Source organism: Pseudoponticoccus marisrubri, from assembly GCF_001482405.1.
GTDB classification, from domain to species: domain Bacteria; phylum Pseudomonadota; class Alphaproteobacteria; order Rhodobacterales; family Rhodobacteraceae; genus Pseudoponticoccus; species Pseudoponticoccus marisrubri.
Window position 1 is genome coordinate 112,243 of sequence record NZ_LPXO01000003.1, and the last position, 54,668, is coordinate 166,910.

At 66.6% G+C, this 54,668-nt stretch carries 57 protein-coding genes and 1 tRNA gene (1 of these 58 running past the window's edge); 35 read left to right on the forward strand and 23 right to left on the reverse strand.

Annotated features, from left to right (window positions below; translation table 11 throughout):
• The first annotated feature begins 181 nt into the window (after positions 1-181).
• Positions 182-457 carry a hypothetical protein gene (locus AVJ23_RS06575; RefSeq protein ID WP_058861371.1) on the forward strand — a complete coding sequence of 92 codons (276 nt, stop codon included), beginning with the start codon at positions 182-184 and terminating at the stop codon, positions 455-457.
• Between the two features lie 10 nt (positions 458-467).
• Here AVJ23_RS06575 and AVJ23_RS06580 read toward each other — a convergent pair whose 3' ends face one another.
• From AVJ23_RS06580 to AVJ23_RS06605, 6 genes are all read right to left on the reverse strand, one after another.
• A complete protein-coding gene (locus AVJ23_RS06580) occupies positions 468-1,394 on the reverse strand; it encodes a hypothetical protein (protein WP_058861372.1) in 927 nt (308 codons plus the stop codon).
• A gap of 112 nt (positions 1,395-1,506) precedes the next feature.
• Entirely contained in the window at positions 1,507-2,553 is a 1,047-nt protein-coding gene (locus AVJ23_RS06585) for a glycosyltransferase family 2 protein (RefSeq protein ID WP_058861625.1), read from the reverse strand.
• A gap of 34 nt (positions 2,554-2,587) precedes the next feature.
• Complete coding sequence (locus AVJ23_RS06590; RefSeq protein ID WP_058861373.1) at positions 2,588-3,286, reverse strand: FkbM family methyltransferase; 699 nt, start codon at positions 3,284-3,286, stop codon at positions 2,588-2,590.
• A gap of 144 nt (positions 3,287-3,430) precedes the next feature.
• Complete coding sequence (locus AVJ23_RS06595) at positions 3,431-5,806, reverse strand: glycosyltransferase family 2 protein (RefSeq protein ID WP_058861374.1); 2,376 nt, start codon at positions 5,804-5,806, stop codon at positions 3,431-3,433.
• Positions 5,806-6,444, reverse strand: coding sequence for a hypothetical protein (locus AVJ23_RS06600; protein ID WP_058861375.1), 639 nt, complete (start codon positions 6,442-6,444; stop codon positions 5,806-5,808). Before AVJ23_RS06600 ends, AVJ23_RS06595 begins: the two co-directional genes overlap by 1 nt.
• Entirely contained in the window at positions 6,441-7,472 is a 1,032-nt protein-coding gene (locus tag AVJ23_RS06605) for a glycosyltransferase family 2 protein (RefSeq protein ID WP_058861376.1), read from the reverse strand. The genes AVJ23_RS06600 and AVJ23_RS06605 overlap by 4 nt, the downstream gene beginning before the upstream one ends.
• Before the next feature lie 187 nt (positions 7,473-7,659).
• Here AVJ23_RS06605 and AVJ23_RS06610 point away from each other — a divergent pair, with 187 nt between their 5' ends.
• The gene (locus AVJ23_RS06610) at positions 7,660-8,568 is read left to right on the forward strand and encodes an AAA family ATPase (RefSeq protein WP_058861377.1); all 909 of its coding nucleotides are present in this window, start codon (positions 7,660-7,662) and stop codon (positions 8,566-8,568) included.
• 3 nt (positions 8,569-8,571) lie between these two features.
• Here the strand turns inward: AVJ23_RS06610 and AVJ23_RS06615 are convergent, their stop codons facing one another.
• Together AVJ23_RS06615 and AVJ23_RS06620 are read right to left on the reverse strand one after the other, a co-directional pair.
• Entirely contained in the window at positions 8,572-9,432 is an 861-nt protein-coding gene (locus AVJ23_RS06615) for a hypothetical protein (protein ID WP_058861378.1), read from the reverse strand.
• A 35-nt stretch (positions 9,433-9,467) separates the two neighbouring features.
• The gene (locus AVJ23_RS06620) at positions 9,468-10,064 is read right to left on the reverse strand and encodes a hypothetical protein (RefSeq protein WP_058861379.1); all 597 of its coding nucleotides are present in this window, start codon (positions 10,062-10,064) and stop codon (positions 9,468-9,470) included.
• Between the two features lie 129 nt (positions 10,065-10,193).
• On the opposite strand from AVJ23_RS06620, the gene AVJ23_RS06625 reads away from it, so the two are divergent.
• From AVJ23_RS06625 to AVJ23_RS06650, 6 genes are all read left to right on the forward strand, one after another.
• Complete coding sequence (locus tag AVJ23_RS06625) at positions 10,194-11,447, forward strand: vWA domain-containing protein (RefSeq protein WP_058861380.1); 1,254 nt, start codon at positions 10,194-10,196, stop codon at positions 11,445-11,447.
• A 44-nt stretch (positions 11,448-11,491) separates the two neighbouring features.
• Positions 11,492-12,142, forward strand: a complete 651-nt coding sequence (locus tag AVJ23_RS06630; RefSeq protein WP_058861381.1) for a DNA-3-methyladenine glycosylase family protein — start codon at positions 11,492-11,494, stop codon at positions 12,140-12,142.
• Positions 12,142-12,537 carry a hypothetical protein gene (locus AVJ23_RS06635; protein WP_157772630.1) on the forward strand — a complete coding sequence of 132 codons (396 nt, stop codon included), beginning with the start codon at positions 12,142-12,144 and terminating at the stop codon, positions 12,535-12,537. The genes AVJ23_RS06630 and AVJ23_RS06635 overlap by 1 nt, the downstream gene beginning before the upstream one ends.
• A 52-nt stretch (positions 12,538-12,589) precedes the next feature.
• Entirely contained in the window at positions 12,590-13,255 is a 666-nt protein-coding gene (locus tag AVJ23_RS06640) for an alpha/beta hydrolase (protein WP_058861383.1), read from the forward strand.
• A 192-nt stretch (positions 13,256-13,447) separates the two neighbouring features.
• Positions 13,448-14,194 (forward strand): WD40 repeat domain-containing protein, encoded by a 747-nt coding sequence (locus AVJ23_RS06645; RefSeq protein WP_169795929.1) that lies wholly within the window; start codon positions 13,448-13,450, stop codon positions 14,192-14,194.
• Positions 14,195-14,361: 167 nt separating this feature from the next.
• Positions 14,362-14,946: an HNH endonuclease gene (locus AVJ23_RS06650; protein ID WP_058861385.1), complete on the forward strand. Its 585-nt coding sequence runs from the start codon at positions 14,362-14,364 to the stop codon at positions 14,944-14,946.
• A 166-nt stretch (positions 14,947-15,112) separates the two neighbouring features.
• Here AVJ23_RS06650 and AVJ23_RS06655 read toward each other — a convergent pair whose 3' ends face one another.
• The 4 genes from AVJ23_RS06655 to AVJ23_RS06670 all read right to left on the reverse strand — a co-directional run bounded on the left by AVJ23_RS06655 (position 15,113) and on the right by AVJ23_RS06670 (position 18,473).
• Positions 15,113-15,652, reverse strand: a complete 540-nt coding sequence (locus AVJ23_RS06655) for a bactofilin family protein (protein WP_058861386.1) — start codon at positions 15,650-15,652, stop codon at positions 15,113-15,115.
• Complete coding sequence (locus tag AVJ23_RS06660; RefSeq protein ID WP_058861387.1) at positions 15,642-16,955, reverse strand: M23 family metallopeptidase; 1,314 nt, start codon at positions 16,953-16,955, stop codon at positions 15,642-15,644. The genes AVJ23_RS06655 and AVJ23_RS06660 overlap by 11 nt, the downstream gene beginning before the upstream one ends.
• Positions 16,956-17,113: 158 nt before the next feature.
• Positions 17,114-17,938: a ferritin-like domain-containing protein gene (locus tag AVJ23_RS06665; RefSeq protein WP_058861388.1), complete on the reverse strand. Its 825-nt coding sequence runs from the start codon at positions 17,936-17,938 to the stop codon at positions 17,114-17,116.
• A gap of 85 nt (positions 17,939-18,023) precedes the next feature.
• On the reverse strand, positions 18,024-18,473 hold the full coding sequence (locus AVJ23_RS06670) for a peroxiredoxin (protein ID WP_058861389.1): 450 nt from the start codon (positions 18,471-18,473) through the stop codon (positions 18,024-18,026).
• 91 nt (positions 18,474-18,564) lie between these two features.
• Between AVJ23_RS06670 and AVJ23_RS06675 the strand changes: the two genes are divergently transcribed.
• The 6 genes from AVJ23_RS06675 to AVJ23_RS06700 all read left to right on the forward strand — a co-directional run bounded on the left by AVJ23_RS06675 (position 18,565) and on the right by AVJ23_RS06700 (position 27,079).
• Entirely contained in the window at positions 18,565-21,822 is a 3,258-nt protein-coding gene (locus AVJ23_RS06675) for a YhdP family protein (protein ID WP_240484546.1), read from the forward strand.
• Positions 21,823-21,839: 17 nt separating this feature from the next.
• Complete coding sequence (gene queA / locus AVJ23_RS06680) at positions 21,840-22,898, forward strand: tRNA preQ1(34) S-adenosylmethionine ribosyltransferase-isomerase QueA (protein ID WP_058861390.1); 1,059 nt, start codon at positions 21,840-21,842, stop codon at positions 22,896-22,898.
• A gap of 263 nt (positions 22,899-23,161) precedes the next feature.
• Positions 23,162-24,454 (forward strand): MFS transporter, encoded by a 1,293-nt coding sequence (locus tag AVJ23_RS06685; RefSeq protein WP_058861391.1) that lies wholly within the window; start codon positions 23,162-23,164, stop codon positions 24,452-24,454.
• A gap of 84 nt (positions 24,455-24,538) precedes the next feature.
• Complete coding sequence (locus AVJ23_RS06690; RefSeq protein ID WP_058861392.1) at positions 24,539-25,123, forward strand: DUF924 family protein; 585 nt, start codon at positions 24,539-24,541, stop codon at positions 25,121-25,123.
• Between the two features lie 109 nt (positions 25,124-25,232).
• Positions 25,233-26,606 (forward strand): dihydrolipoyl dehydrogenase, encoded by a 1,374-nt coding sequence (gene lpdA / locus AVJ23_RS06695; protein WP_099045478.1) that lies wholly within the window; start codon positions 25,233-25,235, stop codon positions 26,604-26,606.
• Between the two features lie 44 nt (positions 26,607-26,650).
• On the forward strand, positions 26,651-27,079 hold the full coding sequence (locus tag AVJ23_RS06700; protein WP_058861394.1) for a DUF1801 domain-containing protein: 429 nt from the start codon (positions 26,651-26,653) through the stop codon (positions 27,077-27,079).
• 8 nt (positions 27,080-27,087) lie between these two features.
• On the opposite strand, the gene AVJ23_RS06705 is transcribed toward AVJ23_RS06700, so the two are convergent.
• Together AVJ23_RS06705 and AVJ23_RS06710 are read right to left on the reverse strand one after the other, a co-directional pair.
• The gene (locus tag AVJ23_RS06705; RefSeq protein WP_058861395.1) at positions 27,088-27,369 is read right to left on the reverse strand and encodes a hypothetical protein; all 282 of its coding nucleotides are present in this window, start codon (positions 27,367-27,369) and stop codon (positions 27,088-27,090) included.
• A gap of 12 nt (positions 27,370-27,381) precedes the next feature.
• Positions 27,382-28,035, reverse strand: coding sequence for an alpha/beta hydrolase (locus AVJ23_RS06710; RefSeq protein ID WP_058861396.1), 654 nt, complete (start codon positions 28,033-28,035; stop codon positions 27,382-27,384).
• Between the two features lie 161 nt (positions 28,036-28,196).
• Between AVJ23_RS06710 and AVJ23_RS06715 the strand changes: the two genes are divergently transcribed.
• The 14 genes from AVJ23_RS06715 to AVJ23_RS06775 all read left to right on the forward strand — a co-directional run bounded on the left by AVJ23_RS06715 (position 28,197) and on the right by AVJ23_RS06775 (position 38,209).
• On the forward strand, positions 28,197-28,697 hold the full coding sequence (locus AVJ23_RS06715) for an Rrf2 family transcriptional regulator (protein WP_058861397.1): 501 nt from the start codon (positions 28,197-28,199) through the stop codon (positions 28,695-28,697).
• A gap of 42 nt (positions 28,698-28,739) precedes the next feature.
• Positions 28,740-29,783: a cysteine desulfurase family protein gene (locus tag AVJ23_RS06720; RefSeq protein WP_058861398.1), complete on the forward strand. Its 1,044-nt coding sequence runs from the start codon at positions 28,740-28,742 to the stop codon at positions 29,781-29,783.
• Positions 29,784-29,797: 14 nt separating this feature from the next.
• The gene (gene sufB, locus AVJ23_RS06725) at positions 29,798-31,318 is read left to right on the forward strand and encodes a Fe-S cluster assembly protein SufB (protein WP_058861399.1); all 1,521 of its coding nucleotides are present in this window, start codon (positions 29,798-29,800) and stop codon (positions 31,316-31,318) included.
• Positions 31,319-31,372: 54 nt separating this feature from the next.
• A complete protein-coding gene (locus AVJ23_RS22775; protein WP_157772632.1) occupies positions 31,373-31,549 on the forward strand; it encodes a hypothetical protein in 177 nt (58 codons plus the stop codon).
• Positions 31,546-32,043 (forward strand): cupin domain-containing protein, encoded by a 498-nt coding sequence (locus AVJ23_RS06730; RefSeq protein WP_058861400.1) that lies wholly within the window; start codon positions 31,546-31,548, stop codon positions 32,041-32,043. The genes AVJ23_RS22775 and AVJ23_RS06730 overlap by 4 nt, the downstream gene beginning before the upstream one ends.
• A complete protein-coding gene (locus AVJ23_RS06735) occupies positions 32,043-32,723 on the forward strand; it encodes an FkbM family methyltransferase (RefSeq protein ID WP_058861401.1) in 681 nt (226 codons plus the stop codon). The genes AVJ23_RS06730 and AVJ23_RS06735 overlap by 1 nt, the downstream gene beginning before the upstream one ends.
• On the forward strand, positions 32,720-33,031 hold the full coding sequence (locus tag AVJ23_RS06740; protein ID WP_058861402.1) for a heavy metal-binding domain-containing protein: 312 nt from the start codon (positions 32,720-32,722) through the stop codon (positions 33,029-33,031). Before AVJ23_RS06735 ends, AVJ23_RS06740 begins: the two co-directional genes overlap by 4 nt.
• Before the next feature lie 23 nt (positions 33,032-33,054).
• Complete coding sequence (locus AVJ23_RS06745) at positions 33,055-33,654, forward strand: hypothetical protein (protein WP_058861403.1); 600 nt, start codon at positions 33,055-33,057, stop codon at positions 33,652-33,654.
• A 22-nt stretch (positions 33,655-33,676) separates the two neighbouring features.
• The gene (gene sufC, locus AVJ23_RS06750) at positions 33,677-34,432 is read left to right on the forward strand and encodes a Fe-S cluster assembly ATPase SufC (RefSeq protein ID WP_058861404.1); all 756 of its coding nucleotides are present in this window, start codon (positions 33,677-33,679) and stop codon (positions 34,430-34,432) included.
• On the forward strand, positions 34,433-35,710 hold the full coding sequence (locus tag AVJ23_RS06755; RefSeq protein WP_058861405.1) for a SufB/SufD family protein: 1,278 nt from the start codon (positions 34,433-34,435) through the stop codon (positions 35,708-35,710).
• Between the two features lies 1 nt (position 35,711).
• Entirely contained in the window at positions 35,712-36,200 is a 489-nt protein-coding gene (locus AVJ23_RS06760; protein ID WP_058861406.1) for a YIP1 family protein, read from the forward strand.
• The gene (locus AVJ23_RS06765) at positions 36,197-36,781 is read left to right on the forward strand and encodes a YIP1 family protein (protein WP_157772633.1); all 585 of its coding nucleotides are present in this window, start codon (positions 36,197-36,199) and stop codon (positions 36,779-36,781) included. The genes AVJ23_RS06760 and AVJ23_RS06765 overlap by 4 nt, the downstream gene beginning before the upstream one ends.
• A complete protein-coding gene (locus AVJ23_RS06770; protein WP_058861408.1) occupies positions 36,774-37,994 on the forward strand; it encodes a cysteine desulfurase in 1,221 nt (406 codons plus the stop codon). The genes AVJ23_RS06765 and AVJ23_RS06770 overlap by 8 nt, the downstream gene beginning before the upstream one ends.
• A 130-nt stretch (positions 37,995-38,124) precedes the next feature.
• Positions 38,125-38,209 (forward strand) — tRNA-Leu (locus AVJ23_RS06775).
• Between the two features lie 119 nt (positions 38,210-38,328).
• Here AVJ23_RS06775 and AVJ23_RS06780 read toward each other — a convergent pair.
• From AVJ23_RS06780 to AVJ23_RS06790, 3 genes are all read right to left on the reverse strand, one after another.
• On the reverse strand, positions 38,329-39,690 hold the full coding sequence (locus AVJ23_RS06780) for a hypothetical protein (protein ID WP_058861409.1): 1,362 nt from the start codon (positions 39,688-39,690) through the stop codon (positions 38,329-38,331).
• 103 nt (positions 39,691-39,793) lie between these two features.
• A complete protein-coding gene (locus AVJ23_RS06785) occupies positions 39,794-41,086 on the reverse strand; it encodes a hypothetical protein (protein ID WP_058861410.1) in 1,293 nt (430 codons plus the stop codon).
• Positions 41,087-41,207: 121 nt separating this feature from the next.
• Positions 41,208-42,797 (reverse strand): hypothetical protein, encoded by a 1,590-nt coding sequence (locus tag AVJ23_RS06790; protein ID WP_058861411.1) that lies wholly within the window; start codon positions 42,795-42,797, stop codon positions 41,208-41,210.
• An 859-nt stretch (positions 42,798-43,656) separates the two neighbouring features.
• On the opposite strand from AVJ23_RS06790, the gene AVJ23_RS06795 reads away from it, so the two are divergent.
• From AVJ23_RS06795 to AVJ23_RS06820, 6 genes are all read left to right on the forward strand, one after another.
• A complete protein-coding gene (locus AVJ23_RS06795; protein WP_058861412.1) occupies positions 43,657-44,109 on the forward strand; it encodes a curli assembly protein CsgF in 453 nt (150 codons plus the stop codon).
• A gap of 69 nt (positions 44,110-44,178) precedes the next feature.
• Positions 44,179-45,249 carry a CsgG/HfaB family protein gene (locus tag AVJ23_RS06800; RefSeq protein ID WP_058861413.1) on the forward strand — a complete coding sequence of 357 codons (1,071 nt, stop codon included), beginning with the start codon at positions 44,179-44,181 and terminating at the stop codon, positions 45,247-45,249.
• 175 nt (positions 45,250-45,424) lie between these two features.
• Positions 45,425-45,910, forward strand: coding sequence for a hypothetical protein (locus AVJ23_RS06805; protein WP_058861414.1), 486 nt, complete (start codon positions 45,425-45,427; stop codon positions 45,908-45,910).
• Between the two features lie 20 nt (positions 45,911-45,930).
• Positions 45,931-46,569 carry a hypothetical protein gene (locus AVJ23_RS06810; RefSeq protein WP_058861415.1) on the forward strand — a complete coding sequence of 213 codons (639 nt, stop codon included), beginning with the start codon at positions 45,931-45,933 and terminating at the stop codon, positions 46,567-46,569.
• Positions 46,570-46,670: 101 nt separating this feature from the next.
• Positions 46,671-46,961 (forward strand): curli-like amyloid fiber formation chaperone CsgH, encoded by a 291-nt coding sequence (gene csgH, locus AVJ23_RS06815; RefSeq protein ID WP_157772634.1) that lies wholly within the window; start codon positions 46,671-46,673, stop codon positions 46,959-46,961.
• 16 nt (positions 46,962-46,977) lie between these two features.
• Positions 46,978-47,724 carry an SH3 domain-containing protein gene (locus AVJ23_RS06820; protein ID WP_058861417.1) on the forward strand — a complete coding sequence of 249 codons (747 nt, stop codon included), beginning with the start codon at positions 46,978-46,980 and terminating at the stop codon, positions 47,722-47,724.
• 237 nt (positions 47,725-47,961) lie between these two features.
• Here AVJ23_RS06820 and gatB read toward each other — a convergent pair whose 3' ends face one another.
• A complete protein-coding gene (gatB, locus tag AVJ23_RS06825) occupies positions 47,962-49,476 on the reverse strand; it encodes an Asp-tRNA(Asn)/Glu-tRNA(Gln) amidotransferase subunit GatB (RefSeq protein WP_058861418.1) in 1,515 nt (504 codons plus the stop codon).
• 74 nt (positions 49,477-49,550) lie between these two features.
• Positions 49,551-50,696 (reverse strand): hypothetical protein, encoded by a 1,146-nt coding sequence (locus AVJ23_RS06830; RefSeq protein WP_157772635.1) that lies wholly within the window; start codon positions 50,694-50,696, stop codon positions 49,551-49,553.
• 296 nt (positions 50,697-50,992) lie between these two features.
• On the opposite strand from AVJ23_RS06830, the gene AVJ23_RS06835 reads away from it, so the two are divergent.
• A complete protein-coding gene (locus AVJ23_RS06835; protein WP_084794347.1) occupies positions 50,993-51,787 on the forward strand; it encodes a lytic transglycosylase domain-containing protein in 795 nt (264 codons plus the stop codon).
• Between the two features lie 64 nt (positions 51,788-51,851).
• Here the strand turns inward: AVJ23_RS06835 and AVJ23_RS06840 are convergent, their stop codons facing one another.
• The 4 genes from AVJ23_RS06840 to pepN all read right to left on the reverse strand — a co-directional run.
• Positions 51,852-52,715, reverse strand: a complete 864-nt coding sequence (locus AVJ23_RS06840; protein WP_058861419.1) for a 1-acyl-sn-glycerol-3-phosphate acyltransferase — start codon at positions 52,713-52,715, stop codon at positions 51,852-51,854.
• A gap of 222 nt (positions 52,716-52,937) precedes the next feature.
• Positions 52,938-53,366, reverse strand: a complete 429-nt coding sequence (locus AVJ23_RS06845) for a hypothetical protein (protein WP_058861420.1) — start codon at positions 53,364-53,366, stop codon at positions 52,938-52,940.
• Positions 53,363-54,106 carry an SDR family oxidoreductase gene (locus tag AVJ23_RS06850; RefSeq protein WP_058861421.1) on the reverse strand — a complete coding sequence of 248 codons (744 nt, stop codon included), beginning with the start codon at positions 54,104-54,106 and terminating at the stop codon, positions 53,363-53,365. The genes AVJ23_RS06845 and AVJ23_RS06850 overlap by 4 nt, the downstream gene beginning before the upstream one ends.
• On the reverse strand, positions 54,103-54,668 hold the end of the coding sequence (pepN, locus tag AVJ23_RS06855; RefSeq protein WP_058861422.1) for an aminopeptidase N. The gene runs 1,996 nt beyond the window's last position; 566 of the gene's 2,562 nt are visible here — the last part of the coding sequence; its start codon lies off the right edge, out of view; the stop codon is at positions 54,103-54,105. The genes AVJ23_RS06850 and pepN overlap by 4 nt, the downstream gene beginning before the upstream one ends.

Sequence of the window (54,668 nt, forward strand, 5' to 3'; positions counted from 1 at the left end):
CGGGGCGTTTACCTTGGCTTGTCTCACGGCATCCTTGGGCAGGGCAATCGGTGATCGGGTCGGATACCGGTCCGGGCTTTGCTGTCCCGATGCGAGCAGACCGAGCCCAAGCGCGCCGGTCGTTTCACTCCGGCCGCGGCTGCGCTAAACCGGGGGGAGAGGCGAGGCGGGAGAGGCCAGCATGATCCTGACACTGATCCTCGGCATTGCGGCGGGCGCGGGGGCGCGGCCGGCTGTGCCGCATGTGACCGAGGCGCTGATCCGCTTCATCGGCGTCGAAAACCTGCCCGGTTCCGAGGACCGGCAGGTCGCTTCGCTACTGGCCTGCCTGCTGGCGGGCAGCGTGGTGCTGGCGCTGGTGGGCGAGCCGGGGCGGCTTGTGCTCTTCGTGCTGGGCGCGGGGCTGGGCTATTTCCAGCAGGCGCTGCGCGAGGTCTATCTGAACCGCGGGCGCTGAGTGCGCGGGCCTACTCGGCCTGCGCCTCGAGCTGTTGCAGCCGGCGGCGGAAGCGCGGCGCGTGCATCCGGCCCACCACGTTGCGGCAGAGCAGGCGCGACAGCCCGTCGCGCTCGTCTGCGTCGAGCCGCGAGAGCAGCTTGCGCAGATAGGGCGGGTGGTCGCGGCGGGCCCGCAGCAGCTCGGCAAAGCGCGCGGTGTCCAGTTTGTCCTCGGCCACGGATTCGAGCAGCAGCGGCAGGATGTCGAGCGCGCGCAGCTCGCTCTGCAGCGCGCCGCCCATGAAGGGCGCGCGGAAGCGGCGCACGTTGCGCCGCTCGAACAGGGCCGAATGCATCGCGTCCAGCCGCTCGCGCGGGTCGTAGACGAGGTAGGCCATCTGGGCGGCGTCGATCATGTCGGGCGCAAAGCCGTAGCGCGAGGTGAAATCGTGGCGCCGCATCTCGACGAACCGGTCGTCCCATTCGGTGACGCGCGGATCCAGCGTGGCCTGGGGCTGCAGTAGCAGCACCCGCGCGCCGGGCGCGGCCACGGAATAGGCGGCGGCGGCATAGCCGCAGGGGCCCGCGCCGTAGAAGATCACGCGCTCGAACTCGTCGAAGAACCCGTCATCGAGCAGCTGGTCGAAGAAGCCGTAGACGCGCGGTTCTCGGAACCAGGTGTCGCCATGGCTGAGCACCGACAGCGAGGACCAGCCGTTCTGCGCCACCATGTCGAAGCCCAGCGGCACGTTGCGATCCGACAGCGCCTCGATCCCCGACATGCTCTCGAAGCTGACCAAGAGCGTGTCGCCCTCTTCCACGAAGACCGCCGCGTGGTGCCGGCCGAGCGGTTCCGAGAATCCGCTGGCATCGCCGATGTGGCGCAGCTCGGCCAGCCAGTCGCTGCGCGAAAGCCGGCTGAGATCCGGGGGAAAGCTCTGGTTCTGCCGTGTCATGCCCGCCTGTCCTTTGCGCTCCGCGGGCCGCGCGGGCCCGTGGGTGGTCAGCGAAACAATCCCCCGGGCATGGGGCGGAATTGTGAAGGGTTTGAGGAAAAACCGCGGAGCCTCAGGCGCGCCGCGCGGCGCGGGCCCGCGTGGCATGGGCGGCGAGAAGCTGCGCGGCCTCGCGCGACAAGGGCCGCGAGGGCGGGGTCATAAGCAGCCGCGCAAAGAGCGCGCGGAACGGCTCCTGCGCCATCAGCGCCTCGAACCGGGCCCGGCGCCAGTCGACGGCGGCGCAGTGCAGCCGCGCCAGATCGGGATCGGCGGCAAAGGCGGCGCGCTGCGCGGCCACGCCGTTCAGCGCCAGGAGCGTCGTATCCTCGGCGACGCTCCAGTTCCGCTCCACCCAGTAATCCATGCCAAGCGCGTGGTCGGCATGCACGGCGCGGCCGCGATCGGCCTTGAGCACATAGCTTTCCATGTCGCCCAGGGGGTAGTGGTTCAGCTGCGCAAAGCGGTAATTGGGCCGGCCGTAATCGGAAAAGATCCGGCGTTTGCGGAACTGGGCGGGCAGGGCGCGGCCTGCGCCATCCACCCAGCGCGCGGCCTCGACCCGCTCGGGATCGGGGCTGCGCGGGCGGTGCACGCCCAGCTTCCGGTAGGTGCCATCATTGCGGTAGAGCGTCTTGAACATGGCCGCGCGCCACGGCCAGTACATGATCTCGGGCGCGGCGCGGGTGAAGCGCTGCGGCACGGGACGGTCCTCGAAACGGACCTGCCCGTCATTGCCGAAGAGCCGCCAGGTCAGGGTGATCGCGTCGGCTTCGGGCAGCGCCTCGAGCAGGGCGGTCAGGCTGCGGTCGCCCACATGGACATTGACGAACTCGTCGATATCGAGCGCGATCAGCCAGTCTGCGGCAGCGATCGCCGGGTGCCGGTCTGCCATCTTGAGCCCGGTGAACTGGATGCCGCCCTTGTCATGCGGCCCGTCATTGCGCAGATGCGTGACATGCCCAAGCGCAGCCAGCCGGTCGAGCAGGGCATCGGTGCCGTCCTCGCAGTCATTGGAGAGCGCCACGACATGGGTGATCCCGGCCGCCAGGTGATGGGCCAGCCAGTCGAGCAGGAAGGCGCCCTCGTTGCGCACGCAGAGCACGGCGGTGATGTTCATGCCCATGGGCTCCGGTGGCACGGGGGGCGCAAGCTCACCAGGCGCGCCGGAAGGTGACGACCTTGGCCTCGGAGGCCTTGGGGAAATAGGTCAGCCCGGCGGCATGCATGGCGTCGAAGACGGCGCGCACACCGGCGGCGCCGATCCATTGCGGATGCAGCTCGATGATCGCGGCGCGCAGGCTCGACCAGTCGCCGGCGGGCAGCAGCTCAGCCTCGGCCCCCTCGATGTCGCAGACCAGCACGTCGGGTGCGAGGTCGGCGAGCACCGGGCCGATGGCGTGGCGCATGACGGGCACGGTCTCGGTCACGCTGTCGGGATCGGCCGCGAGATCCATCGAGGAGGCAAGGAAGTTGCGCCGCAGGTGGAAGGGGACGGGCGGGCCGTCCTCGGGCGCCAGAAGCGCGTTGCGCAGATCGACATTGTCTACCCCGTTGGCCCCATGCACCTCGCGGATATAGGGGATCAGGGCGGGGTTGGCCTCGTAGGTGACAACCTGCGCGACCTGCTTCTTGACCGAGAGCAACGTGGACATGTAGCCGATGCCGCCGCCCAGCTCTAGCACCCGGTCACCGGCGGTGACGACCCGCATGACCGCGTCGCATTCCTTGCGCTCGTAGGTGCCCTCGCGCAGGGCGCCGCGCACCCGTCCGGTGGTCAGCTGCGGATGCTTGGGGATCTTCAGGCCGCGCGAGCGGATGAAGGGGCTGCGTTCGGTGGTCGTGCTTTCCATGGCGGGCTCCTCAATCACGGTCGGGCCGGGGGCAAGGCGCTTCGAAGCGCCTTTGTGGAAGGCCCTTGCAAGGGCCTTCTGAACGCGGTTTGCAAACCGCGTCTGCAAGCCGCTTCGAAGCGGCTTCCCGCCCGGATCCCGCCATCAGTTCTCCATGTCCAGGGCCAGCGCATAGGCCACGCGTTCGGTCTCGGTCAGCTCCAGCGCCACGGCCTGGCGGTAGAGCTCCTCGAATTCGGGCATGCCGTGCAGCTCGTCGGCCTTGGCGCGGTGCCAGGCCAGCCCCTTTTCATGCCACGCGGCCAGCACAGGGTCGGCGCGCAGCCGGTCGTATTCCGCACGCACCCGCGGCAGGTTGCGCTTGATGGTGATGTCGCGATGCACTGACCAGTCCATGCGGATCCAGTAGTTCAGCCCGATATTGCGGTCGACATGCAGCGCCCGTCCGCGCTGGCGCTTGATGAGGAAACTCTCGGCCGAGCGCAGCGCGTAATGGTTCAGCTGGATCAGGTCGTAGCCGATGGATTTCTTGGAATTGCGCCAGCCGTTCTTGATCGCCTCGTCGGTCATGTCACGGCCCGAGCCGTTCACCCAGCGCACCCGGTCGGCCTGTCCGTCGGCCAGCTTGTTGGGCCGGTGGCACGAGATCTTGGCATAGGCGCCGATATTGCGGAACATCGTCTTGAAGCCCCAAACCGTGTGCGGTTTGGGGCAGAATTTCGGGGCACAGGTGTCGAACTGCTCGATCACCAGCGCGTCGGACAGCTCGGTCACGCCGTTATGCCCGAAGAGCCGCCAGGTCATCGCCACGTTGGTCGCCTCCGGCACGCGGTCGAAGAAATCCTCCAGCGTGCCATTGCCGCAGCGGATGTTGATGAACTCGTCCACGTCGATATGGGCGATCCAGTCGGCCTTGACGATCACCTCCTCGCGCAGCGCGCTGTCCAGCGCGTGCTGCTGCGGCGAATTGCCGGACCAGTTGTCATTGTTGCGATGCTGGAGCACGCCCAGCTCCTGCAACCGGTCGAGGATCTCTGTCGTGCCATCCTCGCAGCCATTGGTGTAGATCAGGAACGTGTCGAACCCCACGGCGCGGTGATAGGCCACCCATTCCAGGATATAGGGCGCCTCGTTCTTCATGCAGCCGACGATCACGTTGCCGGAGCGGCCCGGCGGCAGCGCGCGTTCGCGCCGCGGGGCATAGGCGGCGGCCAGCTCTTCCTCGTTCACGCGGCCGAGGCGGTTATGCGGCGCGAAGGGCGAGCTCTGCAGCTTGATGAAATTCTCGCGCGCGTCGGGCGGCAGGACGGCGCGAGCGCCCGCCGACAGGACCGGCGCGGCCTCGGGCTCGGGATCCGCGGCCGCCGGCGTCGTGCCGGCCCCGAGCCTTGCGAGATCCGCGGCCTTGTTGGCCAGCTCTTCCTTCGTGGCTTGGTTGATGCGCCAGCGGAAGGCCATCAGGTACTGCGTCGCACGGAAGCCGCGTGTCGGGTCGGCCTCCTCCCACGGTGCCTCTGCCGGGTCCGGCGCCATTGCGTGCGGGTCCAGACCGTCATGCCGGGCGCAGAGCGCGGCGATATCCTCGGCAAAGCGCTGCGACACGGCAGACAGGCTGCCGGGCGCGATCGGTGCGCCGGGCACCTTGATCTCGGTCAGGAACTTGCGCCAGAGCTGACGCGGCAGGATCACCTCGCCTCGTGCCAAGAGCCGCAGCACCACGTCGTTGAAGCGCCGGCAGCGTGATTGCCAGGCGGCCGAGGGGGCGGGGGGCGGCGTCTCGGGCTCGGCCTTGCCGAAATTCACCTTGATGTCGAAGGCCGCGGCCAGCGCGTCGGTGGCGCGCGCTTCGTAGAGCTGCGGCAGGTCGAGGCTGTGCAACTGCACGGCCTCCGCGCCGAAGACCGCCGCCCATTCCCGCTCCAGCCGCGCGTAGTCCAGCCAGAAACAGGCGCCCTGCACCTCGCCGAACTGCCCGGCGGCGGGGTCGGGCACGGGGCGCGTGGCCAGCGCCGCATCCCAGTAGCCGGGCGCGTCGAGGCAGCCCAGCTCCAGCGACAGGTCATGCGCACGCCCCTCGGCCAGCTGCGCGGCATAGCGGCGGACCAGCAGCCGCGCGGGATCGTCCAGATGCGCCACCACGCGAATGTCGTCGGACAGCGGCAGCAGCAGGGCGCGCAGCCGCTCCAGCTCGGCGCGTGAGACCAGCGCGCTGCCCAGCTGGTGGGCCGACAGGATCAGTGTCTCGGGCGCGGCGCGGTCGATCTCGGCGGCCAGCTTCTCACCCACGTCGCGGCGCAGCCGCGCCTGCTTCTCGGGCGCGATGAAGCCGCGGTTGAAGCGCAGAGAGTCCACGTTACCGGGATCCGTCACCGCCATGAACAGCCGCGTGTGGTTGCGCGCGCCGGGCGAGCGGGCATAGAGCGTGCCGGTCCGGGCCAGCTGGTCGCGCTTGGCGTCCAGCACGCGCTGCATCCGGTCGCTTGAGGCGCCATCCGGCCCGATATGCAGGTAGATGCGCATCAGGCGACCCCTCGCGCGCCTGCGCCGTCATTGACGTTCAGCCGGCCCCACCAGGGCAGGTCGATCCCGACGTGCGCCGAGAGCCGCGCCCGCGCATCGGGCGCACCCATGGGCAGTTCCAGATAGCGCGGATCCTCGCCGAAGATGTCACGCAGCATGGCGTAATGCCCCTCGATCCAGCGGATCCGCTCGCCATCGCTCTCGCCGAACCCGTGCGGCAGGCCGGGAATGCTCCCCCCGGGCAGCCGGTCGGTGCCCAGGTTGTTCCAGCGCCGCATGCTGTCGGACACTTCCTCGGGCGGGCGCCAGGTGGCCACGAAGAGCATGTTCGGCCGCGCCAGCCGCATCGCCTTGAGCACGGCATAGTCGCATTGCGGCCAGAGGCTGGTCGTGCCGTTCAGCACGCTGATCTCGGAGAGCGCGTCGTAGAGGTCGAGATGCGCGAACGGGTCGCCGGTCTCGAAATAGCCGTTGTAGATCTGCCGGCCCACGAAGGTGCCGCCGAGCCCGGGCGTCCGCGTGTGCACCCGGCGCACCTTGTGATCGGCCACCCGCCAGCCCCCCTTTCCCAGCGCATGGGCCAGCGTGGTGGTGCCCGTCTTGGGCAGGCCCAGGTTGACGCATTTCAGCCGGCTCATGCCACCAGCCCCAGTTCCTGCATCAGCTCGTATTCGCCGGGCGGATAGGGCGGCAGCGCGGCCAGCTGCGCATGCATCTGCGCATAGGCCTCCTGCTGCATCAGCGCGTCGCGCCGCGCGCGGTGACGCGCCACGCAGGTCGCGTGCTGCGCCCCGATCACCGGGTCGGCCTTCAACTCGGCCAGTGCCTCCTGCAGCGCGGGCAGGTAGCGCCGGATCGAGCGGTCCTCGAAGGCCGGGTCGTTGCGCTCGCGCCAATAGCTGTCGTCGAAGGCGCGGTTGGCGCGGTTCACGTCGCCCCGGTCGTTCTTGACGAGATAGCTGTCGAGCGAGCGCAGCGCGTAATGGTTCAGCGTGGCATGGTCCCGCGCCCCGGCGGCGGGAAACTTGCGGATGCGGCGGGGATTGGCGGCGACCAGGAAGCGATGCGGCACGTCGCGCCCCGACCCGTCGGTCCAGCGCGGCCGCGCGCGCTTGTCCTTGTCCTTGAAGAAGGGCCGGTGCGCGCCGTAATACTGCAGCGGAAAGTCCCGCCGCACCAGGGTCTTGACCTCGATCGCCGTCTCGCCGCACCACAGGTCGGGATTGTGGCTGCGGTCGAACTGTTCGATCACGGGCCGATCCTCGAACCCCGACACCCCGCCATTGGCGAAGAACTGGAAGGTGACGCTGATCGCCTGCGGATCGCCGCAGGCCGCCACAAGCGCCGGGATCGTGTGATCGCCCGCATGGATGTTCAGGAACTCGTCCACATCGGCGATCCAGACCCAGTCGGCCTGCCGCACCACCTCCTGTTTCGCGGCATCCTTCAGCGCCTCCATCTGGTAGTTGCGCCCCTTGGCCGGGTTCGGCAGGTGCACCACGCCGTCTCCGCGCGCGGCCAGCGCATCCAGCAGCGCATCGGTGCCATCGTCGCAATCATTGGAGTAGAACAGGAAATCGCTCACGCCCAGAAGACGGTTGAAGGCGATCCATTCCAGCAGGAACGGGCCCTCGTTCTTCACACAGGTCACCGCGGTCACGCGCATGCCTGCGCCTCCGCCCTCGCTCTGGACATCACTGCTCATCCGCCATCTCCCGGGTTGTCCCGGGTATCTTATGCGCCGAATCATGACATCTGGTGCACGGCCCGTCAATGCCGCGCCCCGGCTGCGGCGCCGGCGCCCTTGACCCGGGCGGCCGGGGCGGGCACTCAATTGCCCGAGGAGATCGCCCATGACATTGCCCAATTCCATCGACGCCGTGCAGGCGGACCTGGCCGCGACCGGCTATGTCTGCGGCCGCGCGCTGGCCACCGTCGTCTTCCTGTCGCTCAAGCTTGGCCGGCCGCTCTTTCTCGAGGGCGAGGCCGGGGTCGGCAAGACCGAGATCGCCAAGGCGCTGTCGGCGGCGCTGGGGCGGCGCCTGATCCGGCTGCAATGTTACGAGGGGCTGGATGCGGGCTCGGCGGTCTACGAATGGAACTTCCCCGCCCAGATGATCGCCATCCGCACCGCCGAGGCCGGCGGCGGCGCCGATCGCACCGCGCTGCAGAAGGAGCTCTTCGGCCCCGATTACCTGGTCGAACGCCCGCTCCTGCAGGCCATGCGCCCGGACGAGGCCGGCGCGCCGATCCTGCTGATCGACGAGCTCGACCGCACAGACGAGCCCTTCGAGGCCTTCCTGCTCGAGGCGCTGAGCGATTTCCAGGTCACCATCCCCGAGCTCGGCACCATCAAGGCGCCCGAGCCGCCCATCGTCATCCTGACCTCGAACCGCACGCGCGAGGTGCATGACGCGCTCAAGCGCCGCTGCCTCTACCACTGGGTCGACTACCCGGGCTTCGAGCGCGAGCTCGAGATCCTGCACGCCCGCGCGCCCGAGCTGCCCGAAACCCTCTCGCGCGAGATCATCGCCTTCGTGCAGGGCCTGCGCACCGAAGACATCTTCAAGAAACCCGGCGTGGCCGAGACCATCGACTGGGCCAAGTGCCTGCTGGCGCTCGACGTGGTCGATCTCTCACCCGAGGTGATCAGCGACACGCTGGGCGCGATCCTGAAATACCAGGACGACATTGCGCGCATCCAGGGCTCCGAGGCCAAGCGCATCCTCGACGATGCCAAGGCCAGCATCGAGGCGGCCTGATCCTCAGCGCTGGATGATCAGGCGTTGATCCTCAAGCTGGAATTCCAGCCGCCTTATCACATCTCGGGACTCAGGCATATAAAGAGGCAGATCTTGCTCACTGCCAAGGTCGATTTCGCCCAAGGCCTCCATCATCTCGCCGGACCAGGGGTTGGTGTCACCCAGATTCGCAGCGGCGGTGAACTCCGCGGCCACAGCCTGTCCCAGATCGCTCATCACGTAGAGATTCTGCGACCGGTCAAAGCGGATCAGCGGGGCGTCTTCGCTGTTCGGATCGATGCCCATAGTGCGGAACCCTGCATCCATTGCAATCACGCTGAACGACTGCGCCGCCCCTGGCGCCGCCTCGCGCAAGGTCCAGGTCAGGTCGCCCGCAAGCCGTGTGACCTCGTTTAGGGCGCCGCGCCCGTAGGCCTCCTGCAGGGCGGCAAGACGCTCCGCATTGTCGGTTGCCTCGATGGCCCTCGCGATCGCCGGGTTCGCAGCAAGCGCCTGATCAAGCCCTCTGGGATCGGACAGAATGGAGTAGACCGCACCGGTGTAGAGCGGCCGCGTCTCCATCGCCATGGGAGATCCGTTGCAGGTCGCGCTGACACTTTCAAGAAAGGTCATGACCGGGCGCGCGCTGATGCGCACACTGTCATCGCAGCGCGCCATCTGGAAAACTGCGACGCCATTCGCATCCGTGCGTTTGGCCCGGTTCTCCCCCGTCACGCTGACATGGCTGGGCACAGGCCATTCGGCTTCGTCGTGAATGCGGTAGACCTTGATCTCCACGGTGAGCGGATCGGTCGGCTCCTCGGCCAACAGGGGCACGGCGCAGAAAGCCAGAACGGCGACACAGTTTCGGGTCAGATTGCTCATGCTGGCGGCTCCTCTTGCGTGGGAAAGGTGTTGGTTCATGCAGATTTGAAGAGCGGTACGACGATCACGACGACCAATCCGAACAATGCGACCCCGAACGCCAGGATCATGATGTGGAAATAGCTGCCTACGAATACCGCCGTCGCGGTGTAGCCGTCGATAAGCAGCAGTGATTTCGGGTCGTTGGGCGCCGCGGTATAGTAAAATTCGAGCGTGGTATCGTCCTCAAGAGCCGCGTCCGAACGCTGCGTCGTCAATCTAACCACCGCGCCCGGAACCAGCGTGGCGGAGAGCGCGACACCGCTGGCGGTCGAGTCGACTGACGTGTTGGACGGAGACACCGGTGGCTCCCGGGTCAATTTGTGAAACCGGTCCGCGTCTCCGTCCTGCGGTCGCAGGCAATCGGGGCGCAGGTCCACGCAGGCAATCTCGAATCGCGAATCCTCCACGAGGCTGGCAAGCGAGATGTTCTCAAGCCGCAGCTCTGCCGAGCCGTCCGGCGCTCTGTCGAAGCGATAAGTGACAACCGGTTGGCTGCGGATCTCTTCAACGACGCTGGTGACGTAAAATCCGACCACGGCCAGAAAAATTGCCAGAACCGCAGAGGCTTTCTCAGACGTGAAGAGATTCATCGAATCACCCTCCGATTGAATGCAGTATTCTCAATACCTCCAACGATACCATCCTACTTTGGTCGTGTCGCGGACGACATGCCCCGGTCTCGCCTTGCCATGCTGAGGTCGCTCGCCGATAACCGGAGCATGCCCGAATACGCCCCTCTGGAAATCCCGGAAAATCCGCGCCTGGCGCAGAACATCATCCATTTCGCCCGCGCCCTGCGCCGCGCCGGGCTGCCCGTCGGGCCGGGTCGTGTGATCGACGCGATCCGCGCGGTCGAGGCGGCGGGCTTCACCGACCGGATGGATTTCTACTGGACGCTGCATGCCTGTTTCGTGAACCGCCCCGAGCACCGGGTGATCTTCGCGCAGGTCTTCCGGCTCTACTGGCGCGACCCGCGCTTTCTCGAACACATGATGAGCCTGATGCTGCCCGCGGTGCGCGGCGTGCAGGAGGAACGCCTCGCCGCGGCGGCCGAGAAACGCGCGGCCCAGGCGCTTCTGGGCGACGAGCTGCCCGAGATGCCGCAGCCCGAGACGCGCGAGGACGAGGCCACCCAGATCGAGATCGACGCCTCGATGACCATGTCGGCCGAGGAAAAGCTGCGCACGCTGGATTTCGAGCAGATGTCCACCGAAGAGATCGCCCAGGCCAAGCGCATGCTCGCCCGGCTCACCCTGCCGGTGCAGCCCATCCTGTCGCGCCGGCGCATGGCGGCCGCGCAGGGCAACCGCATCGCCTATCGCCGCACGATCCGCGCGGCGCTGCGCCAGGGCGGCGAGATGCAGCGCATCGAGCGCGCGCGCCAGCGGCCGCGCTGGCCCAACCTCGTGGTGCTCTGCGACATCTCCGGCTCCATGAGCCAGTATTCCCGCATGGTGCTGCATTTCCTGCACGCCGTGGCCAACGAGAAGGGGCAGGGCTGGGCAAAGGTGCATGCCTTCACCTTCGGCACGCGGCTGACCAACATCACCCGGCACCTCGCTGCGCGCGACGTGGACGCTGCGCTCAAGGCCGCGGGCGCCGAGGCGCAGGACTGGGAGGGCGGCACGCGGATCGGGGATTGCCTGCATGTCTTCAACCGCGACTGGTCGCGTCGGGTGATGGGGCAGGGCGCGGTGGTGCTGCTGATCACCGACGGGCTCGACCGCGACGATGCCGCGGCGCTCGAGAAAGAGATGGAGCGGCTGCAGCTCTCGTCGCGCCGGCTGATCTGGCTGAACCCGCTGCTGCGCTGGGACGGGTTCGCGCCCAAGGCCAGCGGCATCCGCGCCATGCTGCCCCATGTGGACAGCTTCCGCGCCGGCCATTCCATCGCCTCGCTCGAGGACCTGGCCGAGGCGATCTCGCGCCCCGACGACGCGGGCGAGAAGGCCCGCCTGATGGCGGCGCTCTGAATGGGCGGCTTGACGCAGGCCGGGCCCGGGATCACCTAGGGGTCATGGCGGACGGCATCTCCGCGCCGGTCGGGCGCATCATCAAGGGCGAGGCCTGCGTGGCGGAGGGCGCGGCCTGGCTCGCCGCGCAGGAGCCGCGCTTTGCCCATGCGCTGGACCTGACCGGCCCGCTGCCGCTGCGGTTGCGTCCGGACGGCTTCGCCCAGCTGCTCGGCGCCATCGTCAGCCAGCAGGTCAGCGTCGCCTCTGCCGCCGCGATCTGGGCTCGGCTGGAAGAGGCGGGCGCCACGACGCCAGAGGCCGTGCTGGCGCGGGGCGAGGAGGATCTGCGCGCCCTCGGCCTCAGCCGGCAGAAGGCGCGCTACGCCGTGGCGCTGGCCGAGGCGGGCATCGACTACGGTGCGCTGCGCGACATGCCCACCGATGACGTGATCCGCACGCTGGTGGCGGTAAAAGGGATCGGCGTCTGGACGGCCGAGATCTATGCCATGTTCAGCCTCGGTCGTGCGGATGTCTTCGCCCCGGGTGACTTGGCGCTGCAGGAATCCGCCCGGATGCTCTTCGATCTGCCCGAACGTCCGCGCGAACGCGCGCTGCGCGAGATGGCGCAGGACTGGTCGCCCTGGCGGTCGGTTGCCGCACGGGCGCTCTGGGCGTATTACCGGGTGGACAAGGGGCGCGAGGGGATCGGCTGATGGCACGAGCGGAGACATGGATGGCGGGCGCGCTGGCGCTCTGGGCAGGCACCGCCGCGGCCGGGTTCGACCGCCCGACACTCTGCAAGGGCCAGATGCGGTTCTACAACGAGGACAAGAGCTTCACGCTCTACGACATGCGGCTCGAGCTGGACAGCAGCAGCTACCGCGTGCAGGCGCAAAGCGCCGATGACCCCGAGGGTTCGGATGATCGCGGCCGCTGCGGCGCCTATCTCGGCGGTTGGTGCCGCCACAGCTTTCCGCCGAACGAGGATGGCACGGTGGAGTATTTCGAGTTCCGCCTGCTCGACCGCGGCAACGGGCGGTATCTCTACTCCGAGGCCTGGTTCGACGGCTTCACCGGCGACAGCCTGATGCGCTGCGTCGCCCGCTAGGGCCGGCCCGCCCGACCGGCGGGACGGCGACAGAAGGAAAGGGATTTCAATCGTGACACGCGTACTCAGGACCGGCCGCAAGGAGCCGGCCTCCGGCGAAAAGCGCTCCTGCGTGGTCTTCCTGCATGGCTATGGCGCCAACGGGGCCGACCTGCTGGGGCTGGCCGATCCGCTGGCCGAGCACCTGCCCGACACGCTCTTCGTGGCGCCCGACGCGCCCGAGGCCTGCGCCGGCGCGCCGATGGGTTTCCAGTGGTTCCCGATCCCGTGGATCGACGGCTCCTCCGAGGAGGAGAGCATGGCCGGCATGGCCCGCGCGGTGGATGACCTGAACGCCTTTCTCGATGCGCTGATGGTGGACGAGGACCTGCTGCCCGAGCAGGTGGCCTTGTTCGGCTTTTCGCAGGGCACGATGATGAGCCTGCATGTCGCGCCCCGGCGCGAGGACGAGGTGGCCGGGATCGTCGCCTTCTCGGGGCGGCTGCTGGCGCCCGAGCTGCTGGTCGACGATGTGGTCTCGCGCCCGCCGGTCCTGCTGGTGCATGGCGATGCCGACGAGGTCGTCCCGCCGCAATCGCTGCCCCAGGCCGCCGAGGCCCTGCAGGAGGCCGGCTGGAAAGAGGTCTATGCTCATGTCATGAAAGGCACCGGCCACGGCATCGCGCCCGACGGGCTGGGCGTGGCCCTGGCCTTCCTGCGCGACAAGTGCGGGTTCTGAGCGGGGAACGCGTTTGAAACGCGTTCAAGCGCGTTGCAACGCGCTTGCAAGCCGCTTGAAAGCGGCTTGTGCCCGGCGGCACCGGCGGCGCACAAGACCGGCTTGCCGCTTGTCGGGATCACGCACGTCGCAGCAGGGGCGCGCCTGCGCGGTCCCTGTCGGTCGCTGTTGCACGGTGGGAGACGCAGGCCGGTGACTTGCCATGGCGGGCTGAACTCGATCATCGCCAAGACCGGGCTCGAAGCAGGTCGGATTTGCCTCCAGATCGTCGAGTGCACCGAGGAGGTGCAGCAGGTTGCTTTCGGATGGCTGCAGGTCAGCCAGGAGTCCTGCCAAGAGACCGACGACGCGGCGCCTTTGCGGGACGAGCGCCTGATCGCCACCGGCGAAGGCGCGCGTTTCCGGAGGTTCTGGGCAGCAGACGGACTGCGGGAGCATTCAAATTACGCGCGCAACAGCAAGGTCTTGCGTGTTACCTGCACGCCGGACAGCGAGGCGGTTCTGGCGCTGGAGCATCACCGGCATTCTGTGCTGATCCGGGTCGCGACCGGCGACAAAGTCTATGCCGGCAACACGGCCTATGACCTGCTATCCGACGCCATCCTGTCGTCCGAGGGCACATACATGGCCACCGGCGAGTGCGACGGCGAGGTGCGGTTGTGGAATGCCGCCAGATACCAGAAGATCTGCAAGCATTTCGGCTTTGACAACCGGGACAGCCGGTTGGCTTTCTCCCCGGATGGTGGCCTGTTGGCCGGTGGCAGCGAAGACGGAAGGATCATGATCTGGTCGGCCGGGAAGGGCTGGGCCCTGCCGCCGATCGCAGATGTGGGCAGCTACGTGCCGGGCCTGGGCTTTTCGCCGGACGGACGGCGGCTGGCCGCAGCCGGCGAGGACGGCACGTTGTCCCTGTTCGGCGGAGATCGGGACTCCCCTTGAGCGCTGTCACAATAGGCTTACACTTCCGCGGTACCTCTCTGTCCGACCACTGCATCTTGCGGGACTTGCCAGGTTCGAAACGCGAGATATAGTGATGTCAGGCTGGGGCGGGATGTCCCGCCCTGGTGTTTCGGGCAGAAACAGGCAGGGCGGGAGACGAGTCCCAGATGGATGGCGATTTCAGAACCAGTTTCGTGCGCGAACCCGGCGCACTCAAGCAGCACCCGGCGCTGGTGCTCAACGCGGATTACCGGCCGCTCTCCTATTATCCGTTGAGCCTCTGGCCGTGGCAGGACGCGGTCAAGGCCGCCTTCCTCGAGCGGGTGGATATCGTGGCCGAGTATGACGAGGTGGTGCGCAGTCCGAGCATGAGCATCAGGATCCCCAGCGTGGTCGTCCTGAAGGATTTCGTCAAACCCCAGAAGCGCGTGGCCTTCACGCGCTTCAATCTTTTTCTGCGGGATGAATTCCGCTGCCAGTATTGCGGGGCAAAGGGCGAGTTGACCTTCGATCACGTGGTGCCGCGCGCCGCCGGCGGGATCACCAGCTGGGAAAACGTCGTTGCGGCCTGTGCGCCTTGCAACCTGCGCAAGGGATCCAAGAGCCTGCGCCAGGCGCGTATGAGCCTGCGCAAGGTGCCGCGCCAGCCCTCGGCGGCGGAGCTGTTGAACATGGGTCGTCGCTTTCCGCCGAACCACCTGCACGAGAGCTGGATGGATTTCCTGTATTGGGATGCCGAGCTGGAGGCGTGATGCCGGGTGGGCCGGTCCTGCGGACCGGACGCTCTTCTGCGAATTCGCCCCACCCGCCATCCCGCGGGGGCGGCGCCGAGGCTTGGCCATGCACCTAAAAACGCAAAACGCGCCGCCGGGGCGACGCGCCTGATCTCTTCGGTAGGTCGGTCAGCCTCGGACGGGCTCAGCCGTTCTGACCCCCGGCCGCGGCCTTTTGCGGCTGCGCGGCGGGCTGCTGCTGCTGGCCGCCTGCATTCTGCTGTTGCGGGCGGGCCTTGCCGCCGTTCAGCGGATCGTCCTGGCGCTGCACGGAGCCTTCGAAATGGGCGCCGGATTCAATGGCGATGGTCTTGTGGATGATGTCGCCCTCGACCCGTGCGGTGGCGGTCAGGCGCACCTTGAGGCCGCGCACGCGGCCGACGATGCGGCCATTGACCACGACGTCATCGGCGATCACCTCGCCCTTGATCGTGGCGGCCTCGCCGATGGTCAGCAGATGGGCGCGGATATCGCCCTCGACCGTGCCCTCGACCTGGATGTCGCCGGTGGTCTTGATGTTGCCGGTGATGTGCAGATCGGGCGACAGGACCGAGGCCGGCGGCTTGGCCTTGGGCGGGGAGGCCTTGAAGTCGTTCGATTGCGGCTTGGGCGTCTCATGGGCCGCGGGTTTCGCAGCCTCCTCGGCCTTGGGGCCCGGCTCGTTGATTTTGCTCTTAGAAAACATCGTTCGCAGCCTTGATGTAGATCATGGGATTGACGGGTTTACCGCCGACTCGGACCTCATAGTGCAGGTGGGTCCCGGTCGATCGTCCGGTGTTTCCCATATCACCGATCCGCTCCCCGCGCGAGACCCTTTGGCCGACCTTCACCCGAATTTTCGACAGATGGGCGTAGCGGGTCTCGATCCCGAATTCGTGCTGGATCTTGATGAGCCGGCCGTAGCCGGAGAGCCAGCCGGCATGCACCACCACGCCATCGGCGGTGGAGTAGATCGCGGTGCCATGCGGCGCGGCGAAATCGGTGCCGGCATGCAGGCGGCCCCAGCGATAGCCGAAGCCGCTGGTGAAGCGGAATGGATCCTTGAGCGGCGAGGCGAAGGGGGCCTTCTGCGCGGCGATCCGGTAGAGGTTCAGCCGGTCCATCTGGTTGAGGATGCGGTTGGCGCGACGCGTGTCCTCGGGGGCGATCTCCTCGCCGCGGGTCGAGAAGCTGAGCGGGGTCAGCGGGCCGCCCTGGCCGGTATAGCCCTTGCGCACGGCGTTGATGATCGTGTCGGGGTTCATGCCGGCGGCCTCGAACATCTTGTCGAGCGGCTTGACCGAGACGGTCATCGCCTCTTCAAGCTGGCGGAAGATGGCGTCGTTCTTCTCTTCCATCAGCTCGATCTCGGCCTCCATCTCGGCGGCGCGGACCAGGGCGAGCTGGGCATCGGCGACCACGCGGTCGCGCTCTTCGGCGGTGCGGGCCAGCGCATCGGCCAGGATGTCGAGCTGGCTGTCGGCGCCGTTGGGCGCCCCAGCAGTTACGGTGCCGCTTTCGATCTCCGTCTCGAGCGCGGCGAGCCGGTCATTGACCAGCTGGCGCTCCTTCATCGTGTCGCGCAGCGTGGCCTGGATCACGTCGATCCCGGTCTCGAGCTCGCGGCGGCGCGTCTCGGATTCCAGCAGCTCGGTCTGCATCATCGAGATCTGGCTGAGCGCGGCGTTGAACCGCTCCTGCGCGGCGAGCGCCTCGGCGGCGCGGGAGTCGCGCTCGGCCGAAAGGGCGTTGAGCCGCTGCTGGTAGGTGATCTGCTCGCGCTTGGCTTGTTCGCGGAAATTGCCGGCGCCGATCGAATCCATCAGCAGGATCGCGGTGGCGACAATGGTCCAACCGACCAGCACGGTCGAGCCGGCGAAGGCGATGGCCTGTGTCTCGGGGCGGAGCCGGATGAAACGGGTGTCATTGTCTGAACGCAGGAAGAGGCGACGCTCCGGAAAGAACCGTTCGAGCACCGCATGTGTCTTGATAGCCAGACGTGTTCTCACCTGACGTCCCCTTAACCCGTCCCAATCATCGGCGCTCGGTTCCCCAACACGACGCCTTGGACCGGGCTTACCGGGGGCTTCAGGCTTTCGCAAGATTTTTGGGCGTGCGATTCGACGCGATCGGCGGGTTCCCGATCAAACGGCAAAAAACCGCTTATTCAACGGGTTCCTTCCGACGCTTGTGCCGTCAAGGGCCAGTAGAAATCCGGCGGGATGCCGGCTTCGGCGCGTTTTTCCTCGTTGAAGGGGGGCTTCAAGGGGCCGTGGAAATATTTCTGGACCAATGTGTGAAACACGTCGCGCGGGTCGCTGTCATGCCGCCCGCAGAGGAAGTGGAACCACTTTGAACCATAGGCGACATGGCTGACCTCCTCGGCATAGATGGTCTCGAGCGCGGCGACGGCCTGGTCGATCCCGGCCTTGCGGAAGATGTCGATCATGCCGGGCGTCACGTCCAGCCCGCGGGCCTCGAGCACCATGGGCACCACGGCAAGCCGGCCCATCAGGTCGCCGGCGGTGTCCTCGGCGGCGCGCCACATCCCGGCATGGGCCGGCAGCGCGCCATAGGTGCTGCCCGCGGCCTCGAGGCAGTCGCAGACAAGATTGAAATGCTTCGATTCCTCGTCCGCCGCCTTGACCCAGTCATCGTAGAAGCCGGGCGGCATGGGCGTGTCGGCAAAACGCGGGATGATGTCCCAGTGCAGATCGACGGCATTCAGCTCGATATGCGCCACGGCATGCAGCAGCGCGATGCGCCCCTGCGGGCTGCCGGGACGCCGCCGCGGCACGTCGCGCGGATCCAGCAGCTCGGGCCGGTCGGGGCGCGAGGGGCGCAACGGCGGGTCCGCGCGCCCGACGGGCAAGGGATCTCCGGCCGTGCGGGCCGCGAACCAGCGCGCGGCATAGCGGCGCGACTTCTCTGTCTTCTCGCGCCCGTCGGCCGTGGTCAGCACGTCCACCGCCATCTCGCTCAGGCTGGTCATGGCCCGATCCTTTCTGCCAGGTGGACGGGCGCAAATTCCGTGAACGGAATTTGCAAATTTCGTCCACGAAATTTGATGCGCCGGCTCAGAGCGCGCGCGCCGCCTCCAACACCTCCTCGGCGTGGCCGGGCACCTTCACCTTGCGCCATTCCCGCGCGATCCGGCCGTCGCCATCGATCAGGAAGGTCGAGCGTTCGATGCCCATGAAGGTCTTGCCATACATCTTCTTCTCTTTCCACACGCCGTAAGCCTCGCAGACGTCCGAGCCCTCGTCCGACAGCAGCGGCACGGTCAATCCCTTCTTCTTCATGAATTTCTCGTGGCTGGCGAGGCTGTCTTTGGACAGGCCGAACACCTTGACGCCGGCGGCCTCGAACTTCGGCAGCAGCGCAGTGAAGGCCTCGTTCTCCTTCGTGCAGCCCGACGTGTCGTCGCGCGGGTAGAAGAACAGGACGACCGGCGCGCCCTTCAGGGCCGACAGGGTGACCTCGCCGGAGGTGCCGGGCAGGGTGAAATCGGGGGCGGTGTCGGACATGCGTGTCTCCGGGGTTGGAATGCTCTAAGGTGCCGCCCATGCGCAGCGACTGCCTTCAGAATAACCCGTCCGCCGGCGGCTTCCAGTGTCCGTGAGCGAGAGCGGGATCCCCACGCGCCGCCGGCGGCGCGCCGGCCTCGCCGTGCTTCTGGTCTTCGGCCTTCTGATCGGTGCGACCGGTCTTGGTGCGGTGCTGATGATCGGCCGGCCTGTGGATGCCCCGGCCTGGATGCGTGCGCGCATCGCCGAGCGCATCGCGGCCAGCCTGCCCGGCATCGACTTGCAATTCGGCCGCGTGAGCCTGCTGGTCCAGCGCAGCGGGCTGGCGCGTATCATTCTCTGGGATGTCGAGATCCGCAACGCCCAAGGCGCACGCGTGGCGCAGGTCTCGGATATCGAGGCGGGGCTTGCCCCCGGGGCGCTGCTGCGCGGCCAGCTGGTGCTGCGCGAGGCGCAGGTCTCGGGCGCCTTCGTTACCATGCGGCGCGACCGCAGCGGACGGCTGGGCCTGGCCCTGGGCGATGTCTTTGCCGAGACGACCGATGCGCCCGACATCGCCGAGATCGTCACACGCATCGACCGGGTCTTTGCCGATCCCCGTCTCGCGCAGCTCGACCTCTTCGAGGCCGATGCGCTGACCCTGCGCTTCGAGGACCAGCGGGCCCGGCGCGGCTGGACGGCCGATGGAGGGCGCCTGCGCCTGACCCGCGATTCCGACTCGCTGCGGCTGGCCGGCGATATCGCGCTGCTGGGCGGCGGGGCCGGCGTCGCCACGGTCGAGCTGAACGCCACCAGCCGGATCGGCGAGACCGCCCTGCAATTCGGGTTGGTGCTCGACAATCTCGCGGCGCGCGACATCGCCACGCAGAGCCCGGCGCTGGCCTGGCTGACCGGGCTGGACGCGCCTATTTCGGGGGCGTTGCGGTCGGGGCTGCGCGAGGATGGCGGGCTGGACGTGCTGAACGCGACGTTGCAGATCGGCGGCGGGGCGCTGCAGCCCAACCGGGCCACGCGCGCCTTGCCCTTCGACAGCGCGCGCACCTATTTCACATATGACCCTGACACGGCACTGCTGGCCTTTGACGAGATCGCCGTCACCTCTCCTTTGGGCCGCGTCAACGCCACGGGGGCGGCGCGGCTCGAGGGGCTGGAGACGGGCTGGATCACCGGGCTGTCGGCGCAGATGCGGCTGGACGGGATGCGTCTGACCGAGGGTGCGCTGCTGGAGCGGCCCGTCGCCCTGTCCGGTGCCGATGCGGCCTTCAAGCTGGCGCTCGACCCGTTCCGCGTGACGCTGGGCCGGCTGCGCATCACCGACCCGGAGCTGCCCGCCCGGATGAGCGGCCGGCTGTCCGCCGAAAGCGATGGCTGGCACCTTGCGCTGGATGCCGCGCTGGACGAGACCGATCCGGCGCAGGTGCTGGCCTTCTGGCCGGGCGACTTCAAGCCGCAATCGCGCAACTGGATGGTCAAGAACGTGAAATCCGGCCGGTTCCATGACATCAGCTTCATCCTGCGGGCCCGCCCCGGGGCCGAGCCGCTGACCTTCATCGATTTCGGCTTCGAGGATCTCGAGGCGACCTACAATCCCCGCCTGCCGGGCCTGTTCGGCGCGGCGGGGCGCGTGTCCCTGCAGGAAGCGCGGCTGGGCCTGCGCCTTGACCGCGGAGAGGTACGCGCCGGCCCGCGCGGCGCGGTCGACATCTCGGGCACGGAATTCGTCGTGCCGGATTTGCGGCAGGAGCCCTCGACCGGCGAGCTGCGCCTGCAGGCGCAGGGGCCGCTGGGGGCTGCGCTGGATTACGTGGACAATGACGCCTGGCAGGTGCTGCGTAAGGCCGGGCGCGACGCCGACCTGGCCAGCGGCCGGGCGCGGATCGCCGGGCGGATCGCCATGGAGCTGCGCGCGGGGCTGCGCCTGCCGGACGTCGCGATCGACCTGAAGGGGCGGCTGGAAGACGTTGAAAGCACGGCGCTGGTGCCGGGACGGCGCTTGCAGAGTAACGGTCTGGACCTCGCGCTGGACAACCGGGCGGTGCAGATTTCGGGGCCGGTCTCCTTTGACGGCGTGTCGGCCGAGGCGCTCTGGCGACAACCGCTGCGTGACGGGGCGGGCAGCGTCAGCGCCACTGCAAGAGTGACCCCCAATGCGCTGGCATCGCTGGGGATTTCTCTGCCACAGGGAATGCTCAGCGGGGCCGGGACCGGCGCGCTGGAGCTGGAGCTGGGCGGGGACGGGCCGCCACGCTTCACGCTGGAGAGCGACCTGGCCGGGATCGGGCTGGACATCCCGCAGCTGGGCTGGTCACTGCCCGAGTCCCGGACTGGGCGGTTCCGCATGGCCGGGCAGCTGGGCGCGCCGGTGCAGATCGACGCGCTCTCGCTCTCGGCGCCCGGGCTGGAGGCGGAGGGCACGCTGAGCCTGACCGAGACCGGCGGGTTCGAAGCGCTTTCGCTGAACCGGCTGGCCGTGGGCGCGTGGATGGATGTCACGGGGCGCCTGCGCGGTCGCGGGACGGGCCAGCCGCCGCAGGTGGAGCTGACCTCGGGCCGGGTCGATCTGCGCGGCGGCGGGCTGCCCGCGGGTGGTGGCGGAAACGGGCCCGGCGGGCCGCTGCTGCTGGCGCTGGACCGGTTGCAGCTGACCGACAGCATCCACTTCACCGACTTTCGGGGAAGTTTCAACGACAACAACGGCTTGCAGGGCGGGTTTCGCGCGCGCATCGGGGGCAAGGCGCCGGTCCAGGGGGAGCTGGTGCCGCGCAACGGGCGCACCGGCGTGCGCATGGCGGGCGAGGATGCGGGCGACATCCTGCGCGCCGCGGGACTGCTGCGGACGGTGCAGAACGGCACGTTCCGGCTGGACCTGATGCCGATCGCCGGGCAGGCGGGGCATTATGACGGGCGGCTGCGCATCCTCGGCGCGCGGCTGCGCAAGGCGCCGGCCATCGCCGCGCTTCTGGATGCGGCCAGCGTGGTGGGCGTGATCGACCAGCTGAACGGCCCGGGCATCTTCTTTTCCGAGGTCGAGGCCGAATTTCGACTTACGCCCTCGCGGGTTATCCTGACACGTTCAAGTGCCGTGGGCCCCTCGATGGGGATCTCGATGGACGGGTTCTACGACCTTGCGTCGGGACAGATGGACATGCAGGGTGTGCTGTCGCCGATCTATATCGTCAATGCCATCGGGCGGCTGATCGCGCGCAAGGGCGAGGGGCTGATCGGGTTCAACTTCAACCTGACCGGGCCGGCCGATCAACCACGCGTGTCGGTGAACCCGCTTTCGGTCTTCACCCCGGGCATGTTCCGTGACATCTTCCGCCGACCACCGCCGAAACTGTCACAATGATTCCAAGAGGTTGAGCGATGCAGCTGTCGGATTTCGACTTTGACCTGCCCGAGGACCTGATCGCCACGCGGCCCGCGCGGCCGCGCACCGCGGCGCGGTTGCTTGTGGCGGGGCCCGACAGCATCGAGGATGCGCGCGTCTTCGACCTGCCGCGCATGCTGCGCAAGGGCGACCGGCTGGTGCTGAACGACACGCGGGTGATCCCCGCGCGGCTGAGCGGGGTGCGGCGCCGGAACTCGGCCGAGGGCGAGACCGAAGCGCGTATCGAGGTCACGCTTCTGGAGCCCGGGGCGGATGGCTGCTGGTCGGCGCTGATCAAGCCGCTCAAGAAGGTGCGCGATGGCGAAGAAATCATCTTCTCCAATGATTTGCGCGGCACGCTTGAAGCACGGGACGAGGGTCAGGGGCGGATCCGCTTCAATTGCAGCGGCGACGATTTCGATGCCGCGCTGAACGCCGCCGGGGCGATGCCGCTGCCGCCTTATATCGCGGCCAAGCGGCCGGCAGATGCGCGCGACCGCGAGGATTACCAGACGGTCTGGGCGCGCCGGCAGGGCGCGGTTGCAGCGCCGACCGCCTCATTGCATTTTGACGCGGATCTTCTGAAAACGCTGGAAGATCAGGGGGTTGCGTTGACCTATGTGACGTTGCACGTGGGTGCGGGCACCTTTCTGCCGGTCAAGGTGGATGATGTCACCACGCATCGGATGCACGGGGAGTGGGGCCAGGTGACGCCCGAGGCGGCACAGGCGATCCGCGCGACGAAAGCCGAAGGCGGCCGCGTGATCCCGGTGGGCACCACCGCGCTGCGGCTGATCGAGACCGCGGCGCAGGGCGGGGAAATCCAGCCTTTCGAAGGGGTTACAGAGATCTTCATCTATCCCGGCTTCACGTTCCGGGTGACCGATGCGCTGATGACCAACTTCCACCTGCCGAAATCCACGCTGATGATGCTGGTCTCGGCGCTGATGGGCCCGGAGCGGATCCGCCAGATCTATGCCCATGCCATCGCCGAGCGCTATCGCTTCTTCTCCTACGGCGACGCCTCGCTGCTGCTGCCGCAGGGGATGGGCTGAGAGATCTGTCCAGTTCGTACGAAACGGGCGGTGATTTCGCCGAACCGGACAGGGTGCCGGAAACCCGGTTGAACCGGGGGAGAAATCGCGCGAAGTCCCGGGCGCGGACATGTCTTTGATACAGTGAACTGCGAGAGGTGCCATGTCATTTGACATGGCAGGATGGACCGCTTGCGACATCTGCCCGCTGCCCGCGTCGCGGCGGGAACAGCCCGCGCGGGTCCGGCATTCTAGGGCCGGGACAGACTGAAAAGGACCGAGTGATGATCGATGTTTTCCGGAACTCCTGGGCGCTGCTCCTGGGGATGCTGCTGCTGATGCTGGGCAACGGCCTTCAGGGCTCGCTTCTGGGGGTGCGCGGCGCCGAGGCAGGGTTCAGCGCGGGCACCATGTCGATCATCATGTCGGCCTTCTTTGCGGGCTTTTTGATCGCGTCGCGCAGCGTGCCCACCCTGATCCGCCGGGTGGGCCATGTGCGGGTCTTCGCGGCGCTGGGGTCGCTGGTCTCGGCGGTGCTGATCCTGTTCCCGACCATCCAGGACCCCTATGCCTGGACCGTGGGGCGGATGATCCTGGGGTTCTGTTTCTGCGGCGTCTACATCACGGCCGAGAGCTGGCTGAACAATGCCGCCTCGAACGAGACGCGCGGCCAGACCCTGTCGGCCTACATGATCGTGCAGATGCTGGGCGTCATCTTTGCGCAGGCGCTGCTGGTCGTGCCAGATGTGAGCGGCTTCCTGCTCTTCGTGATCCCCTCGGTGCTGGTGTCGATCTCGTTCGCGCCGATCCTTCTGTCGGTGCAGCCGACCCCGGCCTTCGACGCGACCAAGCCCATGACCCTGCGCGAGCTCTACGGCGTCTCGCCCCTTGGCATGGTCGGCATGTTCCTGCTGGGCGGTGTCTTTGCGGCGCAGTTCGGCATGGCGGCGGTCTATGCCACCGAGGCGGGGCTGAGCTTGGGCGAAGTGTCGGTCTTCGTGGCGGCCTTCTACGTGGGCGCGATGTTGTTCCAATACCCGCTGGGCTGGCTGTCGGACCGGATGGATCGGCGCCTGCTGATCATGGTCACCGCCGCCGTGGGGGCCGGCGCGGCCACGATCGCGATGCTGATGGGCGGCGTCTTCCTGCTGCTGGTGGCGGCGGCCTTCGTGATCGGCGGCTGTTCCAACCCGCTCTACTCGATGCTGATCGCCTACACGACCGACTACCTGGAGCCGTCGGACATGGCCAGCGCCTCGGGCGGGCTGCTTTTCGTGAACGGCATGGGCGCGATTTCCGGCCCGCTGGTGATCGGTTGGTCGATGGAGACGCTGGGCGCGCAGGCCTTCTTCCTGCTGATCCTCGTACAGCTGGCGCTGATGGCGTTCTACGCACTCTACCGGATGACGAAACGCTCGGCCCCGTCGGTCGAGGATACCGGCACCTATGCGCCGCTGACGCCGGGCGCGACGCCGGTCGCCATGGACCTGTGGCAGGAATATGCCATCGAGGCCGCCGAAGAGGAGGCAGAGGCCGCCGAGGCGGCCGCGGCGCCGGAGCAAGCTGTCAAACAGTGACAGAATTCGTGATTGGGGCCGGGGACTTGACTGCATATACCCTGTCTGTGCCACCGTGGTGGGGTGCAAACTGGAGACTGGGACATGCCAAGGCCCGAAGACATTCTTGCATTCTGGCTCGACGAGGTCGGGCCGGAAGGCTGGTACAAGCAGGATGACGCGCTGGATCGGACGATCCGCGAGAGATATCTGGAGCCCTGGACCGGGCTGATGGAGGGCCGCTACGCGCTGTGGCTAACCTATCCGTCGGGCGTGCTGGCCTATATCATCCTGGCCGACCAGTTCCCCCGCAACATGTTCCGCGGCGAGGCGCGGGCCTTTGCGTCGGACGGGGTGGCGCGGGCGGCGGCCAAGCAGGCCATCCATCGCGGCTGGGACCTGAAGATCGACCCGCCGGCGCGGCAGTTCTTCTACATGCCGCTGATGCATTCCGAGAACCTATGCGACCAGGACCGCTGCGTGCGGCTGATGGCCGAGCGCATGGGCGGGTTCGGGGACGGCAACCTGTTGCATGCCAAGGTGCATCGCGAGGTGATCCGGCTGTTCGGCCGCTTCCCCTATCGCAACGAGGCGCTGTCGCGGAAATTCACCGAGGCCGAGCGCGCCTATGTGGAGCAGGGCGGCTATGGCGCCACCTTGCGCGACCTGCAGCAGGCCGAGGCCGCCTGAGACCATCCCCGGCGCGGCGCCTTTCACGTTGCCGCCGGGTCGCGGGATCGGCTAGCGTTCTCCCTGTCTTGCAGGCAGGGAGGGCCGGGTGAGCGATAACACATACGACATGGTCGTGATCGGTGCGGGCCCCGGGGGCTACGTGGCCGCGATCCGGGGGGCGCAGCTGGGCCTGCGCGTCGCCGTGGTGGAGCGCGAGCATCTGGGTGGCATCTGCCTCAACTGGGGCTGCATCCCGACCAAGGCGATGCTGCGCTCGGCCGATGTGCTGCACCTGATGCAGCGCGCCGGTGAGTTCGGACTGAACGCCGAGGGGATCGGCTTTGACCTGAACGCGGTGGTCAAGCGGTCACGCAAGGTGGCCGGGCAGCTGACCGCCGGGGTCGGGCACCTGCTGAAGAAGAACAAGGTGCGCGTCCTCATGGGCACCGCGCGGTTGGACGGGCCGGGCCGCGTACATGTCACCCGCGAGTCGGGCGAAGAGGTGCTGGAGGCCGGCGCGGTGGTGCTGGCCACGGGCGCCCGGGCGCGCGAGCTGCCGGGGCTGGAGGCCGATGGCAAACAGGTTTGGACCTACAAGCACGCGCTGCAGCCACCGCACATGCCGAAAAAGCTGCTGGTGATCGGCTCGGGCGCGATCGGGATCGAGTTCGCCAGCTTCTATCGCGCGCTCGGGGCCGAGGTCACCGTGGTCGAGGTGCTGGACCGCATCCTGCCCGTGGAGGATGCCGAGATCGGCGCCTTTGCCCGCAAGGCATTCGAAAAGCAGGGCATGACGATCCTCGAAGGCGCCCGCGTGGCGCAGCTGGAGCGCGGGCCGGACGGCGTGACCGCCCATGTCGACAAGGCCGGAGAGGTGTCGCGGCTGGAGGTGGACACGGTGATCTCGGCCGTGGGCATCGTCGGCAATACCGAGGGGCTGGGGCTGGAAGAGTTGGGCGTTCGGGTCGAGAAGAGCCATGTCGTGACCGATGCGCAGTGCCGCACCGGGGTGCCGGGGGTCTATGCGATCGGCGATCTGGCGGGCGCGCCCTGGCTGGCGCACAAGGCCAGCCACGAGGGCGTCATGGTGGCCGAGCGCATCGCCGGCGGCGACCCGCACGCGGTGGACCCGGCCAGCATCGCGGGCTGCACCTATTGCCACCCGCAAGTGGCCAGCGTCGGGCTGACCGAGGCGCAGGCGCGCGAGGCGGGCCACGAGATCCGGGTCGGCCGGTTCCCCTTCATCGGCAATGGCAAGGCCATCGCGCTTGGCGAGGCCGAGGGGATGATCAAGACCGTCTTCGATGCCTCGACCGGCGCGCTTCTGGGCGCGCACATGGTCGGGGCCGAAGTGACCGAGCTGATCCAGGGCTACGTCGTGGCGCGCCAGCTGGAGACGACCGAGGCCGACCTGATGCAGACCGTCTTTCCGCATCCCACGCTGAGCGAGATGATGCATGAAAGCGTGCTGGATGCCTGGGGACGGGCGATCCATTTCTGAGCCTGCCCGTGCTATGCTGGGCGCGGCAACAGGGGGGCGGCGCCATGGCAGGGGCGATGACGGTGGAAAGCGATGCCTCGGTCGAGGCGTTCCTCGCCGGGGTGGAACCGGCGCGGCGGCGCGAGGATGCGCAGGTGCTGGACGCGATCTTTCGGCAGGCGACCGGCTGGCAGCCGCGGCTCTGGGGCAGCTCGATCGTGGGATACGGGCGCTACCGCTACACCTATGACAGCGGGTATTCCGGCGCGTTTCTTGCCACTGGCTTCGCCCCGCGCAAGGCCAAGATGGTGGTCTACATCATGCCGGGCTATGCCGATTTCGGGCATATCCTCGACCGGATCGGGCCCTACAAGCTGGGCAAGGCCTGCCTGTACCTGGGGTCTTTCGCCAAGCTGGACCTCGATCCGTTGCCCGAGCTGATCCGCGCCGGGCTGGACGACCTGTCGCGGCGCTGGGAGGTGGAGCCGACGTAAGGGCGGGCTCAGACGTTCTCGTTATCCGAACCCGGCGCGATCGCCTCGGGGATCTCCTCGCCCTTCTGGCGGGCGTCCAGCGCGCGCTTGACGTGATCGTTGAGGAAGTTCCGCGCGCGGCGCTCGGCCAGCCGGATGCGCACCGCGGCGCGGAAGATCTCCTCGGAGGAGGGGGAGGAGGCGCCCAGCACCTTGGCCACCTGCTCGGGCAGGTTCTCGTCCCCCAGCGCATCCATCGCCTTGATGGTGTCGCGGGCAAGCTTGTCGGCGAGATCGTCGACGACGGACATGGGCGCGCGCTCCTAGCGGGTGGATTCGGTCAGGCGGCGCTTCACGTAGCCGGTGACCGAGCCGATCATGGTGTCCATGTGCGGCTCTTCGAAGAAATGGCCCGATCCGTCCACCTCTTCATGGGTGATGGTGATGCCGCGCTGCTCGTGCAGCTTGGAGACCAGCGCCCGCGTGTCGGCCGGCGGCGCGACGCGGTCATTGGCGCCGTTGATGATCAGCCCCGAGGACGGGCAGGGCGCCAGGAACGAGAAATCATACATGTTGGCCGGCGGGCTGACCGAGACGAAGCCGGTGATCTCGGGGCGGCGCATCAGGAGCTGCATCCCGATCCACGCGCCGAAGGAGAACCCGGCCACCCAGCAATGCTTGGAGTTCTGGTTCATCGACTGCAGGTAATCCAGCGCCGAGGCCGCGTCCGACAGCTCGCCCACGCCCTGGTCGTATTCGCCCTGGCTGCGGCCGACGCCGCGGAAATTGAAGCGCAACACGGTGAAGCCCATGTTGAAGAAGGCGTAATGCAGGTTGTAGACGACCTTGTTATTCATCGTGCCGCCGAATTGCGGATGCGGATGCAGGATGATGGCGATCGGGGCGTCACGGTCCTTTTGCGGGTGGTAGCGGCCTTCGAGGCGGCCTTCGGGTCCGGGAAAGATGACCTCGGGCATGGGGCGTCTTCGGCTCCTCTTGGGGCGTCCGTGAAAACTTGACGGAATCCCTCGGTGTCTTTAGAAAGGTTCTAAACCGGCGCGGCGCCGGATCAGGGCTGGATTGCAGATAGGCGGTCGGGCCGTCAAGGTCAATTCTCTGCGCGACAGGGGGAGATACGGTGAAACTGAGTACCAAGGGCCGTTACGCCATGGTTGCGCTGGCCGATATCGCGCTGCAGCCCGAGGGGGCCCTTGTCACGCTGGGCGACATCGCCCGGCGGCAGGACATCTCGCTGCCCTATCTCGAACAGCTCTTCGTCAAGCTGCGCCGCGCGGGGTTGGTGGAATCGGTGCGTGGCCCGGGCGGCGGCTATCGCCTGGCGCTGGCGCAGGACGACATCCGCGTGGTCGACATCCTGGCCGCCGTGGACGAGACGGTGGACGCGATGCACAAGGGCGCGGGCGCTTCGGGCGCCGCCTCGGGCTCGCGCGCGCAGTCGCTGACCAATCGCCTGTGGCAGAGCCTGTCGGCGCAGGTCTATGTCTTCCTGCACCGCACCAGCCTGCGCGACGTGGTCGAGAACACGCTGGCCCCCTGTCCGGCGGTGCCCTCGATCTTTGCCGTGGTCGATGAAGAGGCCGTGGGCCGGGCCGCGGCGGCGGGGCGTCCCGATGCCTGAGCCGCTGTCGACCGATCCCTGCACGGGTTGCGGGGCGCGCCCATGAGCCGCGCCTATCTCGACTGGAACGCGACGGCGCCGCTGCGCCCCGAGGTGCGCGATGCGATGATCGCCGCCATGGACGTGGTGGGCAACCCGTCCTCGGTTCATGCCGAGGGGCGCGCCGCCAAGGGGCTGGTCGAGGCCGCCCGCGCGCAGGTGGCCGCGGCCTTCGGCGCCGAGGGGGCGGATATCGTCTTTGTCTCGGGCGCGACCGAGGCGGCGGCGCTGGCCTGCGCCGGGCGCGGATTGCTGGGGGCGGATGTGGAACATGACGCGGTTGCCGCCTGGATCGACCCGGCGCTGCCGGTGGACGGGCAGGGGCGCGTGACGGTCACCGATCCCGCGGCTTCGGTGCTGCAGGCGGCCAATTCCGAGACCGGCGTGGTGCAGGACCTGCCGCAGGGGCTGGCCGTGGTCGATGCCACGCAGGTCTTCGGCAAGCTGCCCGTGGCCTTCAACTGGATGGGCTGCGAGATGGCGCTGGTCTCGGCGCACAAGCTGGGCGGGCCCAAGGGGATCGGCGCGCTGGTGATGCGGCGCGGCACCGACCTGGCGGCGCAGATCCGCGGCGGCGGGCAGGAGATGGGGCGCCGTTCGGGCACCGAGAACGTGATCGGCATCGCCGGGTTCGGCGCCGCGGCCGAGGCGGCCGCCCGCGATCTGGCCGATGGCGCGTGGGAGCGGGTGGAAAAACTTAGAACCGTTCTAGAAAAAACCATTGAGGCTTCCGCGGAAGAGACTATTTTTGTCGGGAAAGGCGCGCAGCGTCTGCCGAACACCTCCTGCCTGGCCGTGCCCGGCTGGAAGGGCGAGACGCAGGTGATGCAGATGGACCTTGCCGGCTTCGCGATCAGCGCGGGCTCGGCCTGTTCCTCGGGCAAGGTCCGGTCCAGCCGGGTCCTGCGGGCCATGGGATATGACGAGGCCACGGCCTCGGGCGCCATCCGGGTGAGCCTGGGTCCGGCGACCACCGAAGACGAGGTGTCGCGCTTCTGCGATGCCTGGATCGCAAAGTACCGGCGGCACCGGACACGGGCCGCCTGAGAGAGGAGCAGACGATGGCTGCATTCGATGACGTTCAGGTCAAGGAAGGCGTCGACCAGGAGACGGTGGATGCCGTCAAGTCGGTCGGCACCTACAAGCACGGCTGGAACACCGATATCGAGATGGAATACGCCCCCAAGGGGCTGACCCCGGATATCGTCCGCCTGATCTCGGAAAAGAACGAAGAGCCGGAATGGATGACCGACTGGCGCCTTCAGGCCTATGACCGCTGGCTCCAGAAGAAAGAGCCCAACTGGGCGATGGTCGACTACCCGCAGATCGACTTCCAGGAGCAGTATTACTACGCGCGTCCGAAATCGATGACGGAAAAGCCGAAGTCGCTGGACGATGTCGATCCCAAGCTGCTGGAAACCTACGAGAAGCTGGGCATCCCGCTGAAGGAGCAGATGATACTGGCCGGGGTCGAAGGCGCCGAGGAGGCCCCTGCCGAGGGCCGCAAGGTGGCCGTGGATGCGGTGTTCGACTCCGTGTCCGTCGGCACGACCTTCCAGAAGGAGCTGGAGAAGGCGGGCGTGATCTTCTGCTCGATCTCCGAGGCGATCCGCAACCACCCCGAGCTGGTCAAGAAATATCTCGGCTCGGTCGTGCCGGTCAGCGACAACTTCTATGCCACGCTGAACTCCGCCGTGTTCTCGGACGGTTCCTTCGTCTACGTGCCGCCGGGCGTGCGCTGCCCGATGGAGCTGTCGACCTATTTCCGCATCAATGCCGAGAATACCGGCCAGTTCGAGCGCACGCTGATCATCGCCGACAAGGGATCCTACGTCAGCTACCTTGAGGGCTGCACCGCGCCGCAGCGCGACACCGCGCAGCTGCACGCCGCGGTGGTCGAGATCATTGTCGAGGAAGATGCCGAAGTGAAATACTCCACGGTGCAGAACTGGTTCCCCGGCGACGAGGACGGCAAGGGCGGGATCTACAACTTCGTCACCAAGCGTGCCGATTGCCGCGGCGACCGCTCCAAGGTGATGTGGACGCAGGTCGAGACCGGCTCGGCCGTGACGTGGAAATACCCCAGCTGCATCCTGCGCGGCAACGAAAGCCAAGGCGAGTTCTACTCGATCGCGATCACCAACAACCATCAGCAGGCCGATACCGGCACCAAGATGGTCCATCTGGGCAAGAACACCAAGTCGCGCATCGTCTCCAAGGGCATCAGCGCGGGCGTGGCGCAGAACACCTATCGGGGCCTCGTGTCGATGCACCCCAAGGCCAAGGACTCGCGCAACTACACCCAGTGCGACAGCCTGCTGATCGGCGACAAGTGCGGGGCGCACACGGTGCCCTATATCGAGGTCAAGAACAACTCGAGCCGGGTCGAGCACGAGGCCACCACCTCTAAGGTCGATGACGACCAGCTGTTCTACTGTCGCCAGCGCGGCATGGACGAGGAAGAGGCCGTGGCGCTGGTGGTGAACGGGTTCTGCCGCGAGGTGCTGCAGGCGCTGCCCATGGAGTTCGCCATGGAGGCCCAGCAGCTGGTGGCGATCTCGCTCGAAGGCTCTGTCGGCTGATCTTGGCGCGCGGGACGGGCGTGGCTCCGTCCCGCAATCACGAGGGTCCCTGCGATGGGCGGCGTGCTGACCACATCGGTTCTGACGGGCGTGTTCTGCGCGCTGTTCACCGTAGTGGTCGGTTGGCTGACCGATACGCTGTCGATGACACTGCTGATTGTCCTCTCCTTCGTGTCGGGCTTCTGCGGTAGTCTGGTGGCACAGCTCATCCAGGGAAAGGGACGCAGATGAAACCGGTCATGAACGTGGACGACGCGCAGGGATTCGCCATGCAGGGCGGCGACGGGTCGAAATTCGCGGCCCGCGTGGCGCCCGTGGGCTCGGTGATCGGCACCGGTTCGCTGGGCGCAATGTACGTAGTCGTCGCGCCGGGCAAGCGGGCCTTTCCGTTCCACAACCATCTGGGCAATGACGAAATGTTCGTGATCCTCGAGGGCAGCGGCACCTATCGGCTGGGCGATGCCGAGCACCCGGTCCGCGCCGGCGACATCTGCGCCGCGCCGCGGGGCGGGCCGGACACCGCGCATCAACTGATCAATAGCGGAGACGGGCCGCTGCGCTACATCGGCATCTCGACCTCGAACGACCCGGACGTGGTGGAATATCCGGACAGCGGCAAATACGCCGCCATGGCCGTCGCACCGGGCCCCGATTTCATGAATGCGCATCTCAAGGTGGTGGGGCGCGCGGGCGACAGCCTCGACTACTGGGACGGGGAGCTGTGATGGAACAGGTCCGGGCCGAGATCGCGGGGCGGGGCTTCGTTTTTCACCTCAACGCCGAGGGCTGCCCGGTGCAGGGCCGCCACCGGGTCGGCAAGTTCTATGAACGCGCCGATCTCGACAAGCTCGCGCAGCACGTGAAGAGCGGCGCCTATGTCGTTGATGTCGGGGCGAATGTCGGCAATCACGCGCTTTATTTCGCTGGCCTCATGGGGGCGGCGCGCGTGGTCTGCATCGAGCCCAACCCGCAGGCGATCGAGGCGCTGCGCGCCAATGTCGCCGCCAACGGGCTGGACGGGGTGGTCGTGCTGGACTTGCTGGGCATCGGACTGGGCGCGCGCTCCGAGGACGGGTTCCGGGTGCAGCGGCGCGGCCGCAACCTGGGCGCGGCGCAGCTGGTCAAGGGCGGCGGCATCGCCGTCCATGCCGGCGACACGCTCTTCGAGGGCGAGCCGGTGGACCTGCTCAAGATCGATGTGGAGGGCATGGAGATGGCGGTGCTGGAAGGCTTCGCCGACCTGATCGCCACGCGCCGGCCGCAGATCTTCATCGAGGTCGACACGGCCAATGACGCGGCCTTTCATGACTGGTGTGGCCGCCATGGCTATGCGGTGACATTTTCCAGCCGCCACCAGGCGGCCAACGTGAACTATTTCGTGGAACCTGTTGGAGAGACGACATGATCGTGACCACCACGCCCTCGGTCGAGGGGCATCGCATCGCCGAGTACAAGGGCATCGTCGTGGGCGAGGCGATCCTTGGCGCGAATGTCTTCCGCGACATCTTTGCCGGGATCACCGATATCATCGGCGGCCGCTCGGGCGCCTACGAGGCCAGCCTGCAGGAGGCGCGCGACACCGCCCTGCGCGAGCTGGAGGCCCGCGCCGCGGCGCAGGGCGCCAATGCCGTGGTCGGCGTCGATCTCGACTACGAGGTGGTCAACAACATGCTGATGGTCTCGGCCAGCGGCACCGCCGTGCGGCTGGGCTGAGCCAGGGGCGCCGGGGAACAGGCATGACGCAAACCGCGCTGACACGGCCCGAACTGACCCTGCCCGAGGCAGAGGCCGCGCTGCTGCGGGCCGCCTACGGGCGGGCGGAGGTCGTGCTGGAATACGGCTCGGGCGGGTCGACCGTGATGGCGGGCGAACTGCCGGGCCGAACCGTGTTCAGCGTGGAATCCGATCCGGACTGGGCGGCGATGATGCGCGCCTGGTTCGCCGCGAACCCGCCCGCCACGGGCACGCAGGTCCACGTGGTGCATGCCGATATCGGCGCCACCAAGGAGTGGGGCCACCCGGTCGATGACAGCGCATGGCGCCGCTTTGCGCGCTACCCGCTGGGCGTCTGGTCGCGCGAGGATTTCCGCCAGCCCGATGTCGTGCTGGTGGATGGCCGCTTCCGGCAGGGCTGCGCGCTGGCCACCGCCTTTCTGACGCAGCGCCCTGTCGATCTGTTCTTCGACGATTACGTGGGACGCAAACACTATCACAAGGTCGAGGAGATCCTCGGCCCCCCGCAGATCACCGGGCGCATGGCGCAGTTCCGCGTCGCGCCCACACCGGTACCGCCCGAGCGGCTGGCCTGGCTGATCAAGCTGATGCAGGCGCCGTGAGGCAGAAAGAAGGATGACACAGATGCTCGAGATCAAGAACCTGCACGTCAAGCTGGAGGAAGAGGACAAGGCGATCCTGAAAGGGGTCGACCTGACCGTCGAGGCCGGCAAGGTGCACGCCATCATGGGGCCGAACGGCTCCGGCAAGTCGACCCTGTCCTATGTCCTGTCGGGCCGCGACGGCTATGAGGTCACGGATGGTTCGGCCGAGCTGCTGGGCGAGGACCTGCTGGAGCTGGAACCCGAGGAGCGCGCCGCCGCGGGCCTCTTCCTGGCGTTCCAGTACCCGATCGAGATCCCCGGCGTGGGCAACATGACCTTCCTGCGCACCGCCGTGAACGCGCAGCGCAAGGCGCGCGGGCAGGAAGAGATGTCCTCGGCCGATTTCCTCAAGGAGATCCGCGCAAAGGCGAAAGAGCTGAAGATCGACGCCGACATGCTCAAGCGCCCGGTCAATGTGGGCTTCTCGGGCGGCGAGAAGAAGCGCAACGAGATCCTGCAGATGGCCATGCTGGCGCCCAAGATGTGCATCCTCGACGAGACCGACTCGGGGCTGGACGTGGACGCGATGAAGCTGGTCGCCGACGGCGTGAACGCGCTGCGCGACGAGGGGCGCGGCTTCCTCGTCATCACGCACTACCAGCGGCTTCTGGATCACATCAAGCCGGACGTGGTGCACATCATGTCCGAGGGCCGCATCATCAAGACCGGTGGCCCCGAGCTGGCGCTGGAAGTCGAGAACGAAGGCTATGCCCACCTGAAGGCGGAGGAGGCGTAAATGGCTTTGCCGCAAGCGAAACAGGACGCAACCGAGGCGCGGCTGGACGCGCTGAGCCTGCCCGAGGGCGGCTGGTCGGCCCCGGCCCGCAACGAGGCGCTGGCCCGGCTGCGCGCCATGGGCCTGCCCGGCGCGCGGGACGAGTACTGGAAATACACCCGCCCCGACACGTTCAACAGCGTGGAGGTGCCCGAGGCGGCGCTGTTCGAAGCCGAGGAAACCCCGGTATTCGGCGAGCGCGGCGCGCTGCGCATCGTCTTTGTCGACGGTGTCTTCGATGCTGAAGCCTCGGATGAGCTGAGCCTTGAGGGGGTCAGCATCGATCGGCTGGCCGATGCGCCCGACATCCACTGGGCCCGGGACATCTACGGCGTGCTGGAAGCGCGCGGGCAGAGCCCCGTGCAGCGTCCGCTGGCCGCGCTCAACACCGCCTTTGCCACGGATGGCGTGCTGATCCACGTCACGGGCACGCCCTCGCGCCCGATCCAGCTGGTCTATCACCACCGCGACACCCGCTCGGACGCGATCCTGCACCACGTGGTCAAGGTGGATGCCGGGGCCAAGGCCACGATCCTCGAGACCGGGCCGGCCGCGGCACGGTTCAACAAGTGCATGGAGGTGGAGATCGCCGATGCCGGCACGCTGCACCACATCCGCGCGCAGGGCCGCGACCATGAACGCCGCGCCGCCACCCATGTCTTTGCCCGGCTGGGGCGTGAGTCCGTCTTCAAGACCTTCACGCTGACGGTGAACGGCGTGCTGACACGCAATGAATGCGTGATCGAGCTGACCGGCGACGATGCCGTGGCCCATGTGGCCGGCGCCTGCATGGGGGATGGCGATTTCCACCATGACGACACGGTGTTCATCACCCATGACGCGGTGAATTGCGAAAGCCGTCAGGTCTTCAAGAAGGTGCTGCGCAACGGCGCCAAGGGTGTCTTCCAGGGCAAGATCCTGGTGCAGCCCGGCGCGCAGCAGACCGATGGCTACCAGATCAGCCAGTCGCTGCTCTTGGACGATGACAGCGAGTTCCTCGCCAAGCCCGAGCTTGAGATCTATGCCGATGACGTGGCGTGCTCGCACGGCTCGACCAGCGGCGCGATCGACGAGGACAGCCTGTTTTACCTGCGTGCCCGCGGCATTCCGCGCGGCCCGGCCGAGGACCTGATGACCATCGCCTTCATCGCCGAGGCGGTGCAGGAGGTCGAGGACGAGGACCTGCAGGAAGAGATCGTGGCGCGCGTGGCCGCCTGGCTGGAGCGGCGGCGGGGCTGACATGGCACTGACCACCGATATCGCGGCCACCTATCGCGGGCCGGGCGCCGTCATGCGCCGCCTTCTGGCGCTGGGGCGCCGCGAGGACCGGGCGCTGGCCATCCTGATGGGGGCCTGCGTGGTGATGTTCATCGCGCAATGGCCCCGGCTGGCCCGCGACGCCCATCTGCAGGACCTGAACCTGCAGATGGAGATGGGCGGCGCGCTGCTGGGCACGATCTTCATCCTGCCGCTGGTCTTCTACGGGCTGGCGGGGCTGGTCCACCTGGGCATGAAGCTTTTCGGCGGGCTGGGTGATGCCTATGGCTCGCGGCTGGCGCTGTTCTGGGCGTTGCTGGCGGCCTCGCCGCTGGCGCTGCTCTACGGGCTGGTGGCGGGCTTTGTCGGGCAGGGCGCGCAGCTGACGATCGTCGGGCTGGTCTGGTTCGTGGCCTTCATGTGGTTCTGGATCTCCGGGCTGCGCGTGGTGCACCGGGGACAGGCGGCGTGAGCGTGCAGGGTGTCCTGAGCCTCGCGGTGCAGACCGTGGTCGCCCCGCGCGACGTGGCGCGGCTGCTGCTGTCGATCCGTCCCGGGCGCGAGGCGCTGGCCACGGCCTTTGCGCTGGTGGTCGTGCTGAACGCGCTGGTCTTCCAGGGCTCGCGGCTGCTCATGCCCGGGCCGGTGCCGCCGCTTCTGGGCAACCCGGTCAGCTTCCTTGTGTTGCAGGGCGGCACGTTGGCGCTGACCGCGCTGGCGCTGACATGGACGGCGCGGCTGTTCGACGGGCGCGGCCGCTTCGAGGAGGTGGCGCTGCTGCTGATCTGGATGCAGGGCCTTCGGGTGCTGGTGCAGGCGGCGCTGATGCTGATCCTGCCGCTTTCGGCGGGTCTGGGCACGCTGGCGCTGGCCGTGGGCACGGCGGTGGGTGTCTGGATCCTGCTCAATTTTCTGGACGAGGTTCACGGGCTGGGCAGCCTGTTCAAGGCCGCTCTGGTGCTGATGCTCGGCGTGATCGCCATGGCCTTTGCACTGTCGGTGCTTCTGGCCCTGGCCGGCGTGACCCCAAACGAGATGACGACCAATGTATGATATCGACACGATCCGGGCCGATTTCCCGATCCTCTCGCGCGAGGTCAACGGCAAGCCGCTGGTCTACCTCGACAACGGGGCCAGCGCGCAGAAACCGCAGGTGGTGATCGACGCGGTCACCCGCGGCTATGCCGAGGAATATGCCAATGTCCATCGCGGGCTGCACTACCTCTCGAACCTCGCGACCGAGAAATACGAGGGCGTGCGCGGCACCATCGCGCGCTTCCTCGGCGCCGCGGACGAGCAGGAGATCGTCTACACCACCGGCACCACGATGGGCATCAACCTCGTGGCCTATGGCTGGGCCATGCCGCGCATGGAGGCGGGCGACGAGATCGTCCTGTCGGTCATGGAGCACCATGCCAATATCGTGCCCTGGCATTTCCTGCGCGAGCGGCAGGGTGTGAACCTGAAATGGGTCGACGTGGATGCGACCGGCGCGCTCGACCCGCAAAAGGTGATCGACGCGATCGGGCCGAAGACCAAGCTGGTGGCCATCACCCACCTGTCCAACGTCCTGGGCACCGTGGTCGACGTCAAGGCGATCTGCGAGGCCGCCCGCGCCAAGGGCGTGCCGGTGCTGGTCGATGGCAGCCAGGCGGCGGTGCACATGCCGGTCAATGTCGACGATCTGGGCTGCGATTTCTACGCGATCACCGGGCACAAGCTCTATGGGCCCTCCGCCTCGGGCGCGATCTGGATCTCGAAAGAGCGCTTGGCCGAGATGCGCCCCTTCCTCGGCGGCGGCGACATGATCCGCGAGGTGCACAAGGACGAGATCACCTGGAACGACCCGCCGATGAAGTTCGAGGCCGGCACCCCCGGCATCGTGCAGCAGATCGGCTTGGGCGTCGCGCTGGACTACATGATGGGCCTCGGGATGGAGAACATCGCCGCCCATGAGCGCGACCTGCGCGACTACGCCCGCGAGCGTCTGGACGGGCTGAACTGGCTGCAGGTGCAGGGCACGGTGCCGGACAAGGCGGCGATCTTCTCCTTCACCATGGACGGGGCGGGTCATGCGCATGACATCTCGACAATCCTCGACAAGAAGGGGGTCGCGGTGCGCGCGGGCCATCACTGCGCTGGCCCGCTGATGGATTTCATGGGGGTGACGGCAACCTGCCGGGCGAGCTTCGGGCTCTACAACACCCGCGCCGAGGTGGACGCGCTGATCGACGCGCTCGACCTCGCGCATGACCTCTTCGCCTGAGCGGCGCAGCCTCGCATCGCAAGGCGCCGCATTCGCCCCGGCTGCGGCGCTTTTCGGCGGGACGGGCGCGTCGATCGCGCCTTGCCTGCCGCCGCCCGCGGGGGTAGCAAGACGCCCATCCCCAACGCGTGCGGGCGTGGTGGAATGGTAGACACAAGCGACTTAAAATCGCTAGGGCCTGGCCCGTGCGGGTTCGACTCCCGCCGCCCGCACCAGATGGATGGGATGGATGCGGCTTGGTGCAGAACGCTAACTCTGTCTGTTAATCTATTGATTCAAAAAAGAAACGCCCGGCAGGGGTGCCGGGCGTTTGCTGTGGGTTGTTGCGGCGTGGCTATTGCCGGATGAACGCCCGGTTGCCAACGCCCATCTGGTTCACTACTGCATTGTTGTTCGATCCCATCTGTAGAAAGGCGGCCTCGTTGTCGTCTCCGAAAACGCTGAGCAGGATCGTGTTGAGGTCGCCGCCCTGCAGGCTCGCCATCACGTTTCGGTCGCCGGTGACGTCGGCCGTCATTATGTTGTCGAACCCGATCTGCTCGACGCGGCCGGTATCAAGCCCGAACACCTGCTTGGCAGGATCAAGCACGTTGGCTGTATTGTTTCCGTTACCGGTGACCGCGACATTGACGACGTTCGAGCCCTCCTGCGACACGCGCACGCTGTTCTCGTCACCGTCGAAAGAGATCTCGGCCAGATTGTCGCCACCCATGCCCGAGGTAAAGGTCTGGTTTGCGATGATCGTGTTCCGGTTGCCTTCCAGCGTCACGAAGGCATCATTCGTGCCCGTCTGATCGATCGAGACGTCATTGTCGTCCGAGAAATTGAGCACCGTCACGTCGGCCAGATTGGTCCCCAGCTGGTCGATCCCGATGGAATTGCCGTCGCCGAGAATCGGCGACACGACGATGTCATTCTCGTCCCCGTCCTGCCTGAGGCCCAATTCGTTCTGGTTGCCGAGAACCGACAGGAACCCGACAGAGTTGAAACGGCCGCCCTGGTCGATTGCAAAGGCGTTGTCATCGCCGGAAATCAGAAGGTCAATGAAGTTGCCGTTTCCGCGGGGATCAGATGCACCTGCTCGTTGAATCAGAGTGCTGCTTTCCAACAAAGGAAGTGCCGCGGGTCCGCCAAGAACATAGCGTCCATTCCGGTCTCCGGACAGGACAACGGTGATGGAATTGGGTTCGTTCCGAACTGTCGTGAACGAATATTGCCGCGCCTTTTCAATGTAGTTGTCCGCACCCGACATCGTCAGAGACATCAGGTTGGGAGCTTGGCCGCCGGCCTGGAATTGAACGATGTAGTCGATGACATTTCGGTCGCCGCCGGACTGTTCGACCAGCAGGTCATTGGCGCCGTTCGGAACGGTACCGGCCGATTGCTGCTCGACCGACCCCACCCGGTTCTCGTCCGAGAACTGAAAGATGTCGATATTGTTGAAAACGGTTTGCGTTGTGGATTGCCCGTTCTGGAAAAGGCCCGGGGACAGCGCGCCGATGGAGTTGTCATCGCCGTTCTGTTCGATGGTCAACTGGTTGAAGAACCCGTCCTGCACCATGTCCAGCCCGTCGGGACCAGCCACGTTGTTGGCGCCGGATTGGGTGATGCCGGCAGTGTTGTCGGATCCGAACTGTTCGATATTGACCAGGTTGTCGCTCACGCCTTGGGCGCCGGCGGCGCCGGCGCCCAGCACGAGCGAAACGGTGATCCAGAGTGTTGATGTCCTCATGTCGGTCTCGCGCGTGGGGAGTCAGGAAGCCGGCCCGCCCGTCCGGGGCGGGCCGGATCGGTCGAACTTACTGAACCACGCCGAGCGCGTTGAACGAGCCGGTCTGCGTGAAGGTCGTGCTGTTCGAGGGGCCGAACTGGACCACGGCAGCCATGTTCGTGAAGCCTGTCTGCGCGCCGTCGATCATGTTGCCATTGCCGACCTGGGCAAAGGCGAACACGTTCCGGTCGCCATCGACATCGTGCATGATGTCGTTGTCATTGCCCAGTTGGATCGACAGGCCGCGGGGCAGGAGGCCGCCGGTGGCGTCAAGCGCGGTCTGCGTGTCGGCAAAGGTCGGGTCGTTGAAGGTCCGGCCCTCGCCGTTCTGCCGGCCGATCACGTTGATGGTCTGGCTGTTGTCCACACCGATCTGGCCGATCCCGAACTCGTTGGCACCGCCATCGACGGTCAGCGAGGCCGTGTTGTCATTGCCCAGCTGCAGAACACCCACATCGTTGAAGTTGCCCAGGATCTCCGACACGGCAAGATCGTTGTCGATGCCGGTCTGGACAACGCCCAGCTTGTTCGTGTTGCCGTCGATGATGATGCTGTCGGCCGAGTTGCCTGCGCCGTCCTGGTTCAGGCCGATCAGGTTCCAGTTGCCGTCGATGTCGATATCGGCCGAGTTGCCCTCACCCAGTTGCCGGATCTGATTGACAGTGGCGCCACTGAGATCCGAGAAGGTTGCCATCGCCAGAGCCGGTGCACCGACACCGGGCAGATCGCGTTCGCGGCCGTTCTCGTCCCCGGTGACAACCATGGTCAGGCTGTTGTTGCCGCCGATCTGATCGATCGTGTCGAAGAAGTTGTCATTGCCGCTCTGCTGGATATCGGCATCGTTGCCGCGGCGCAGCGGGAAGGTCCGGTTTTGGGTCACCGCGTTCAGGATGTTTCCGTCGCCGCCATCCTGCAGGATGGTCAGCGTGTTGCCGGATTGGGGTCCGAAAAAGGGAACCGTGCCGCCGGTGCGCTGGAACACCTCGCCCACCACGTTGTCACTGGTGCTCTGCGTGATGTCGGCCGTGTTCGAGCGCGAGCTGCTGTTGACGTTCAGCTGTTCGAACCCGGCGCCCTGGGTGCCGACCTCGTTGTTGTCGCCGATCTGTTCGACATCCAACTCGTTGTGGTCGCCATTCTGGAGACCAGGGAGGCCGGCCAGGCCGAAGGTGTTGCCCATGCCCGAGGACTGCAGGATGAGCGAGGTGTTGTCGTCGCCGGTCTGGGTCAGGAAGGCGTCGTTGTCATCGGCCATGGCCGACGAGGCACAGACCAGAAGGGCAGGGCAGACGACGGTGGAGAGCAGGTGTTTGCGGATCATTGGTTCAGGTCCCGAATGAAAAAATGCAGAATGAGGCGGCCAATCCTGTCAGCCGCGCATGGTTATCAATGATGGTTTGCGTCATGCCGGGCCGCCCGAAAGCGGCCCGGCCACGGCAGGCTTACTGCGAGATGCCCGCGTTGTTGCCGTTGCCGATCTGGCTGAACGTGGCGTTGTTCGAGTCTCCCAGCTGCGCCACGGCGAACTGGTTGCTGTTGCCGGTCACGGTGGCGTCGATGGTGTTGAAGTCGCCGACCTGGTTGGACGCGAAGAGGTTGTTGTCGCCGGTGATCACGGCGTCGAACAGGTTGTCCGTGCCGTTCTGGATGATCACGCCGCCGGTCAGACCAATCGATTCCGCGTCGCTGCCCGTCATCCAGGGGCCGGTGCCGTTGAAGTCCCCGGTGATGTTCAGCACGACGCCGAAGCTGCCCGAGTTGTTCCCGGTCTGGCGGATGTCGGCAAAGTTGTCGTCGCCGTCCACGTCCACATCGGCCGCGTTCGTGCCGAACTGGTCGACGCCGATCGCGTTGCGGTCGCTGCCATTGGTCAGCGCGATGTCGGCCATGTTCATGGTGCCGTCCTGGATCACGCCGATGTCGTTGTCGTCACCCACGATGGGCGCGATAGTGATCGTGTTGTCAGTGCCGTCCTGGTAGCCCGCGGTCTCGTTGCCATTGCCGGTGATGGTGACCATTCCGACCGAGTTCCCGGTGCCGTCCTGGTAGAAGCCGAACAGGTTGGCATTGCCGACCGCCAAGTAATCGACATCGTTGTCGCCACCGATCTGGGTAACGGTGCCTTGGATTACGCCCGTGCCTTCGGCGAAGCTGCCGGCGGTGAAGGTGCCTTGCCCGTTCTTCTTGCCCTCCTGACGCACCAAGGCTGTGTTGCCAAGCGTCGCACCAGTCGAATCCTGCAGGATCGATCTGACAATGTTCCCGTCGTTTACACCGACCGGGTCGACCTGGAGTTGGTCAACGTCCGCAAGGTTGTCTGCACCAAGCTGAGTCACTTCGAGGATCACGTTCCGCTCACCGGATTGCAGGAGGTCGGCCGTGTTGCCCGTGCCCTCTTGGTAGACCCCACCAGTGACCCGTGCTCGACGGTCGTTAAGGTTACCTCCGACACCAGGTCCGATTGCGTTCGAACCAAAGCCGCCCGGCCCGCCGTTGGTGCTGCGGTCCTGGCTGATGGTTACGCTGTTGGTCTCTGTTGCTGAGGCGCCGGTACCGGTGTTGATCTGGATGACCCGCGAAACCACGTTGCCCCACTTGGTAGTGTTGCCGTTGGGGAAGTTCGCATTGCTCGCTTCTTGCAGGATAGTCAGTGAGTTCTGCGTTTCTGTCGCACCGGAAACACCCGTTTGCTGCACGATGTTGACGTAGTTTTTGTGCGACGACTGCGTGATGTCCAAGGCATTTCGGTCGCCGATTTGATCGACCCCCGGTGCGCCGGCCTTGTCGGTCGTGCCGATGCGATTGTCGTCGCCAGACTGATCGATGTCGATCTCGTTGTTGTCGCCGTTTTGCGTCATGACGCGGGTGGCAGCACTGCTCCCTGCATCGTTCCTGTCGCCGCTTTGCGTGATCAGGGCGGTGTTGTTGTCACCGAGCTGGTCCAGGTAGGCGTCGTTGTCATCGGCCCAGGCCGCGCCGCCGGCGGCGATCAGAGCGATTGCCGACACTGCGATGTAATTGGTTCTCTTCATGAGTCTTTCCTCTCGCTTAAAGACGTTGGTCCGTCGCGGACGCGACGTTGTGAAACCCGTGGTTCGAAACTGCTCTGCCAGGGTTGATCCCCCGGCTATCCTCGTTTGCCGCCGCAGCATGGGATGCAGCCATCCCGCTGCTCCATTTCTTGGTTAACCGGCGGTTTTTATTGAATTGGATGTGCCTGACTGCCGAAATGCACGCATGCGGCAATGCAGAATCATCTTTGAGTTGATTAGACTGTTTTTTTTTCCCGGATCGAAAGCCGTATTGTCTGCGGTTTTCACCAGGTTCGAAGATCGCCTCATCAAGAGACTGGCGGCGCGTTGAGACAAGGCCGCCTCGGTCGCATTGGCGGGCCTCACGACACACCATAACCATGAAAATTTCAGCCGAATTTTTCACTTGCGCACCATTTAGTCCAAACAGATGACAAATCTTCTCCGCCCGGCCCAAAAGGCCGGTGCAACGTTCTTTTACTCGTGCCGAAACTCCCCCTTCGACATGCAGCAGGTCGGCGAAAAACCGCGACCGAGAACAATATGGCGAGACCGTGGCAGAGGGATCAAGGAAAAACGGAATGTCGTCTCGAATCTAACAAAATTAACGGACAATTAACGTCGAAATCCGATGTGTTGATCCCGCAATGGCAACAGTCTTGAGGGAATATCCTTGGGAACGTCCCGTTAAGGTTGTTTTTACCCATTTCGGGGGAATCGCGGTGGCTTTGGCGCAACTGGTTCTTGCGAAACCGGTCCCCCCTGCGCGCTCCGGGTTGCCCAACACCTGTCGCGTCGCGTAAGGGATGTCGTCAAAGCGGGTGCGCCCGTCCATTCATGAGTGCGAAACGAGGACCGTATGTCTTTTTTCCGAACCCCGCTTGTCGTTCTGGTCGCCTGGGCCACGACCGCTGGCGCGCAGGACCTGGTGTACACGCCCGTGAACCCGTCCTTCGGGGGCAATCCGTTGAATTCGAACCACCTGCTGAGCATTGCCAATGCGCAGCGCGAGGCGACAGCCCGCGATGCCGATGATGACAGCGGTGGATTCGGACGCAGCACCGGGGGTGCAACGGGCACGGACAATGTCGATCTCTTCGTGCGCCAGCTTGAAGGGCGGCTTCTGTCGGCTCTGGCGGGGCAGGTGACGGATGCAATCTTCGGCGACAATCCGCAGGACAGCGGCACGGTGGTGTTCGGCACGACAACCGTTGAATTCACGCGGTCGATCGGCGAAATCAGGCTGACGATTGCAGATTCGCTGGACGGCACGGTCACCGAGATCGTCGTCCCGCAGCTTATTGTGAACTGAGACAGCTTGGTGACCCGCAGGGCAAGCGGGATTTGGAGGGTATCGAGCGTGAAAGCCAGAACGAAGACGATGGGCCTGGCGCTGATGGCGACCATGGCGCTGGCCGGGTGCGACACCTCGCTGCGGGACGCCTATGAGAGCAAGTATGCGGCGAGCGTGGGCATGATGACTGCGCAGAACCGCGCCCTGCGCAGCATTCCGCTGCCGCATGAGCGGGTGACCGTGGCCGTCTACGGCTTGCCGGACCTGACAGGCCAGTACAAGGAAGACGATACCGGTCAGAACCTGTCGCGGGCCGTCACCCAAGCCGGTGCCGCCGTCCTGATCAAGGCCCTGCAGGACGCGGGCGAACGCCGCTGGTTCTCGGTGCTGGATCGTTCGAACCTGGACAACATCCTGCGCGAGCGGCAGATCGTGACCGAAATGCGGCGCATCTACCGCAATGAAAGCCAGATCGATCCCAAGGTTCTGGGACCGCTCGATCATTCGGGCATCCTGATCGAGGGCGAGATCACCGGCTACGACACGAACACCATGACCGGTGGTCTCGGGGCACGGTACCTCGGGATCGGTGGTCATCGCCGTTGGAAGCTGGACACCGTGACGGTCAGCCTGCGCGCCGTTTCGGCCACGACGAGCGAGGTTCTCGCAAGCGTCGTGGTGCGCAAGCCCATCGCGTCCTATGCGACCCAAGGCAATGTCTTTACGTATATCGCGCTCGATGAACTGGTCGAGGCAGAAGCCGGCTATGCGATGAACGAGCCGAAGCAGATCGCGGTGGAACAGGCGGTCGAGAAGGCGGTCATGGCACTGGTTGCCGAGGGTGCGATGGCCGGCCTGTGGAAGTTCAAGGATCATGCGGCCGGCCAGCATTACATGGCCAGTTACACGGCGCAAAAATTCGACGGAGACGTGCCGCATCGTGCGCTGCGTCCCAAGGCGCCCAACACGCGCAACACGGCCATCCCAGCCACGGTGCCGCACCGGCCGGTCGCGCGTCCTGCCACCGTTCGCCGGGTGAGCGAGCGTCGCGTGGCGCCGGTTCGGACCCCGTCGACCTCGGCGCCCGTCAGAACCGCGCCCGCACAGCGGCCGACTGCTCCACCTGACAACCCCGATTCCGATGAAGTGGTCGGCTGAGGCACGCTGACGTGCCGCGGCCGACTGCTCCACCTGACAACCCCGATTCCGATGAAGTGGTCGGCTGAGGCACGCTGACGTGCCGTCATCTTAACACAATCTCTGCGAATTCCTGCTCCAATCTTCGTGCAACCTGACGTAGTAAATGCGCAGTCCACGAAGATGGAGGCAGGAGATGAGCAAGTACTTCCTTGGAATGATCGGGGTATTGGCATTCGCCACGCAGGTGCATGCCCAACCGCCCCAAGGCCCCGAGCTTGACAACACGTTGCGGCTGGTTGTGACGGGAGAGAACAACCAGATCGAAATCGTCCAGACGGAACAGTCCGGCCATCAGGCCGATATCGAGATCTCTGGGACGAATAACGGGCGCGGGCTCACAGGCGCATGGCATCGCGATTTCCAACCGATGTTGCAGGCTGAACGCCTCCTTCCGGGCACATTGATACAGTCCGGTCTATCCCAGACAGCGCAAGTGCGAATTGGAGGACAGGACAACCTTTTCGCTGCGCATCAATCCGGCCAGTCCAACCGTCTAACTGCGACTATCCAAGGGAGGTTGAACAACGCCGCGGTGATCCAGGCCGGTACCGGGAATACTGCATCTTTCAGCCAGACCGGACAACGAAACAGCTTGTCGATTCGGCAATCCTCGTGGTAATTTCCGCATGAGGTGATCTTATGTCAAAATTTCTGTTTTCTATTCCTGTAGTCGCTGCATGCGGCTTCGCTTCCGCGGCAATGGCGCAGGACAATACCGTCTATCTTCTTCAGGACAACCGAGCGGCCGAAAGCCAAGGCAATGTTCTGACGATCGATCAGTCGGGTGCGAGCAATGCGTTGCTGGCCGGGGATGAACTGGGTACGGCGCCCGCCATCCAAGTGGGAGACGACAATTCGGCCGAGATCACGGCCGAGGGTGAAAACGTCTCGGTTCTTTTCGCGCAGGGTGCGCCGAACAACCCGGCATTCGGGAATTCCGCGACGATCGGCCTGGATGGCACGAACCTCGTGGCGTCGCTCGAGCAGTTGGGTGAGGGGAATCAGGGATCAGTTTTCGTGACCGGTCTCAACAACAGCGGCACGTTGCTTCAGGACGGGATCGGGAATGAAGGTACGCTCTCCGTGGATGGTGTGTCCAATACCGGAACGCTAATCCAGACCGGCAATCGCAACGTGATGAACCTTGCGGTCGACGGCACGAACACGAACGTCACCTACGAAATTGTCGGCAGCGATTTTCAGCCGGTGAACAGCGGACCTGTCGTTTTCTCGAATGCCGGTACGGTATCGATAACCCAAACAGGGCCAACACGGTGATGCGGCGGCGCGCAGGCGCCGTCCTGGGCGCCTGCCTGTCCCTCCTGACCCCGGCGTCTCCCGTGACTGCAGATCCTTTGACGCCGGTTCCGCTGATCTTCATGACCCCCTCCGATACCGGCCTGTCGATTCGTGCCGGCGTAGCCGGCGAACCCGGACGTGAGGTCGAGGGCCGACTTTCAATCTCCCGCAAGAGCAATGGCAACTCAATGGCAACGACCCAGAGCCGTACAGTCGTGCTGCCGGAGGAGGGAGAGGCTTTCTTTGGCAGGGTCGATCTGAACCTCGGACCGCAGGCCGTCCTTGTGGCCGAGCTGACGCTGCTGGAAAATGGCCGTGAATTGGGCCGCGCGACGCTGGACATCGATCTCCAGCCCGGCGGCCAGGACTGAACACGAAGAGGACTGCATGACTTCACACCGTCTGCTGGGCGCCGTTTTGGCTGTCTCGACCTTCATGACCGGCGGCGCGTCCGCGCAGGATCGCGAGCAGATCATCGCCGCATTCTCCGGACAGTGGTACAGTTTCGAACCGGACTATGCCGATGCCGGCACATGTGCCATGGAACTCACGGATCGGGTCTCGAATACGCCCGAGATCTACCAGGCGAATGTCGAGAACTGCAGTGCACCGCTGAACACTATTTCGGGTTGGAGCATTGTCGGCGGTCAGATTCGGCTGTCCGGCGGTGCCGAAGCCACTCCGGTTGCCGCGCTTGGCGGGAACCAGTTCCGCATCTCCGGGGACGTTGCCGATAGCGATCGGTCACTTGTGCTCGAACGCGCGGCGGGTGACGAAAACAGCCGCCAGATCCGCGAGGCGATCTCGACCTACCGTTGCATCTATCGCGGCTTCACCGATGAATGCGCCAGCCCGGAAGAACTCAGGGCGCCGCGCGACGCGCAGAGCGGCACTCTGCTCATTCGAACCTTGGTCAACCTTAACATACGCAACCAGCCCCGCGCGGATGCGCCGGTTCTCGGCGTGGCACCCAAGGATACCGCGATTGCGGTGGATGAGTGCCTTGTGACGTCGGACGGCATGTGGTGCGAAGCGGTGATCGGTGACATGCGCGGATGGATCACGCGTACGACGATCCGGCAAGACAAGTGGCCGATCCTGACCTTCGTGCGCGCTGACAGCGAACAGGGCTGATCCGTCCTGACTGACCTATCGCAAGGGGCCGGCCCGCATGATGTGGGCCGGCCCCTTGTTCTGGGTCCGGTGACTGCAGGGCGTGACGTTGACCGCCGACCTGCACGATAGCCAACTACGTGCTGCGTTCGGCTCTAACGGCGCACAAGATGTGCAACTGTCCGGCATGACCTGAAAAACAAAACGGGCCCGGCGCGGTGCGCGGGCCCGTTGTTCGTCCATTGTGTCGATATGGCGTTACAGGCCCAGCTTGGCCGAGACGATCTGGTTCACCGCCTTGGGGTTGGCCTTGCCGCCGGTGGCCTTCATGACCTGGCCCACGAACCAGCCGGCCAGCTTGGGGTTCTGCTTGGCCTTCTCGACCTGCGCGGGGTTGGCGGCGATGATCTCGTCCACCGCGGTCTCGATGGCGCCGGTATCGGTGACCTGCTTCATGCCGCGCTCTTCGACGATCACCTCGGGGTCGCCGCCCTCGGTATAGACGATCTCGAACAGGTCCTTGGCGATCTTGCCCGAGATGGCGTCGGACTTGATCAGCCGGATGATGCCGGCCAGCTGCGCGGGCGTCACCGGGCTTTCGTCGATGCCGTGATCTTCCTTCTTGAGCCGGCCGAACAGCTCGTTGATGACCCAGTTCGCGGCCAGCTTGCCGTCGCCGGCCTCGCGTACCACGGATTCGAAATAGGCGGCGTTGACCGTCTCGGCGGTCAGCACGTTGGCATCGTATTCCGACAGGCCGAACTCGGTCACGAAACGGGCCTTCTTCTCGTCCGGCAGCTCGGGCAGGCTGGCGGCGATATCGTCCACCCAACCCTGCTCGATCTCGAGCGGCAGCAGGTCGGGGCAGGGGAAGTAGCGGTAGTCATGCGCCTCTTCCTTGGAGCGCATCGACCGCGTCTCGCCCTTGTCGGGGTCGTAGAGCCGGGTTTCCTGCACCACCGATCCACCGCCCTCGAGCAGGGCGATCTGGCGCCGCGCCTCGTAGTCGATCGCGGCCTGGATGAAGCGCATGGAGTTCATGTTCTTGATCTCGCAGCGCGTGCCCAGATGGCTGAAATCCTGCGTCTCCTGGTATTTCTCGTACTGGCCGGGCCGGCAGACCGAGACGTTCACATCCGCCCGCAGGTTGCCGTTCTGCATGTTGCCGTCGCAGGTGCAGAGGTAGCGCAGGATCTGGCGCAGCTTGGTGACATAGGCGGCGGCCTCTTCGGGGCCGCGGATGTCAGGGCGCGAGACGATCTCCATCAGCGCCACGCCGGTGCGGTTGAGATCGACGAAGGACATGGCCGGGTCCATGTCATGGATCGACTTGCCGGCATCTTGTTCGACATGGATGCGCTCGATCCGCACCAGCCGCGCGATGCCCGGCTCCATGTCGACGAGGATCTCGCCCTCGCCGACCAGCGGGTGGTAAAGCTGGCTGATCTGGTAGCCCTGCGGCAGGTCGGGGTAGAAATAGTTCTTGCGGTCGAAGGCGCTGACCAGGTTGATCTGCGCCTTGAGCCCCAGCCCGGTGCGCACCGCCTGTTCGATGCAGAACTCGTTGATCACCGGCAGCATGCCGGGCATGGCCGCGTCCACGAAAGAAACGTTGGAGTTGGGCTCGGCCCCGAAGCGCGTCGAGGCGCCCGAGAACAGCTTGGCCTGGCTGGCGACCTGGGCGTGTACCTCCATCCCGATCACCAGTTCCCAATCGTGCTTGGCGCCCGCGATCACCTTGGGCTTGGGGGGCTCGTAACTCAGATCCAGCATGGCCGCTCCTCGGGGTCAGACGTTGCGCCCGGGTCTACGCCAGCCGCCCGGCAGGGGCAAGGGCACGGCCGGGCTCAGGTGATGCGCGGCATCTCGATTCCCTCGGGCGTGAAGACCAGCCGCCGACCCACGTCCAGCGCCGGTGCGTAATAGGCCGCCAGCGACGAGATCGCCCGCGCCCGGCCGCGCCGCACGAGGTCATCCTCGGCGATGCCGCCGGGGTCGACGCAGTGGCGCGCGGGGGCGGTGGCCCAGACCACCGGGTGCAGCTCGCGCAGGTGATCCTGCGCGATCCAGGCAAAGCAGTGATGCAGTCGCTCATGCGTGCTGCCGCGCTGCGCGGGGCCGGCCAGCGTCAGCCCGCAGAAGGCGGCCATGCGGTTGGCCATGTGCTGGCCCGGCGCGCGGGCCAGGATGTCGTGCAGCCCCTCGACGAACAGCTCGGCATCCAGCCGGCGGAAGGCACCGGGATCGGCCTCCAGCGCGCCGATATAGACCCAAGCGTAGCCGCCCATGTTCCAGATGTCGCGGGTCAGCACCACGGCGCGGCGCGCCTCGCGGTCCAGCACCTCCCACGTGCCGAAGCGGCGCGGCAGCAGGTCCCGGCCCATCGAGACGAGGTGGTCTGGGCAGCCCGGGTCGAGTTCGAGCAGATCCTCGTAATCGTCGCAGACGCGCTGTGCGGGGGCCGGGTCGACGTCCAGCACGGCGCAGCGGATCATCGCCCAGAGCGGGCTGTGGCATTCGAACGGATCGAACCGGTCGACCAGCTGCGCGGCGGCCCTCATGTGCCGGTCATGCGCGTCGCGGCGCACCGGGGCCAGCCGGTGCAGATCGGCCGCCCCGCGCCAGGCCTGCGCCACGTCCACATGGGTGGCCGCCACCACGTAGCCGGTGGCCGGGCAGTCGGGCCGCTCTTCCAGATTGGCCTCAAGCGCGCCCAGCATGGTGTGCACCACGGCGGTGTCGTTGCGCGCCACGGCGCCCTCGACGGCGTGCATCACGTCCGAGCGCGCGCCAAGCGCCAGCAGGCTGGCGACGGGGGTCAGGCCCGGGGTCAGGCGGCGCTCCGCCTCGGCCTCGAGGATCATCTGCGCCATCTCCTCCCACGCCTCTTGTCGGCCCAGGAAACGCCCGCGCTCGGCCAGCGCGGTACGCCGCGCCACGTCGGGGGCAGGATCGCAGACGGGGATGTCGACCCGCGGGCGCAACGGGCGCACGGGCCGAGGCGGTGTATCCGCATCGGAGGAGGGTGGCGCGAATCGGTCGGACAATGAGGTCATGAGCAGGGGCAGCATCTACAATGAGTGAATGCGCCCTTTCTGCCCGCGAACCGTGTCCAAAAAGCGGCATGATCCGGGAAATGCCCGGGCGGAAAAAATCGCCGTATCCTAGGCACCTGCGCCCGATTCCGGGTGATTTGAGGCAAGAGGGTGGCAAGGATCCGCCGAGCGGAAAGCGCAACCCGTCCGGCGACATATTGAAAACCCGTGGCCGCTGGGGCACGTTCCGCCGCATGTTGCGTGTAGCTGCCATTTTCACGCTCATCGCCAGTCAGACGCTTGCCAACCCGGCACCCAATCCGGTCGATCCGGTGGGGGCCGAGCCGGTCGTGTCCGAGCTCGCGGTAGCGAAATCCCTGCGTCCCGTCGCGCGGGACATCTCGATTCCCGAAGCCCGATGGGAGAATTCCCACGGCAAGGCCCGCTGGACGCTCGCCATCCTTTCAAGCCTGCGCAGCCATGCCAGCGTGCTGCCCGAGATCGTGCCCGAGGACATCCGCGCCTATTGCCCAGCCTACGAACAAGCTTCGCGCAAGCAGCGCGAGGCGTTCTGGGTGGGGCTGATCTCGTCCCTGGCCTGGCATGAAAGCACCCATCGCCCGCACGCGGTGGGCGGCGGCGGGCTGTGGTACGGGCTGACCCAGATCCTGCCGGCCACGGCGCGGGGCTATGGCTGCAAGGCGCGCAGCGGCGCGGCGCTGAAGGACCCGGTCGACAATCTCTCCTGCGCGCTGCGCATCATGGCGGTGACCGTGCCGCGCGACATGGTGATCAGCCGCGGCATGCGCGGCGTGGCCGCCGATTGGGGCCCGTTCCATTCCAGCCGCAAGCGCGAGGATATCCGCTCCTGGGTGCGCAACCAGCCCTACTGCACCGGGCTGGCCCGCTCGCTGCGGCCCAAGGCGCGGCCCGACGACCTGATGGACCGCCAGCCCGGCCTCTGGGCCGAGGCCGATCCCACGCCGGTCCGTCCGCGCGCCCGGCCGACCCGCTGGGCCCCGATCGTGGCGACGAAATCCTCGGAATGACACGCGTTTGACGCCCCGCGCTGCGGGGCGTTTCACTTCGTCATCTGCGGGAAAAGGGTGGCCGTCAGGCCTTGAGCCAGCTTGGCCGCCGCGTGGCATCCACCAGAGACACGGCCGGCGATTTGGGCCCGCCCAGAGCCAGCGTCGCCTTGCGCAGCATCTCGATCCCGTCCTCGGACTTGGCGGGCAGCGCCTTGGGCGAGATCGCCTCGCCCAGCGTGACGCGATAGGGCTGGCGCGCCTTGTTCAGCGTCTCGTGGAACAGGGTGATGTCGCGCAGCGTCGGGTGCAGCAGGTCGAACAGGTAGAACACGGCCGAGTTGCGCGCGCGGATATTGACCGGAATCACCGGCAGGTCGAACTTGCGCGCGATCATCGCCGCCGAGGCCATCCAGGGCCGTTCATGCAGCGACAAGCCGCGCCGCTTGGCCAGGCGACCGGCGGGGAAGATCACGCCCAGCCGACCCTCTTCCACGGCGCGGCGGGTATAGGCCATGGTCTCGCGCGTCTTGGCATGGCTGCGCTTCTCCAGCCGCCATTCCACCGGGGCGATCATGCTCTCGAATTGCGGCAGCACGCGCAGGATGTCGTGATTGGCGAAATAATAGGCATCGGGCCGGACCGCGCGCAGCACGTGGTGCAGGATGATCCCGTCGGCGATCCCGGTCGGGTGATTGGCCACGACCAGCGCCGGGCCGTGATGGGGCAGGTGGCTGAGGCCCGAGACCTCGACATCGCGGGCCAGAAGCTCGCCCATCACCTGCATGACCTGGTCGGCCGGCATGTCCTTGACCGTGGCCCCGATGGCAAGCGTCTTCTCGTAGCCCAGCACGGCGTTGAGCAGCGAACGGGCGGCGCCGACCCCGGGGCGGTTGGAAAACAGCCAGGGCGCGCGCTCTTCGATCAAGGGGTCGATGCGGTCTTTCATTGGTCAGCCCAGATCACAGTTTGTTGTCATTCGCGTGACAGACCCGCCGCCACCCATCACATCTTATATCACGAGCGGCGTGAGCGCACGTCAACCCCGCCATGTTTCGGCGGTCGACCGCGCAGGACCGTTGGTTGCCCGGGTAATCCCAAGCCAACGCGCGACGCGCAAGACGGTTCCGGGAAAATGAAAAAACATGTCCCGCGACATGGGCGCGCGGGCTCAGAGCAAGCTGAAATGATGCCGTTCACAGCGGATGCCGCGCGCCTCCAGCGCCGCGGTCAGCTCTTTCGGCGGGGGCAGCGCGTCCTGCGGCAGGGTGATGCGGCGTCCGCCGGGCAGGACCAGCCGCACCCGCACCGACAGGTCCAGCCGCGTCTCGAAGCGCACGTGATCCAGCTGCGCCAGCGCGACCTCGCCCTGCGTGCGCCCCGAGCCCCAGCTTAGCCGCTCGGCGTCCAGCCGTAGCCAGGCGCGGCGCGCGGTGGCGAAATCCGAGGCCGCGGGCAGGGTGACCAACGCCAGCAGCCCGACGATCCAGGGCGCGGCCTCCAGCAGCAGCCAGAGCGCCAGCAGCCCCGACCAGAGCACTGCCAGCACCAGCGCGGGCGTCCATGTGCGGCCCGTCGCCTCGTGCTGCAGCGGGCTCACCGCCCGCCCGCGACATCGAGGATCGTGCGCGTCACGTAAGAGGCGCGCTCGGAGAGGAGCCAGAGGATCGCCTCGGCGCATTCCTCGGCCCGGCCCGGGCGTCCCAGCGGCGGGGTGTGGCCGATCTGTTCCAGCCGGTCGGGCTGCCCGCCCTTGGCGTGGATCCCGGTCTCGATCAGCCCGGGGCGGATGGCGTTGACGCGGATCCCCTCGGGCGCCAGCTCGTCGGCGAGACCCAGGGTGAAGCTGTCGATCGCCCCCTTGCAGGCGGCATAGTCGATATACTGGTTGGCGCTGCCCAGCCGCGCCGCGGCGGACGAGACATTGACGATGCCGCCGCCCCGATCCCAGCTGCGCATCAGTGCCACCGCCTGCCGGGCCACCTCGACCGCGCCCAGCACGTTGACGCGGAACAGCCGCGCCACCCTGTCGGGCGTCAACTCGGCGATCCCGGCGGGCGGGGCCACGATCCCGGCATTGTTGACCAGCCCCAGCCGCCCGGGCTTGAGCGCGGCGACGCGGGCAAAGAGCTTCTCCACCTGTTTCGGCGCGCCGATATCGGTTTGCAGCACATGCGCCTCGGCGCCCATCGCCTCGACCGCGGCGGCGGTCTCGTGCGCGCCCTCGGCATCGCGTCCGTAATGCACCACGACCCGGCCCCAACCGGACATGGCCGCCAGCTGGGCGGTGGCCGCGCCGATCCCGGCGCTGGCCCCGGTGACGACCAGCAGGCCGCTCATGACAGGATCCGGCCCACCATCTCGCCCATGTCGCGCGACAGGTTCGGCTTGTCGGCGATGCGCTGCAGCTCGGCCCGCATCAGGTCCTGCCGGTCGGCATCGTAGCGCGTCCAGGTCTGGAAGGCCGAACACATGCGCGCCGCGGTCTGCGGGTTGAGATCGTCCAGCCGGATCAGCCAGTCGGCCAGAAGGCGATAGCCCGCGCCGTCGGCCCGGTGAAACCCGGCATGGTTCATCGCCAGCCCGCCCAGCACTGCGCGGAACCGGTTGGGGTTCTTCCAGTCGAACAGGTCATGCCCGGTCAGCTCGGCGGCGATGTCGGCGGCGCGCGCAGGCGCGGCGGCGCCCACCTGCAAGCCGAACCACTTGTCCATCACCAGCCGGTCGCCCTGCCATTGCTCATAGAAGGCTGCCAGCGCCGCCTTGGCCCGGTCGGCCCGGATCAGCTGGGTCAACGCCGAGAGCTGCTGGGTCATGTTGTCGGCCGCGGCGAATTGCGCCTCGGCCGCGTAGCCGCCATCCAGCCGGGTCTGCATCGACAGCACCGCCGATCCCAGCGCGC

Excerpts from the sequence above, each read along its gene's own strand:
- AVJ23_RS06735 (WP_058861401.1), top strand. The coding sequence starts at position 32,043 with ATGGAACAGGTCCGGGCCGAGATCGCGGGGCGGGGCTTCGTTTTTCAC.
- AVJ23_RS06590 (WP_058861373.1), bottom strand. The coding sequence starts at position 3,286 with ATGGAAAGCACGACCACCGAACGCAGCCCCTTCATCCGCTCGCGCGGC.
- AVJ23_RS06835 (WP_084794347.1), top strand. The coding sequence starts at position 50,993 with ATGTTGCGTGTAGCTGCCATTTTCACGCTCATCGCCAGTCAGACGCTT.
- AVJ23_RS06605 (WP_058861376.1), bottom strand. The coding sequence starts at position 7,472 with ATGCGCGTGACCGCGGTGACCTGTGTGAAGAACGAGGGCCCGTTCCTG.
- AVJ23_RS06665 (WP_058861388.1), bottom strand. The coding sequence starts at position 17,938 with ATGACCAGCCTGAGCGAGATGGCGGTGGACGTGCTGACCACGGCCGAC.
- AVJ23_RS06710 (WP_058861396.1), bottom strand. The coding sequence starts at position 28,035 with ATGCCCGAGGTCATCTTTCCCGGACCCGAAGGCCGCCTCGAAGGCCGC.
- AVJ23_RS06760 (WP_058861406.1), top strand. The coding sequence starts at position 35,712 with ATGGCACTGACCACCGATATCGCGGCCACCTATCGCGGGCCGGGCGCC.
- AVJ23_RS06615 (WP_058861378.1), bottom strand. The coding sequence starts at position 9,432 with ATGAGCAATCTGACCCGAAACTGTGTCGCCGTTCTGGCTTTCTGCGCC.
- AVJ23_RS06635 (WP_157772630.1), top strand. The coding sequence starts at position 12,142 with ATGGCACGAGCGGAGACATGGATGGCGGGCGCGCTGGCGCTCTGGGCA.
- AVJ23_RS06745 (WP_058861403.1), top strand. The coding sequence starts at position 33,055 with ATGACGCAAACCGCGCTGACACGGCCCGAACTGACCCTGCCCGAGGCA.
- lpdA (WP_099045478.1), top strand. The coding sequence starts at position 25,233 with ATGGTCGTGATCGGTGCGGGCCCCGGGGGCTACGTGGCCGCGATCCGG.
- AVJ23_RS06805 (WP_058861414.1), top strand. The coding sequence starts at position 45,425 with ATGAGCAAGTACTTCCTTGGAATGATCGGGGTATTGGCATTCGCCACG.
- queA (WP_058861390.1), top strand. The coding sequence starts at position 21,840 with ATGCAGCTGTCGGATTTCGACTTTGACCTGCCCGAGGACCTGATCGCC.
- AVJ23_RS06730 (WP_058861400.1), top strand. The coding sequence starts at position 31,546 with ATGAAACCGGTCATGAACGTGGACGACGCGCAGGGATTCGCCATGCAG.
- AVJ23_RS06720 (WP_058861398.1), top strand. The coding sequence starts at position 28,740 with ATGAGCCGCGCCTATCTCGACTGGAACGCGACGGCGCCGCTGCGCCCC.
- csgH (WP_157772634.1), top strand. The coding sequence starts at position 46,671 with ATGACCCCCTCCGATACCGGCCTGTCGATTCGTGCCGGCGTAGCCGGC.
- AVJ23_RS06810 (WP_058861415.1), top strand. The coding sequence starts at position 45,931 with ATGTCAAAATTTCTGTTTTCTATTCCTGTAGTCGCTGCATGCGGCTTC.
- AVJ23_RS06795 (WP_058861412.1), top strand. The coding sequence starts at position 43,657 with ATGTCTTTTTTCCGAACCCCGCTTGTCGTTCTGGTCGCCTGGGCCACG.
- AVJ23_RS06785 (WP_058861410.1), bottom strand. The coding sequence starts at position 41,086 with ATGATCCGCAAACACCTGCTCTCCACCGTCGTCTGCCCTGCCCTTCTG.
- sufC (WP_058861404.1), top strand. The coding sequence starts at position 33,677 with ATGCTCGAGATCAAGAACCTGCACGTCAAGCTGGAGGAAGAGGACAAG.
- AVJ23_RS06700 (WP_058861394.1), top strand. The coding sequence starts at position 26,651 with ATGGCAGGGGCGATGACGGTGGAAAGCGATGCCTCGGTCGAGGCGTTC.
- AVJ23_RS06820 (WP_058861417.1), top strand. The coding sequence starts at position 46,978 with ATGACTTCACACCGTCTGCTGGGCGCCGTTTTGGCTGTCTCGACCTTC.
- AVJ23_RS06840 (WP_058861419.1), bottom strand. The coding sequence starts at position 52,715 with ATGAAAGACCGCATCGACCCCTTGATCGAAGAGCGCGCGCCCTGGCTG.
- AVJ23_RS06630 (WP_058861381.1), top strand. The coding sequence starts at position 11,492 with ATGGCGGACGGCATCTCCGCGCCGGTCGGGCGCATCATCAAGGGCGAG.
- AVJ23_RS06740 (WP_058861402.1), top strand. The coding sequence starts at position 32,720 with ATGATCGTGACCACCACGCCCTCGGTCGAGGGGCATCGCATCGCCGAG.
- AVJ23_RS06850 (WP_058861421.1), bottom strand. The coding sequence starts at position 54,106 with ATGAGCGGCCTGCTGGTCGTCACCGGGGCCAGCGCCGGGATCGGCGCG.
- AVJ23_RS06770 (WP_058861408.1), top strand. The coding sequence starts at position 36,774 with ATGTATGATATCGACACGATCCGGGCCGATTTCCCGATCCTCTCGCGC.
- AVJ23_RS06595 (WP_058861374.1), bottom strand. The coding sequence starts at position 5,806 with ATGCGCATCTACCTGCATATCGGGCCGGATGGCGCCTCAAGCGACCGG.
- AVJ23_RS06690 (WP_058861392.1), top strand. The coding sequence starts at position 24,539 with ATGCCAAGGCCCGAAGACATTCTTGCATTCTGGCTCGACGAGGTCGGG.
- AVJ23_RS06670 (WP_058861389.1), bottom strand. The coding sequence starts at position 18,473 with ATGTCCGACACCGCCCCCGATTTCACCCTGCCCGGCACCTCCGGCGAG.
- AVJ23_RS06755 (WP_058861405.1), top strand. The coding sequence starts at position 34,433 with ATGGCTTTGCCGCAAGCGAAACAGGACGCAACCGAGGCGCGGCTGGAC.
- AVJ23_RS06600 (WP_058861375.1), bottom strand. The coding sequence starts at position 6,444 with ATGAGCCGGCTGAAATGCGTCAACCTGGGCCTGCCCAAGACGGGCACC.
- gatB (WP_058861418.1), bottom strand. The coding sequence starts at position 49,476 with ATGCTGGATCTGAGTTACGAGCCCCCCAAGCCCAAGGTGATCGCGGGC.
- sufB (WP_058861399.1), top strand. The coding sequence starts at position 29,798 with ATGGCTGCATTCGATGACGTTCAGGTCAAGGAAGGCGTCGACCAGGAG.
- AVJ23_RS06790 (WP_058861411.1), bottom strand. The coding sequence starts at position 42,797 with ATGAAGAGAACCAATTACATCGCAGTGTCGGCAATCGCTCTGATCGCC.
- AVJ23_RS06575 (WP_058861371.1), top strand. The coding sequence starts at position 182 with ATGATCCTGACACTGATCCTCGGCATTGCGGCGGGCGCGGGGGCGCGG.
- AVJ23_RS06610 (WP_058861377.1), top strand. The coding sequence starts at position 7,660 with ATGACATTGCCCAATTCCATCGACGCCGTGCAGGCGGACCTGGCCGCG.
- AVJ23_RS06580 (WP_058861372.1), bottom strand. The coding sequence starts at position 1,394 with ATGACACGGCAGAACCAGAGCTTTCCCCCGGATCTCAGCCGGCTTTCG.
- AVJ23_RS06655 (WP_058861386.1), bottom strand. The coding sequence starts at position 15,652 with ATGTTTTCTAAGAGCAAAATCAACGAGCCGGGCCCCAAGGCCGAGGAG.
- AVJ23_RS06625 (WP_058861380.1), top strand. The coding sequence starts at position 10,194 with ATGCCCGAATACGCCCCTCTGGAAATCCCGGAAAATCCGCGCCTGGCG.
- AVJ23_RS06685 (WP_058861391.1), top strand. The coding sequence starts at position 23,162 with ATGATCGATGTTTTCCGGAACTCCTGGGCGCTGCTCCTGGGGATGCTG.
- AVJ23_RS06800 (WP_058861413.1), top strand. The coding sequence starts at position 44,179 with ATGGGCCTGGCGCTGATGGCGACCATGGCGCTGGCCGGGTGCGACACC.
- AVJ23_RS22775 (WP_157772632.1), top strand. The coding sequence starts at position 31,373 with ATGGGCGGCGTGCTGACCACATCGGTTCTGACGGGCGTGTTCTGCGCG.
- AVJ23_RS06705 (WP_058861395.1), bottom strand. The coding sequence starts at position 27,369 with ATGTCCGTCGTCGACGATCTCGCCGACAAGCTTGCCCGCGACACCATC.
- AVJ23_RS06650 (WP_058861385.1), top strand. The coding sequence starts at position 14,362 with ATGGATGGCGATTTCAGAACCAGTTTCGTGCGCGAACCCGGCGCACTC.
- AVJ23_RS06620 (WP_058861379.1), bottom strand. The coding sequence starts at position 10,064 with ATGAATCTCTTCACGTCTGAGAAAGCCTCTGCGGTTCTGGCAATTTTT.
- AVJ23_RS06585 (WP_058861625.1), bottom strand. The coding sequence starts at position 2,553 with ATGAACATCACCGCCGTGCTCTGCGTGCGCAACGAGGGCGCCTTCCTG.